General features: G+C 72.6%; 35 protein-coding genes, 1 tRNA gene and 1 other RNA gene (1 of these 37 running past the window's edge). 29 read left to right on the top strand and 8 right to left on the bottom strand.

The window, feature by feature from the left end; translation table 11 throughout:
* Window positions 1-1,077: FHA domain-containing protein (locus ACZ4M3_RS13920; protein ID WP_467732174.1), on the bottom strand; the 1,077-nt coding region annotated here is incomplete at its 3' end.
* 444 nt (window positions 1,078-1,521) lie between these two features.
* On the opposite strand from ACZ4M3_RS13920, the gene ACZ4M3_RS13915 reads away from it, so the two are divergent.
* On the top strand, window positions 1,522-3,234 hold the full coding sequence (locus ACZ4M3_RS13915; protein WP_467732172.1) for a serine/threonine-protein kinase: 1,713 nt from the start codon (window positions 1,522-1,524) through the stop codon (window positions 3,232-3,234).
* A 167-nt stretch (window positions 3,235-3,401) separates the two neighbouring features.
* Entirely contained in the window at window positions 3,402-4,658 is a 1,257-nt protein-coding gene (locus ACZ4M3_RS13910) for a serine/threonine-protein kinase (RefSeq protein ID WP_467732170.1), read from the top strand.
* Window positions 4,659-4,664: 6 nt separating this feature from the next.
* Here the strand turns inward: ACZ4M3_RS13910 and ACZ4M3_RS13905 are convergent, their stop codons facing one another.
* Window positions 4,665-5,705: an isopenicillin N synthase family dioxygenase gene (locus tag ACZ4M3_RS13905; RefSeq protein ID WP_467732168.1), complete on the bottom strand. Its 1,041-nt coding sequence runs from the start codon at window positions 5,703-5,705 to the stop codon at window positions 4,665-4,667.
* Window positions 5,706-6,025: 320 nt separating this feature from the next.
* Here ACZ4M3_RS13905 and prfB point away from each other — a divergent pair, with 320 nt between their 5' ends.
* Complete coding sequence (gene prfB, locus ACZ4M3_RS13900) at window positions 6,026-7,135, top strand: peptide chain release factor 2 (RefSeq protein WP_190182675.1); 1,110 nt, start codon at window positions 6,026-6,028, stop codon at window positions 7,133-7,135.
* 99 nt (window positions 7,136-7,234) lie between these two features.
* Here the strand turns inward: prfB and ACZ4M3_RS13895 are convergent, their stop codons facing one another.
* Entirely contained in the window at window positions 7,235-7,423 is a 189-nt protein-coding gene (locus tag ACZ4M3_RS13895) for a hypothetical protein (RefSeq protein WP_453357429.1), read from the bottom strand.
* A 222-nt stretch (window positions 7,424-7,645) separates the two neighbouring features.
* Between ACZ4M3_RS13895 and ftsE the strand changes: the two genes are divergently transcribed.
* The 5 genes from ftsE (at window position 7,646) to ssrA (ending at window position 11,550) form a co-directional block, all read left to right on the top strand.
* Window positions 7,646-8,335: a cell division ATP-binding protein FtsE gene (ftsE, locus tag ACZ4M3_RS13890; RefSeq protein WP_467732166.1), complete on the top strand. Its 690-nt coding sequence runs from the start codon at window positions 7,646-7,648 to the stop codon at window positions 8,333-8,335.
* Between the two features lie 9 nt (window positions 8,336-8,344).
* Window positions 8,345-9,307 carry a permease-like cell division protein FtsX gene (gene ftsX, locus ACZ4M3_RS13885; RefSeq protein ID WP_467732164.1) on the top strand — a complete coding sequence of 321 codons (963 nt, stop codon included), beginning with the start codon at window positions 8,345-8,347 and terminating at the stop codon, window positions 9,305-9,307.
* A 67-nt stretch (window positions 9,308-9,374) separates the two neighbouring features.
* Window positions 9,375-10,547 (top strand): S41 family peptidase, encoded by a 1,173-nt coding sequence (locus tag ACZ4M3_RS13880; protein WP_467732162.1) that lies wholly within the window; start codon window positions 9,375-9,377, stop codon window positions 10,545-10,547.
* Window positions 10,548-10,565: 18 nt separating this feature from the next.
* Window positions 10,566-11,051, top strand: coding sequence for an SsrA-binding protein SmpB (gene smpB / locus ACZ4M3_RS13875; RefSeq protein ID WP_361137760.1), 486 nt, complete (start codon window positions 10,566-10,568; stop codon window positions 11,049-11,051).
* Between the two features lie 110 nt (window positions 11,052-11,161).
* Window positions 11,162-11,550, top strand: a transfer-messenger RNA (tmRNA) gene (gene ssrA / locus ACZ4M3_RS13870).
* 85 nt (window positions 11,551-11,635) lie between these two features.
* Here the strand turns inward: ssrA and ACZ4M3_RS13865 are convergent.
* The 3 genes from ACZ4M3_RS13865 to ACZ4M3_RS13855 all read right to left on the bottom strand — a co-directional run bounded on the left by ACZ4M3_RS13865 (window position 11,636) and on the right by ACZ4M3_RS13855 (window position 13,489).
* Complete coding sequence (locus tag ACZ4M3_RS13865) at window positions 11,636-11,893, bottom strand: Txe/YoeB family addiction module toxin (RefSeq protein ID WP_467732160.1); 258 nt, start codon at window positions 11,891-11,893, stop codon at window positions 11,636-11,638.
* Entirely contained in the window at window positions 11,890-12,165 is a 276-nt protein-coding gene (locus ACZ4M3_RS13860; RefSeq protein ID WP_467732158.1) for a type II toxin-antitoxin system Phd/YefM family antitoxin, read from the bottom strand. Before ACZ4M3_RS13860 ends, ACZ4M3_RS13865 begins: the two co-directional genes overlap by 4 nt.
* A gap of 64 nt (window positions 12,166-12,229) precedes the next feature.
* Window positions 12,230-13,489, bottom strand: a complete 1,260-nt coding sequence (locus tag ACZ4M3_RS13855; RefSeq protein ID WP_467732156.1) for an MFS transporter — start codon at window positions 13,487-13,489, stop codon at window positions 12,230-12,232.
* Window positions 13,490-13,573: 84 nt separating this feature from the next.
* Here ACZ4M3_RS13855 and ACZ4M3_RS13850 point away from each other — a divergent pair, with 84 nt between their 5' ends.
* The 8 genes from ACZ4M3_RS13850 to ACZ4M3_RS13815 all read left to right on the top strand — a co-directional run bounded on the left by ACZ4M3_RS13850 (window position 13,574) and on the right by ACZ4M3_RS13815 (window position 23,850).
* Entirely contained in the window at window positions 13,574-14,539 is a 966-nt protein-coding gene (locus ACZ4M3_RS13850) for a LysR family transcriptional regulator (protein WP_467732154.1), read from the top strand.
* A 97-nt stretch (window positions 14,540-14,636) separates the two neighbouring features.
* Window positions 14,637-16,010: an MFS transporter gene (locus ACZ4M3_RS13845; RefSeq protein WP_467732152.1), complete on the top strand. Its 1,374-nt coding sequence runs from the start codon at window positions 14,637-14,639 to the stop codon at window positions 16,008-16,010.
* A gap of 114 nt (window positions 16,011-16,124) precedes the next feature.
* Complete coding sequence (locus ACZ4M3_RS13840) at window positions 16,125-17,297, top strand: uroporphyrinogen-III synthase (protein WP_467732150.1); 1,173 nt, start codon at window positions 16,125-16,127, stop codon at window positions 17,295-17,297.
* 394 nt (window positions 17,298-17,691) lie between these two features.
* The gene (locus ACZ4M3_RS13835) at window positions 17,692-18,210 is read left to right on the top strand and encodes a GNAT family N-acetyltransferase (protein ID WP_467732263.1); all 519 of its coding nucleotides are present in this window, start codon (window positions 17,692-17,694) and stop codon (window positions 18,208-18,210) included.
* A 103-nt stretch (window positions 18,211-18,313) separates the two neighbouring features.
* Window positions 18,314-18,883 carry a CGNR zinc finger domain-containing protein gene (locus ACZ4M3_RS13830; RefSeq protein ID WP_467732148.1) on the top strand — a complete coding sequence of 190 codons (570 nt, stop codon included), beginning with the start codon at window positions 18,314-18,316 and terminating at the stop codon, window positions 18,881-18,883.
* 133 nt (window positions 18,884-19,016) lie between these two features.
* Complete coding sequence (locus tag ACZ4M3_RS13825) at window positions 19,017-21,344, top strand: HelD family protein (protein WP_467732146.1); 2,328 nt, start codon at window positions 19,017-19,019, stop codon at window positions 21,342-21,344.
* Window positions 21,345-21,836: 492 nt separating this feature from the next.
* On the top strand, window positions 21,837-23,261 hold the full coding sequence (locus ACZ4M3_RS13820; protein WP_467732144.1) for an NAD-dependent malic enzyme: 1,425 nt from the start codon (window positions 21,837-21,839) through the stop codon (window positions 23,259-23,261).
* Window positions 23,262-23,568: 307 nt separating this feature from the next.
* Window positions 23,569-23,850 (top strand): HU family DNA-binding protein, encoded by a 282-nt coding sequence (locus tag ACZ4M3_RS13815; protein WP_007264399.1) that lies wholly within the window; start codon window positions 23,569-23,571, stop codon window positions 23,848-23,850.
* 149 nt (window positions 23,851-23,999) lie between these two features.
* Here ACZ4M3_RS13815 and murA read toward each other — a convergent pair whose 3' ends face one another.
* A complete protein-coding gene (gene murA, locus ACZ4M3_RS13810) occupies window positions 24,000-25,340 on the bottom strand; it encodes a UDP-N-acetylglucosamine 1-carboxyvinyltransferase (RefSeq protein WP_190182663.1) in 1,341 nt (446 codons plus the stop codon).
* A gap of 297 nt (window positions 25,341-25,637) precedes the next feature.
* Between murA and ACZ4M3_RS13805 the strand changes: the two genes are divergently transcribed.
* From ACZ4M3_RS13805 to ACZ4M3_RS13750, 12 genes are all read left to right on the top strand, one after another.
* A complete protein-coding gene (locus tag ACZ4M3_RS13805) occupies window positions 25,638-26,198 on the top strand; it encodes a YqgE/AlgH family protein (protein ID WP_453357236.1) in 561 nt (186 codons plus the stop codon).
* 29 nt (window positions 26,199-26,227) lie between these two features.
* Complete coding sequence (locus ACZ4M3_RS13800) at window positions 26,228-26,515, top strand: DUF3039 domain-containing protein (protein ID WP_215061305.1); 288 nt, start codon at window positions 26,228-26,230, stop codon at window positions 26,513-26,515.
* 211 nt (window positions 26,516-26,726) lie between these two features.
* Window positions 26,727-28,352, top strand: a complete 1,626-nt coding sequence (locus tag ACZ4M3_RS13795) for a beta-N-acetylhexosaminidase (RefSeq protein WP_467732141.1) — start codon at window positions 26,727-26,729, stop codon at window positions 28,350-28,352.
* Between the two features lie 307 nt (window positions 28,353-28,659).
* Window positions 28,660-29,598 (top strand): FAD binding domain-containing protein, encoded by a 939-nt coding sequence (locus tag ACZ4M3_RS13790; protein ID WP_467732139.1) that lies wholly within the window; start codon window positions 28,660-28,662, stop codon window positions 29,596-29,598.
* The gene (locus ACZ4M3_RS13785) at window positions 29,595-31,454 is read left to right on the top strand and encodes a (2Fe-2S)-binding protein (RefSeq protein ID WP_467732137.1); all 1,860 of its coding nucleotides are present in this window, start codon (window positions 29,595-29,597) and stop codon (window positions 31,452-31,454) included. Before ACZ4M3_RS13790 ends, ACZ4M3_RS13785 begins: the two co-directional genes overlap by 4 nt.
* 29 nt (window positions 31,455-31,483) lie before the next feature.
* Window positions 31,484-33,787: a xanthine dehydrogenase family protein molybdopterin-binding subunit gene (locus ACZ4M3_RS13780; protein WP_467732261.1), complete on the top strand. Its 2,304-nt coding sequence runs from the start codon at window positions 31,484-31,486 to the stop codon at window positions 33,785-33,787.
* 96 nt (window positions 33,788-33,883) lie between these two features.
* Complete coding sequence (locus ACZ4M3_RS13775) at window positions 33,884-34,417, top strand: DUF2563 family protein (RefSeq protein WP_467732135.1); 534 nt, start codon at window positions 33,884-33,886, stop codon at window positions 34,415-34,417.
* Window positions 34,417-35,838, top strand: coding sequence for a WXG100 family type VII secretion target (locus ACZ4M3_RS13770; RefSeq protein ID WP_467732133.1), 1,422 nt, complete (start codon window positions 34,417-34,419; stop codon window positions 35,836-35,838). Before ACZ4M3_RS13775 ends, ACZ4M3_RS13770 begins: the two co-directional genes overlap by 1 nt.
* Window positions 35,839-35,859: 21 nt before the next feature.
* Entirely contained in the window at window positions 35,860-37,023 is a 1,164-nt protein-coding gene (mycP, locus tag ACZ4M3_RS13765) for a type VII secretion-associated serine protease mycosin (RefSeq protein ID WP_467732131.1), read from the top strand.
* A gap of 37 nt (window positions 37,024-37,060) precedes the next feature.
* The gene (locus ACZ4M3_RS13760; RefSeq protein ID WP_467732129.1) at window positions 37,061-37,498 is read left to right on the top strand and encodes a hypothetical protein; all 438 of its coding nucleotides are present in this window, start codon (window positions 37,061-37,063) and stop codon (window positions 37,496-37,498) included.
* Window positions 37,499-37,531: 33 nt separating this feature from the next.
* Window positions 37,532-39,892 (top strand): hypothetical protein, encoded by a 2,361-nt coding sequence (locus ACZ4M3_RS13755; protein WP_467732127.1) that lies wholly within the window; start codon window positions 37,532-37,534, stop codon window positions 39,890-39,892.
* Window positions 39,893-40,008: 116 nt separating this feature from the next.
* A complete protein-coding gene (locus tag ACZ4M3_RS13750; protein ID WP_467732125.1) occupies window positions 40,009-40,596 on the top strand; it encodes a hypothetical protein in 588 nt (195 codons plus the stop codon).
* An 89-nt stretch (window positions 40,597-40,685) separates the two neighbouring features.
* On the opposite strand, the gene ACZ4M3_RS13745 is transcribed toward ACZ4M3_RS13750, so the two are convergent.
* Window positions 40,686-40,757 (bottom strand) — tRNA-Cys (locus ACZ4M3_RS13745).
* A gap of 179 nt (window positions 40,758-40,936) precedes the next feature.
* Between ACZ4M3_RS13745 and ACZ4M3_RS13740 the strand changes: the two genes are divergently transcribed.
* Window positions 40,937-42,218 carry the 5' portion of an MFS transporter gene (locus tag ACZ4M3_RS13740; RefSeq protein ID WP_467732123.1) on the top strand. It continues 200 nt past the right edge of the window, so the window shows 1,282 of its 1,482 coding nt (coding positions 1-1,282); its start codon is at window positions 40,937-40,939; the stop codon falls past the right edge of the window.

Below are 42,218 nucleotides of genomic sequence, written 5' to 3'. Positions count from 1 at the left end.
GCCGTACGTGTCCGGGCCGGGGGCGGCCGAGGCCGGTCGGGCTGCGCCGGGTTCGTCGTAGCGGCTGGCCGCCCCCGCGCCTGGGGTGTTCTGGCCGGGCGAGCCCGCCCGCGCCGCGTCCGGGGCGCCGTACGTGTCCGGGCCGGGGGCGGCCGAGGCCGGTCGGGCTGCGCCGGGTTCGTCGTAGCGGCTGGCCGCCCCCGCGCCTGGGGTGTTCTGGCCGTGCGAGCCCGCCGGGGCCGCGTCCGGAGCGCCGTACGCGCCCGGGCCGGGGGTGCGGTGGTCGTGCGGAGCCGGCCCGGCCGCCTCCGGGGCGCCGTACGCGCCCGTGTCGGGTTCGTCGTGGCGGCCGGTGGCCCCCGCGCCGGGGGCGCTCGGAGCGCGGGCCGCGCCCGGGGCGAGCCGGGCGCCGTCGGAGACGCCCGGCAGGGCCAGGTGTCCCTCCATGTCCGGCGTCAGCGGCAGGATCGACTCCGTGCCCCCCGCCGCCAGCCGGAGCGTCGATTCGCCGATGCGCAGCAGCGCCCCCGGGGGCAGCGGTACCGGCCGGGTCCCCACCGGGGCGCCGTCCAGCGTCGTGCCGTTCGTCGAGCCGAGGTCGGCCACCGTCACGTGCCCGTCCGCCCGCACCGTCACCGCGCAGTGCAGCCGCGACACGTCCGGGTCGTCCAGCGGTACGTCCGCGTCCGACGAGCGCCCGATCCGGACCGCTCCCGGGTGCAGCAGGTGTACCCCGCCCGCGTCCGGACCGGCCACCACCCGCAGTTGCGGCGCGTCCAGGCCCTCCTCGGGCAGCGCCGGCACGACGTCGGCCACCGGCATGTGCAGCGCCAGCACGGCCCCGTCCACCAGCGGCGGTTCGCCCAGGATCCGGCGCTGCGGGTCGAGCCGCTCGGCGCCCGCGTACAGCACCACCGTGCCCCCCGTGTCCGGGCCGCCCACGGTCGCCGCGAGCGCCGAGGCCACCGCGGCCAGCGCGGTACCGGCGGGCGCGGTGACGAGCACGTCACAGCCGGCGGGCGCGGTCGCGGTCTGGTGGCCGCTGCGCGACCCGAGGACGGTCAGCCGGATCTGCATCGCCGTCAGCGGTCCCTTCTGCGCGGAGCGCAGTGCACGGTGCGCGCGCCCGGGAGGGGGAACGGCCGGGCGAGCCCGCCCGATCACCCCCCGCCCGGCACGGACGCGTCGTCCGGTCAGGTCTGCCGGAAGGCAGGGCTCCCGTCCCGGCCTTCCGTACGGGTGCATCCTCGCACCTGTCACCGACAACACGCCCGGACCCCGGCAATAAATGATCTTGATTGATCATCGCCCCGCGTGCTCATCGCACACATACGGTCAACGGCCTGCTGAAAATCGCCTCCGGCATACCCCGCAAACCTCACCCTTCGCACATATGTGCGGCAACCAACCTCCGCCGCCCGGCGTCTTCCCCCGGGACACCCCCTAGAGTGGGCCGGAAAACTCAGCTCGGAATCATCCGAAACCAGACGACAGAAACACGACAGCAGGGGAGCGCGAGACGTGCGGCCAGTGGGCAGCAAGTACCTGCTTGAGGAGCCCCTCGGGCGCGGCGCCACGGGTACCGTCTGGCGGGCCCGCCAGAGGGAGACCGCCGGCGCGGAGGCGGCCGTCGCCGGGCAGCCCGGCGAGACCGTGGCCATCAAGGTCCTCAAGGAGGAGCTGGCCCAGGACCCGGACATCGTCATGCGCTTCCTGCGCGAGCGCTCCGTCCTGCTGCGCCTGACGCACCCCAACATCGTCCGCACGCGCGACCTCGTCGTCGAAGGCGACCTGCTGGCCCTGGTCATGGACCTGATCGACGGTCCGGACCTGCACCGGTACATCCGCGAGAACGGCCCGTTCAGCCCCGTCGCCGCGAGCCTGCTGACCGCCCAGATCGCGGACGCCCTCGCCGCCAGCCACGCCGACGGCGTCGTGCACCGGGACCTGAAGCCCGCCAACGTCCTGCTCGACGAGCGCCACGGCCAGATGAAGCCGATGCTCACGGACTTCGGCATCGCCCGCCTCGCCGACTCGCCCGGCCTGACCCGCACGCACGAGTTCGTCGGTACGCCCGCCTACGTCGCGCCCGAGTCCGCCGAGGGCCGCCCGCAGACCTCCGCCGTCGACATCTACGGGGCCGGGATTCTGCTCTACGAGCTGGTCACCGGGCGCCCGCCGTTCGCCGGGGGCTCGGCGCTCGAAGTGCTCCACCGCCACCTCAGCGAGGAGCCGCAGCGCCCGCCGAGCCTGCCCGAGCCGGTCTGGACGGTGATCCAGCACTGCCTGCGCAAGGAGCCGGACGAGCGCCCCAGCGCCGAGAGCCTGGCGCGCGGCCTGCGCGTGGTCGCCTCCGGCATCGGCGTGCACTCCTCGCCCGCCGAGGTGGAGGCCGCGCTCGGGGTCGGCGCCCTGCTCGCGCCCGACCCCTCGCCCGCGCCCGTAGCGGCGACGCCGGGGTCCGCGGACCCGACCCAGGTGCTGCCCGCGGGCGCGTCCGCCCCGCTGGGCGCCTACGACCCCAACGCCATGACCAGCGTGCTGCCGCCGGTCGGCGGGGTCGACGCGACGACCGTGCTGCCGAGCACCGGGGCGCCGGCCGCCGACCCGACGTCCGTCATGCCGCCGGTGGAGCGGCCGGACCAGCCGCACCCCTGGCAGTCCCAGATGCAGGCCGCCCGGGACCGCAACGAGCAGACGCAGGTGCAGTACCTCAGCCCCGACGAGGACCCGCTGCGCCGCCGCCCGCAGCGGCAGGCGCCCCCGCCGCCGCAGCAGCCCCCGTACCGGCAGCAGCCGCCGCAGCAGTACCAGCAGCCGCAGCAGTACCAGCCGCAGCCGCCCCAGTACCAGCAGCCTCCCCAGTACCAGCCCCAGCAGCCGCAGTACCGGCAGCCGCAGCAGCCCCAGCCTCCGCAGCAGCAACCCCAGTACCGGCAGCAGCCGGTCCGCCCCCAGGCCCCGCCGCCGCAGTCGCCGGCCCCCCGGGAGCCGCGCGAGCCGCGCCGCCGCAGCGCCAACCCGGTCCGGATCCCCGGGCTCGGCTGCCTCAAGGGCTGCCTGGTGATGATCCTGCTGTTCTTCGTGGCGGGCTGGCTGGTGTGGGAGCTGACCCCGCTCCAGGAGTGGGTCGGCACCGGCAAGGGCTGGTGGGACCAGCTGTGGACCTGGGGCCGGGACGCCTCCGACTGGATCTCCGGCCTCGGCGACTCCGTCGGCGGCAGCGGTTCCTGAGCCACCGTCACGACCGGTCCGGTGCTGACTTCGTGGATTTGTCGACTTCTGGGACGTGTTTTCGCCCGCAGAAGTGAAGGTCGCCGCGAATCGGACCCCCTACTGGCCTAAAACCCGCACCCGGCCGCGTAGCTTTGGTGCGTACGCCAGCCGCTGAGGGAGCAGTCGTGGCACGGAAGATCGGCAGCCGGTACACCGCGCACCAGATCCTTGGGCGCGGCAGCGCGGGCACGGTGTGGCTGGGCGAGGGGCCGGACGGGCCCGTCGCCGTCAAACTCCTGCGCGAGGACCTCGCGTCCGACCAGGAGCTGGTCGGACGCTTCGTCCAGGAGCGCAGCGCCCTGCTCGGCCTGGACCACCCGCACGTCGTCTCTGTCCGCGACCTCGTCGTGGACGGAGACGACCTCGCCCTCGTCATGGACCTCGTCCGGGGTACGGACCTGCGCACGCGCCTCGACCGCGAGCGGCGGTTGGCCCCCGAGGCGGCCGTGGCCATCGTCGCGGACGTGGCCGATGCCCTGGCGGCCGCCCACGCGGCGGGCGTGGTGCACCGTGACGTCAAGCCCGAGAACGTCCTGCTGGACATGCAGGGCCCGCTCGGCCCGGGCGGCGCGCATCCCGCGCTGCTGACCGACTTCGGCGTCGCCAAGCTGATCGACTCCCCGAGGCGGGCGGGGGCGGGCCGGTCCGCCGCGCCCAGCACCCGCATCATCGGCACGCCGGACTACCTGGCCCCGGAGATCGTGGAGGGGCTGCCCCCGCGGGCGGCGGTCGACATATACGCGCTGGCCACCGTGCTGTACGAGCTGCTGGCCGGGTTCACCCCGTTCGGCGGCGGCCACCCCGGCGCGGTGCTGCGGCGGCACGTCACCGAGACGGTGGTCCCGCTGCCCGGGATCCCGGACGAGCTGTGGCAGCTGATGGTGCAGTGCCTGGCAAAGGCCCCGGCCTCGCGGCTGCGGGCCTCCGAGCTGTCCGCCCGGCTGCGCGACCTGCTGCCGCTGCTGGCCGGGATGCCGCCGCTGGACGTGGACGAGCCGGACGACGCGGACCCGGAGCCGGCGGAGGCCGAGGAGGCGCTCCCCGCCGACCTGACCCGCAGGCGCGGCGTGGTGCCGCTGGTGCCCGGCTCGGCCACCGACTCGAACCGGGACACGCACACCTCGATGCGGGTGCCGGGCCCGGACGAGCTGGCGGGGGGCGCGCTGGGCACCGCCCGGGTCCCGCGCCCGGCCGGCGGCCACCGGCCCGGCTCCGCGCGGCACCGGGCCGAGGCGGTGCGCAGGCGCCGGCTGATGCTGTCGGTGTCGGCGGTCACGCTGGCCGCGGCCGTCGGCGTCGGCACCTGGTTCGCGGTGTCGGGCGGTTCCGACGGCGCCCCGGCCAACAAGGACGCCGAACACTCCGCCCCGGCCCGCCCCTGACCGGCCCTACGCCGGGACCAGCTCCGGGTGCCAGCGGCGGGCCACCTCGGGGTGGGCGCGGACCCAGCCCTTGAGCTCGTTGCGGCCGTACTCGGCGTGCAGCGGGTTCGACGCGTCGTGCGCCACGCCCGGCGCCGCACGCAGGTAGTCGCCCGGCACCGTCTCCACCACCGCGTCCAGCCGCGGGTTGTAGAAGAACGGCACCGAGAACCGCTCCACCGCCCCCGGCGGGCTCACCACCCGGTGGTCGGTGGCCGTCAGGTAGCCCTCCGTCGCGATCTCCAGCAGCTCGCCCAGGTTGACGACGAACGCCCCCGGCCGCGGCGGGATGTCCACGTACCCCCCGTCCCGCACCACCTGGAGCCCGCCCACCGAGTCCTGGAGCAGCAGCGTCAGGAAGCCGTAGTCCTTGTGCGCGCCGACCCCCTGGTCCGCGCCCGAAGGGGCCGATCCGGGGTAGCGGATCAGTTTCGTGTGCAGGTGCGGCCGCTCGGCGAAGGCGGCGTCGAAGAAGTCCGGCGGAGCGCCGATCGAGGCCAGCAGCTCCCGCAGGAGCCGGTGCGCGACGGAAGCGAGCCGCGCCTGCCAGTCCAGCACCACCTCGCGCAGCTCCGGCAGCGCCGCGGGCCACTGGTTGGGCCCCTCCAGCCACAGGTACGCCGGGTCGTCCGGCCGCAGCTCCGGCGCGGGCCGCTCCGCGCCGACGTCCAGCTGGTCCCGCCAGTCGGAGGAGCCGCCGGTCAGCTCGTGCCCGATCCGGGTGTAGCCGCGGAAGTGGGGCGAGTTCAGGTTGCTGACGGCCAGCCGGTCGGCCTCGGGGAGCTCGAAGAAGGCCCGGGTCAGCTCCAGGATGCGGGCGGTTTCCGCCTCGGATATGCCGTGCCCGGTCAGGTACAGGAACCCGGTGTCGCGGGCGGCGGCGTGCAGCTGCTTGAGGAAGTCGGCGCGCTCGGCGGGGTCGTCCGCCCGGGACAGGTCGATGACCGCGAGCGAGGGGACGGCCGAGTCGAGCGGAGAGGAGGAGGCAGAAGGGTGCGCGGACGGCATGACGGCTCCGTTTCGGATGTCACGGGGTCCTGTTCCCCGGAGGTGGCGGGGGCAGCGGGTGCGGAAAGGCCGTCGGCAGGGGGTGGCGCCGGGGAGGCCGCGTAGCCGCGTACAGGACCGAAGTCGGATCGGGTTTGATCAGGCTTGTGCGAGGTCCGGCGGCAGACAGCTCGTGGTGGTGACACGCATGTGATCCACATGGCGGCGCTTCACGAGTAGAACGGTCATACGGTGAGCGTACGCCCGTACCCGCCTTGATCTGTACGGGCCGGACCGGCCTGGCCGGAGAGTGCCGCCGGATGACCGGCTACGCTGGACCCGTGGCAGTCGTCGATGTTTCCGAAGAGCTGAAGTCCCTCTCCTCGACCATGGGGTCGATCGAGGCCGTCCTGGACCTCGACAAGCTGAGGGCAGATATCGCCGTGCTCGAGGAGCAGGCAGCCGCGCCGTCCCTGTGGGACGACCCGGAGGCCGCCCAGAAGATCACGAGCAAGCTTTCGCACCTCCAGGCCGAGGTCCGCAAGACCGAGACCCTGCGCGGGCGCATCGACGACCTCTCGGTGCTCTTCGAGCTCGCCCAGGAGATGGACGACGCGGACACCCTCGCGGAGGCGGAGGCCGAGCTGGTCTCCGTGCGCAAGGCGCTGGACGAGATGGAGGTCCGGACCCTGCTCTCCGGCGAGTACGCCGAGCGCGAGGCCCTGGTCAACATCCGCGCCGAGGCCGGCGGCGTCGACGCCTCCGACTTCGCCGAGCGCCTCCAGCGCATGTACCTGCGCTGGGCGGAGCGGCACGGGTACCCCACCGAGGTGTACGAGACCTCGTACGCGGAAGAGGCCGGCATCAAGTCGACCACCTTCGTGGTCAAGGCCCCGTACGCCTACGGCACCCTCTCCGTCGAGCAGGGCACCCACCGCCTCGTGCGGATCTCGCCCTTCGACAACCAGGGCCGCCGCCAGACCTCCTTCGCGGGCGTCGAGGTGCTGCCGGTCGTCGAGTCCAGCGACCACGTCGAGATCGACGAGGGCGAGCTGCGCATCGACGTGTACCGCGCCTCCGGCCCCGGTGGCCAGGGCGTCAACACGACCGACTCGGCGGTGCGCATCACCCACCTCCCGACCGGCATCGTGGTCTCCTGCCAGAACGAGCGTTCGCAGATCCAGAACAAGGCCAGCGCGATGAACGTGCTCCAGGCCAAGCTGCTGGAGCGGCGCCGCCAGGAGGAGCAGGCCAAGATGGACGCCCTCAAGGACGGCGGCAGCTCCTGGGGCAACCAGATGCGGTCCTACGTCCTGCACCCGTACCAGATGGTCAAGGACCTGCGGACGGAGTTCGAGGTCGGCAACCCGCAGGCGGTGCTCGACGGCGAGATCGACGGCTTCCTGGAGGCCGGCATCCGCTGGCGCAAGCAGCAGGAGCAGACCGCGTAACCCACCCGGACACGGCGCGGGCCCGGACACCAGAAGGTGTCCGGGCCCGCGCCGTTTCGCGAGGGTCGCAGACGTCTGCGATCGGGACGCGGCGGAGGACTACGCGGTCCGGGCCACCACCGCCAGGGCGGCGACCAGCACCACCAGCAGCGCGATGAGCGCCATCGGGTTCATGCCTGCGAAGGGGCTCTCCTGCTGGAGGCGCTCCCGGTTCGCCCGGCACACAGGGCAGCGGCCCTGGCTCACGGGTGCGGCGCAGTTCGCGCACACGAGCCGGTCATATGTCATGCGCTCCTCCTCTCGTCCCCTGCTACAACGGTGCGGGGAACGAGTCCGTTCCCCCTACCACTGTGCCAGCTTCGGCGACATTCGGCGCGGCCCGTCCGGGCAATGCCTCCCCGGTGCCCCGGGCCCCAGGGACATATCGGGCAACTCCGGCTGCCGGGCCCACACCCCGCGCCCGTTCGCGTATGGTCACGCACACCTACTCCCGGCGACCGTGGTGCACCCGTGATCCGATTCGACAGTGTCTCCAAGTCCTACCCGAAGCAGAGCCGCCCCGCACTCAGAGATGTCTCGCTGGAGATCGCGAAGGGTGAGTTCGTCTTCCTCGTCGGCTCCTCCGGCTCCGGCAAGTCCACGTTCCTGCGGCTGGTGCTGCGCGAGGAGCGGGCGAGCCACGGCCAGGTGCACGTCCTGGGCAAGGACCTCGCCAAGCTCTCCAACTGGAAGGTCCCGCACATGCGGCGCCAGCTGGGCACCGTGTTCCAGGACTTCCGGCTGCTGCCCAACAAGACGGTGGCGGAGAACGTCGCCTTCGCGCAGGAGGTCATCGGCAAGCCGCGCGGCGAGATCCGCAAGGCCGTCCCGCAGGTCCTGGAGCTGGTGGGCCTGGGCGGCAAGGAGGACCGGATGCCCGGCGAGCTGTCCGGCGGCGAGCAGCAGCGCGTGGCCATCGCCCGCGCCTTCGTCAACCGCCCCGCCCTGCTGATCGCGGACGAGCCGACCGGCAACCTCGACCCGCAGACCTCCGTCGGGATCATGAAGCTGCTGGACCGGATCAACCGGACCGGCACCACGGTGATCATGGCGACGCACGACCAGCAGATCGTGGACCAGATGCGCAAGCGCGTCATCGAACTCGAACAGGGCCGTCTCGTGCGCGACCAGTCGCGCGGCGTCTACGGCTACCAGCACTGAAAGGACGCCATGCGCGCCCAGTTCGTCATGTCGGAGATCGGCGTCGGTCTCCGCCGCAATCTCACCATGACCTTCGCGGTCATCATTTCCGTGGCCCTGTCGCTGGCCCTGTTCGGTGGCTCCCTGCTGATGCGCGACCAGGTCAGCGCGATGAAGGGGTACTGGTACGACAAGGTCAACGTCACCGTCTACCTCTGCAACAAGAGCGACGCGCAGGACGCCGCCGAAGCGCAGAAGGACGCCGGGGGCGGCGGGGGCGGTGGCAGCAAGGCCTGTGCCAAGGGGGCGGTGACCCCCGAGCAGAAACAGCAGATCGAGGCCGACCTCAAGAAGATGGACCTCGTGCAGAGCGTCACGTACGAGTCCTCGGACGAGGCGTACAAGCACTACAAGGAGCGGTACGGACAGACCGCGCTGGCCTCGGTCGTCACCCCCGACCAGATGCCGGACTCCTTCCGGATCAAGCTGAAGAACCCGGAGAAGTACCAGGTCATCACCTCCGCGTTCGCCGGCCGGGACGGCGTGCAGTCGGTGGCCGACCAGAGCTCCGAGGTGGACAACCTGTTCAGCCTCCTGGGCACCCTCAACATCGCGGCGCTCGGCATCATGCTGATCATGCTGATCGTGGCGCTGCTGCTGATCGTCAACACGGTGCGCGTCTCGGCGTTCAGCCGTCGGCGGGAGACCGGGATCATGCGGCTGGTGGGCGCCTCCGGCTTCTACATCCAGGTCCCCTTCATCATGGAGGCGGCCGTCGCCGGCGTGATCGGCGCGGGGCTCGCCTGCGTGATGCTGGGCCTCGTGCAGTACTTCGTGATCGACCACGGCGTGGACCTGCGGCACAAGCTCGAACTGATCAACTTCATCGGCTGGGACTCCGTCCTCACCAAGCTGCCGCTGGTGCTGGTCGTGGGCCTGCTGATGCCCTCGCTGGCGGCCTTCGTCGCGTTGCGCAAGTACCTCAAGGTGTGACGAGCGCCCCGCGTGAGGTGCGCTCAACGCGGCGTGCGCACCCGGGCCTTGTCCTAGACTCGGCGCCATGCCGGGTCCCCCCGCCCACTGTCTCCGGCCCCGCGACCTGCGTCGCGGGGCCGCTTTGACGTTGGTATTCCTCGCGGCCGTCACCGCGGCAGCCGGCGTCGGCTGCTGGGGTGCGGACGACGCGTCCCCCCGGTCGACGGGGGCGGTGGCGGCCGAAGCGCCCCGCACGGCGGGCACCGCCGACCGGGACGCCGTGGCCCGGGCCGTCGCCGAGGCCGTGGCCGAGGGCAAGTCCGGCAAGCGGGCCGCCGAGGAGGAGGTCAGCCGCAGCGGCGACCGCTGGGGCGCCGTCTACGACCCGGCCGAGTACGCCGCCTTCGCCGACGACCTCGACGGCCACTGGACCGGCGTCGGAGTGTGGGCCCGGCGCGGCCGCGACGGCCGGATCGAGGTCGACCGGGTCCAGCCCGGGAGCCCCGCCGCGCGGGCCGGGCTGCGCGCCGGGGACCGGCTGCTGAGCGTGGACGGCCAGGACGTCACGGGCCGCCCCGTCGCCGACGTGGTGGCGATGCTGCGCGGCGGGGCCGGGACCCGGGTCGTGCTGGACCTGAGCCGGGACGGCGCGGTCCGTACCGAGACGGTCCGCCGCGAGCGGCTGAGCGCCGACCCGGTGACCGTACGGCGGCTCGCGGACGGCACCACCGTCGTCAAGGTCGCCTCCTTCACCCGGGGCGCGGGCGACCGCGTCCGGGAGGCGGTCCGTGCGGCCCCGCCCGGCGCGGGCCTGCTGCTGGACCTGCGCGGAAACCCGGGCGGGCTGGTCGCCGAGGCCGTGACGGCCGCCTCCGCGTTCCTCGACGGGGGGCTCGTGGCGACGTACGACGTACGGGGCTCCGAGCGCGCCCTGTACGCCGAGCCGGGCGGCGACACCGCGCGGCCGCTGGTGGCCCTGGTCGACGGGGGCACGATGAGCGCGGCCGAGCTCCTCACCGGAGCCCTCAAGGACCGCGGCCGTGCGGTCACGGTCGGCACCCGCACCTTCGGCAAGGGCGCGGTGCAGATGCCGACGCAGCTTCCGGACGGCTCGGTGGCGGAGCTGACGGTGGGCACGTACCGCACCCCGGAGGGCCGCAGCATCGACGGGCGCGGCATCGAGCCCGACCTGACGGCGGCCGACGGGGCCGAAGAGCGGGCCCTGCGGGTATTGGGTGGCCTCGGGGTGGGTCCGTAGTGCGAAAATGACCGCACTATGGCAAAGGAAAAAGGGCGGAAGCTGATCGCCCAGAACAAGAAGGCGCGGCACGACTACACGATCCTCGACACCTACGAGTGCGGTCTCGTGCTCACCGGCACCGAGGTCAAGTCCCTGCGCCAGGGCCGGGCCTCCCTCGTCGACGGCTTCGTGTCGGTGGAGGGCAACGAGGCCTGGCTGTACAACGTGCACGTGCCGGAGTACAGCCAGGGGACGTGGACCAACCACAGCGCCCGGCGCAAGCGCAAGCTCCTGATGCACCGGGAGGAGATCGACAAGCTGGAGCGCAAGGCGGACGAGTCCGGCCACACGATCGTGCCGCTGACGCTGTACTTCAAGGACGGCCGGGCCAAGATCGAGATCGCGCTGGCGAAGGGCAAGAAGGAGTACGACAAGCGCCAGACGCTGCGCGAGAAGCAGGACACCCGCGAGACGAACCGGGCGATCTCGGCGATCCGCCGCAAGCAGCGCGGCACGGTGTAGCCCGCGCGGCGGGCCCGCGGTTAATCACCTGGCATCCCGTGGTCCACTTCGCGTACCATGGGGTTCAGCACCGCACCGCCCCCGGGTGGCGCGGTTTGTCAAAAAAACATGGGGATGATCGGTTTCGACAGCGGATGTCGATGCAGGGGAAGCGAGCCGAGGAAGCGGCAATGATCTCGTAAACCCTATGTCGCAAAAAATAATCGCCAACACCAAGAGCGATAACTCCCGCTTCACCCTCGCTGCCTAATAACAGTGAGCTGAAGCCTCTGTGAGGAGCGTCAGCCCGGAAGTGGTCCCGGTCCGGATCCTGGCGTCAACTAGGGATCTAAACCTCTAGCCCCGGTCACGGGGGCCTGAGGGAAATCAAACAGTGACTGAGCCCGTCGGAGACTTGTCCGTGTGATCTCCGGGGCCGAGAAAAGCGCAGCGGACTGCGCTCGGAGAAGCCCTGCTTCTGCACCGTTGGACGCGGGTTCGATTCCCGCCATCTCCACTCATCCCATGTGGGCGAAGGCCCCGCAGTCCTCGGACTGCGGGGCCTTCGTCATGCCCGGGCGGCGGGGCGGCCGCTCCCCGCAGCGTCAGTAGTGGTAGCGGGCCTTGAGGATCTTTACTTCCTTGTCGTCGGCGCGGTACACCAGACGGTGTTCGTCGTCGATCCGGCGGGACCAGTAGCCCGAAAGGTCGCCTTTCAAGGGCTCGGGTTTGCCGATGCCGGTGAACGGGTCCCGCTGGATCTCCCCGACGAGGCGGGTGATCCGGCGGGCCATCTTCCGGTCGGCGGCCAGCCGGAAGAGAAAGTCCTCCCAGGCGTCGGCGTCGAAGTGGATGCTCCTCACTCCTCGCCCCCGGCCAGTTCGCGCAGCTCGTCCATCGTTTTGGCGACGACGGGGGCCGCTGCCCGGTCGCGTGCGACGGCTTCCATCAGGCGCTGGGCGTTGGCCGGCGAGCGCAGGAGGTAGACGGTCTCCTGCCAGGAGTCGTAGTCGTCGGCGGACATGAGGACGGCGTCCCCGTGCCGAGAGGTGATGCGCACCGGGTCGTGATCGGTGTTCACGCGCTCGATGAGCGGGAAGAGGCTCGCGCGGGCTTCGCTGGCGCTCATCGACATGGTCCACACTCCAGTTCACTCGTACCGGATTACCGTACAGCCTACGTACCGAAAAGCGGTACGACTAGTGCGGCCGCCGACGGCGGGCCGCGAGGAGGAGGGCGAGCAGGGCGGCGGCCGCCGGGAGGGCGTAGGCGGTCGGGGTGGAGAGGTGGTCGATCAGCTGGCCGGCGGTGGCCGAGCCGATGGAGATGCCGGCGAGGATCGCGGTCACGGCGACCGTCATGCCCTCGTTGAGGCGGCCGGGCGGGGTGACGGCCTGGACCCGGGACATCGCCGTCACCATCGTCGGGGCCGTCGCCATGCCGGCCAGCAGCAGCGCCGCCGCCAGCAGCGGCAGCGAGCCCGTCGTGGCCGCCGCCCAGGGCAGCGTCATCGCCCCGGCCAGCGCCACCAGGCAGGTGGTCAGGCTCCGCGGGCGCAGGGCGCCGTAGCGCAGGCCCGCCGCGCAGGAACCCAGTGCCTGGAGGGCCAGGACCGGCCCGGAGGCGGCGCCGAGGCCCAGGGCGCCGAGGTGGGCGATCGAGGTGACCTCCATCGCCCCGAACATCGCGCCGAGGGACAGGAACACCGGCAGCAGCGGGGCCACCGCGCGCAGCGCCGAGCCGCGCGGGCGCAGCGCGGCCACCGGGGGCTCGGTGGCGCGCCGGGACGTGAAGAGCAGCATCCCCGTGAGCAGCAGGACGGCCGCCGTGAGGGTGCCGGCCTCGGGGAAGACGGCCGAGCAGAGGAAGGCCGCCACGACCGGGCCCAGCATGAAGCACAGCTCGTCGGCGGCCTGTTCGAAGGACATCGCCGTGTGCAGCGCGGCGCGGGAGCCGCGCAGCAGGTGGGTCCAGCGGGCCCGGGACATGCCGCCGGTGTTCGGCGTGGTGGCGGTCGCCGCGTACGAGGCGAACAGGGTCCACGCCGGGGCGTGGGTACGGACGCTCAGCACCAGTGCGAGCGAGCCGAGGACCGCGATCAGCGTGGCCGGGACGGCGATCCGGGCCTGGCCGTGGCGGTCGATCAGCCGGGCCGTCCAGGGCGCGACCAGCGCGGTGGCCGCCATCCCGGTCGCGGTGACGGCGCCGGCCAGCGCGTACGAACCCCGCTGGCCGGCGATCATCATCACCGCGCTGATCCCGAACATCCCCATGGGGAGCCGGGCGAGCAGGTTCCCGGCGGTGAACGCGCGCGCCCCGGGCACGGCGAACAGGCTCCGGTACGGGCCGGGCTCCCGGGCCGGCCGGTGCGAGGGGCGCGTCGAGAGCGGTGCGGCATGCACGAGGGTGGAGCCCGAGACGGTCATGAGGGGGCTGCGGGACGGGGTGGCGTACGGCATGGGAACAGGCTCGGGCCGGCCGGCCGCCGCGGTCCAACACCTGTTCCGGGGCCATTCACCGGCTTCCGTTGTTAGTCTCCCGGGGTGATCCCCCGCGATGTGGAACCCCGGCTGCTGCGCGGCTTCGTGGCCGTCGCCGAAGAGCGCCACTTCACCCGCGCCGCGGCCCGCCTGTACGTCGCTCAGCAGGCGCTGAGCCGGGACGTACGGCGGCTCGAACAGCACCTCGGGACCACCCTGTTCCTGCGCACCACCCGCGCCGTGGAACTCACCGCGGACGGGGAGCGGCTGCTGGCCCCCGCCCGCAAGGTGCTCGCCGCGCACGAGGAGCTGGCCGCCGCCTTCGCCGGCCCCCGGGCCCTGCTCGTCGACCTGAACACCGACGGCCCGAGCACCGCCCGCACCGTGCTGGAACACGCCCGCGAACTCGCCCCCGGCTGCGAGCTGATGGCCCGCTTCGAAAGCGGGCTCACGCACGCCGCCGCCGAGATCGCCGCCGGGCGCCTGGACGTGTCCTTCGGATACGCCGCCGGCCTGGCCCCCGCGCTGCGCGCCCGCCTCGCGCACCGGCCCGTACGGTACGAGCCGCTCGCCGTGCTGCTGCCCGAGGGACACGCGCTGGCCGCGCGCGCCGACGTACCGCTCGCGGCGCTGGCCGGGGAGACCGTGTACGCCGGGGCCGGGAACCCGCGGACCCTGGAGTGGACCGGCCTCGCGTGCGAGCTCTTCGCCGGGCGGGGCATCGCGCTGGCCCCGCCCGCGCCGGTGGCCGTCGGGAAGGACGAGTTCCGCCGGGTCATGGCCAAGACCCGCAACCCGGTCCTGGCCACCGTCGACTTCCCCGACCTGCCCGGCTGCGTGAAACGGCCGCTGGTCGACCCGGTGCCGCTGTCCCCGCTGTCGATGGTGTGGCGCAAGGGGCTGGCCCACCCCGGTCTCGACGCCCTGCACCAGGCCGCCGCCACCGGCGCGGCCGCCCGCGGATGGCTGGACGTGCCCCCCGGCGCCTGGCGCCCGGCCGCGCTCACAGACCCGCCCGGCGGCGGGTGAGAGCAAGGTTTCCCGGCGGTCACCGGCCGGGGACCGGCGCCGAAACGCGCCGTTCCTACGGTCGTCACCACGGACGCGACAGCTGTGGAGGCGTGTGATGACCACCGGTACGACCGCACCGCGCGAGAGGGGCCGCTGGATCGAGCGGTGGGACCCCGAGGACGAGACGTTCTGGCAGCAGACCGGGGCGAAGACCGCCAAGCGGAACCTGCTGTACTCCGTGTTCTCCGAGCACATCGGGTTCTCCGTCTGGTCGCTCTGGTCCGTGATGGTGCTCTTCATGGGACCCGGCTACGGGATCGACCCCGCCGGGAAGTTCTTCCTCATCGCGACCGCCACCGCCGTCGGGGCCCTGGTCCGCATCCCGTACACCTTCGCCGTCGCCCGCTTCGGCGGCCGGAACTGGACCGTCGTCAGCGCCCTGCTGCTCCTCGCGCCGACCCTGGCCGCGCTCGTGGTGATGGAACCCGGCACCCCGTACGGGGTCTTCGTCGCCGTCGCCGCCCTGACGGGCGTGGGCGGCGGGAACTTCGCCTCGTCCATGACCAACATCAACGCCTTCTTCCCGCTGCGCAAGAAGGGCTGGGCGCTCGGCCTGAACGCGGGCGGCGGCAACATCGGCGTACCGGTGGTGCAGCTCGTCGCCCTGCTGGTGATCGGGACCGCCGGCGCCGGGCACCCGCGGCTGCTGCTCGCGGCGTACGTCCCGCTGATCCTCGCCGCCGCGGCGCTGGCCCTCGTACGCATGGACAATCTGGCGCCGGTGCGCCGCGACACCGGCGCCGTACGGGACGCCGCGCGCGACCCGCACACCTGGATCATGGCGTTCCTCTACGTCGGGACCTTCGGCTCCTTCATCGGCTACGGCTTCGCCTTCGGGCTGGTGCTGCAGACCCAGTTCGGCCGGACCCCGCTCCAGGCCGCCTCGCTCACCTTCCTCGGGCCGCTCCTCGGCTCGCTGGCCCGTCCGGTGGGCGGCGCGCTCGCCGACCGGCTGGGCGGGGCGCGGATCACCCTGGCGACGTTCGTGGCGATGGCGGCGGCGACGGGCGTGGTCGTCCTCGCCTCGGTGCGCGGGTCGCTGCCGGTGTTCCTCGTCGGGTTCGTGGCCCTGTTCGCGCTGAGCGGGGTCGGCAACGGCTCCACCTACAAGATGATCCCCGGGATCTTCCAGGCGAAGGCGCTGGCCCGCGGGATGACGGGAGAGTCCGCCGCGGCCTGGGGGCGCCGGCTCTCCGGGGCGTCCATGGGCCTGATCGGGGCCGCGGGAGCGCTCGGCGGGCTCGGCATCAACCTGGTGTTCCGGCAGGCGTTCACCGACTCCGGATCGGGCACCGCCGCGTTCGTCACCTTCCTCGGTTTCTACGCGGCCTGCTGCGCGGTGACCTGGGCGGTATACCTTCGGCGGCCGGCCGCCGGGTCGGCGCCGGTGGCCGGCGCGGCGGCGGAGCAGCAGCTCACCGCGGTGTAACGGCGGTTAACGGTCGCGAAATACGGCTGAACCGAGTCCGTCACGGCGATTTGGCAGGCTCGGTTCCCGTTGAGCGGGACACGGGACGACCCACGGGCAAGGCAGGACACCACTATGGACGACGCTACGGAAACGGCCGCCGGGCCGCTGTCCGGGTTCAGGGTCGGGGTCACCGCCGCCCGGCGCGCCGACGAGCTGATCGCCCTGCTGCGCCGGCGCGGGGCGACCGTGCTGCACGCGCCGGCCCTGCGGATCGTGCCGCTGGCCGACGACGGTGAACTGATGGCCGCGACGAAGGAGTTGATCCGCCGCGTGCCGGACGTGGTCGTCGCCACCACCGCGATCGGGTTCCGCGGCTGGATCGAGGCCGCCGACGGCTGGGGGATCGGCGAGGAACTGCTGGAGCGGCTGCGCGCCACGGAGTTGCTGGCGCGCGGGCCGAAGGTCAAGGGCGCGGTGCGGGCCGCCGGGCTGGTGGAGGCCTGGTCCCCGGGGTCGGAGTCGCTCGCGGAGGTACTGGACCGGCTGCTCGCCGGAGGAGTGGCGGGCCGGCGCATCGCGCTCCAGCTGCACGGGGAGCCGCTGCCGGGGTTCGTGGAGACGCTGCGGGCGGCCGGGGCGGAGGTGGTGGTCGTGCCGGTGTACCGGTGGATGCCGCCGGAGGACCTCGGCCCGCTGGACCGGATGCTCGACGCGGTCGCCACCGGCGGGGTCGACGCCCTCGCCTTCACCTCGGCCCCGGCGGCGGCCTCGCTGCTGTCCCGGGCGGCCGAACGGGGGATGCGGGAGGCGGTGCTGGAGGGGTTGCGGGCGGACGTGCTGTCGGCGTGCGTGGGGCCGGTGACGGCACTGCCGCTCCAGGCGGAGGGGGTGGCGACGGTGCAGCCGGAGCGGTTCCGGCTCGGGCCGCTGGTGCAGCTGCTGTGCCAGGAGCTGCCGGGGCGGGCCAGGGTGCTGCCGGTGGCCGGGCACCGGCTGGAGATCCGGGGCCACGGGGTCCTCGTCGACGCGGAGCTGCGGCCGGTGCCGCCGGCCGGGATGGCGCTGCTGGGCGCGCTGGCGCGGCGGCCGGGGTGGGTCGTGGGCCGGGCGGAGCTGCTGCGGGTGCTGCCGGGGGCGGGGCGGGACGAGCACGCGGTGGAGACGGCGATGGCGCGGTTGCGGGCGGCGCTGGGGGTGCCGAGGCTGATCCAGACGGTGGTGAAGCGGGGATACCGGCTGTCGCTGGACCCGGGCGGGGACGGGTACGGGGGGCCCGTGCGGGTGCCTGTGCCGCCGGCGGTCTAGGGGGTGTCTGACGGATCAGGGCCGGATAGCCCGGGTCGGCTGGTGCCGTGGATTGCAAGGCGGAGGAGGGAGCCACTGCGGAGTATTGGTGACCGACGACAACGCGGCAAGCCGCGGTGCCAGGCGGGCCGGGCCCGGCCCTGATCCGTCAGACACCCCCTAGGGGGCTCGTCTGCGGCGCCGCGGCGCGAGCGGCCCCGGCTGCGCCGGGCTTCGGGGCTCCGCCCCGGACCCTCCCCCAGACTCCGTCCAGGGGGACCCCCACGCCCCAATCGCCGGCGCGGCCGATCGCCCCGGCGGAGCAGGAACAGTCCCGGCGGGGCTGGAACAGCGGGGGGTGGTGCGGAGCCGGGGGGCGGGTTAGCGTGCCGGGGTGGTGATCAACGGGGTGGAGATGAGGGGCGTCACGGTCGATGACGCCGCGGGACTGGCCGGGGCGCTCGCGCGGAACCGGGCCTACATGGCGCCGTTCGAGCCGCGCCGGCCCGAGGAGTACTACACCGAGGCCGGGCAGCGGGAGCGGATCGGGTCTCTGCTGGCCGACCGGGACGGTGGGCGGCTGCTGCCCTTCGTACTCGTCGCGGGCGACACGCCCGTCGGCGTCATCAACCTCGGCAGCATCGCGCTCGGCCCCTTCCGCAGCGGCGGCGTCGGCTACTGGGTGGACCGGGAGTGGACCGGCAAGGGGCTGGCCACGGCCGCCCTGGAGGAGGTCTGCCGGATCGCCCGCGACGAGGTCGGGCTGCACCGGATCGAGGCGGGCACCCTCGTCGACAACGTGGCCTCCCAACGGGTCCTCGCCAAAGCCGGCTTCGAGCAGTTCGGGCTCGCGCCGCGCTACCTGCACATCAACGGCGCCTGGCGCGACCACCGGCTGTTCCAGCGGCTGCTGCACGACGACCCGCCGGCCTGAACCCTGCCCGGGGCCACGCGAAGGAGGGTCACAGCTCTAGCCGACCGGGCGGCCGACGGGCACTCTGGGGTGGCGGCCCACGGCAACCGAGGCGGTGACCGGTATGTGGTTCGACTCCGGGCGGGTCTGCCTGGACCTGCTGGCCACGTTCGTCCCCCGGGGGGACGCCGAAGGCATCCGGGACGGCGACGAGCTGCGGCTGTGGCTCGTCGGGGCCGGGCTGGTGCCCGACCGGACCCCCCTCGGCCGGGTCGGACCCGACTGGGTCGGGGCGTTCCGGCAGCTGCGGACCGACGTGGAGAGCCTCGTACGGGCCGAGCTGCACGGTGCCGCGCCCGGCGAGGAGGCCCTGGCCCGGGTCAACGCGGCGGCCGCCGGTCCGCCCCCGGGGCTGTGTGCGGTGCGGGACCAAGAAGGGCACCTCGTGCGGGAGTTGTGCGGCGGCGTGGAGTGCGCCGGGCTGCTCGCCGCGGTCGCCCGGGACGCCGTCGAGCTGCTCACCGACCCCGGTGACCGGGCGCTGCTGCGTACCTGCGAGGGCGAGGGCTGCGCCCGCGTCTACCTCGACACCTCGCGCGGCCGCCGGCGCCGCTGGTGCTCCAGCGAGCTGTGCGGCAACCGCGAACGGGTCGCCCGCCACCGCCGGCGCGTCCTGGCGGCCGGATCCGCGTAGCGGGGACCCGGACCGCCCGCCGTTCGCGGTGATCTTCGTAGCGATCCGCGAACGGTCCCGGAACGGGCGTGCGGATCCGGCCCCGCTTCGCGTACGGTTGACGGTCGCCCATGCACGTCAGAAGGGGGCCTTGGTGGCCGCGCAGAATGCCGCTGTCGACAGCACGGCGGATTCCGTCCGCGATCGGGAGATCGCGGTCGAGCAGACGCATCTCGACCGGGTGTACCGACGCCTTGAGGAGAAGATCCACGAGGCCGAGTTCCTGATGAACGACGCCGCCAAGCGCGGGCAGGTCGGCACGCCCGGCGCGCTCGCCGAGCGCGACGCGCAGGTCTTCCGCGCCGGGATCCACCTCAACCGCCTGAACAACGAGTTCGAGGACTTCCTGTTCGGCCGCGTCGACCTGGTCCTCGGCAAGGACGGCGAACGCGGCCCCGACGGGGCGTACACCTCCGTCGAGCCCGCCGACGACGCCATCCGCGCCGATCTCACCGCCGACATCGCCGAGACCCTGCACATCGGGCGCATCGGTGTGCTCGACTCCGACTACGCGCCGCTGGTGATCGACTGGCGGGCCCCGGCGGCCGCGCCGTTCTACCGGTCCACGCCGAAGGACCCGGGCCGGGTCGTGCGCCGCCGCGTGATCCGCTCCAAGGGCCGCAAGGTGCTCGGCGTCGAAGACGACCTGATGCGCCCCGAGGTCACCGCCTTCCTCGACGGGCAGGAGCTGCCGGTCATCGGCGACGGCGCCCTGATGGCCGCGCTCGGACGGGCCCGTACGCACTCCATGCGGGACATCGTCTCCTCCATCCAGGCCGAGCAGGACCTGGTGATCCGGGCGCCCGCCGCGTCGGTCGCGGAGGTGGCGGGCGGTCCCGGCACCGGGAAGACGGCGGTGGCCCTGCACCGCGCCGCCTACCTCCTGTACCAGGACCGGCGGCGCTACTCCGGCGGCATCCTCATCGTCTCGCCGACGCCGCTGCTCGTCGCGTACACCGAAGGCGTGCTGCCCTCCCTCGGCGAGGAGGGGCAGGTCGCCATCCGGGCGCTGGGCTCGCTCGTCGACGGGGCCGAAGCGACCACGTACGACGAGCCCGCCGTGGCCCGCGTCAAGGGCTCGTCCAGGATGCTGAAGGTGCTGCGCAAGGCCGTACGGGGGGCCCTGGAGCTCGGCGGCGCCGGTGGCAGCGCCCCGGACCGGCTGCGGGTCGTGGCCTTCGGGCGGCGCCAGGAGCTGGAGGCGGGTGAACTGAACCGGATCCGGCAGAACGTCCTGGGCGGCACCGCGCCGGTCAACCTGCTGCGTCCGCGCGCCCGCAAGCTGCTGCTGGACGCCCTGTACGCGAAGTCCGGCGCCAACGGGCGGCACAGCGACCCGGAGCTGGCCGCCGAGCTGAGGTCGGCCTTCGACGAGGACATCTCCTCCGAAGACGCCTTCATCGACTTCCTGAACGCCTGGTGGCCCGAGCTGACCCCGCGCGGGGTGCTGGCCGCGATGGCCGACGAGCGCAAGCTCGGCCGCTGGTCGCGGCGGGACCTGAACCCGCGCGAGGCCCGCCTGCTGGCGCGTTCGCTGCGCCGGCTCGGCCCGGACGGCAAGGGGCCGCTGTCGGTGCACGACGTGGCGCTGCTGGACGAGCTCCAGCAGCTGCTGGGCGCACCCGCGCGGCCGCGCCGCAAGCGGGACCTGGACCCGCTGGACCAGCTCAGCGGGCTGGAGGAACTGATGCCGGTCCGCGAGGAGACCCAGTGGGAGCGGGCGGAGCGGATCGCGGCGGAGCGCACCGAGTACGCGCACGTCATCGTGGACGAGGCGCAGGACCTGACGCCGATGCAGTGGCGGATGGTGGGCCGCCGGGGCCGGCACGGCACCTGGACGGTGGTCGGCGACCCGGCCCAGTCCTCCTGGACGGACCCGCAGGAGGCGGCCGCGGCGCGGGACGAGGCGCTGGGCACCCGGCCGCGGCGGAAGTTCACGCTGACCGTGAACTACCGCAACCCGGCGGAGGTCGCGGAGGTCGCCTCCCGCGTGCTGCGGCGGGCGATGCCCGGGATGGAACCGCCGCGGGCGGTCCGCTCGACGGGCCTGGAGCCCCGCTTCACGGCCGCCGAGGGCGACCTGGGGCAGGCGGTGCGGGAGGAGACCCGGCGGCTGCTGGAGCAGGTGGACGGCACGGTCGGCGTGGTCGTGGCCATGGACCGGCGCGCGGAGGCCGCCGGATGGCTGGGGGACCTGGGCGGCCGGGCGGTGGCACTGGGCAGCCTGGAGGCGAAGGGGCTGGAGTACGACGCCACGGTGGTCGTCTCCCCGGCGGAGATCGCCGAGGAGTCGCCGGCCGGGCTGCGGGTGCTGTACGTGGCGCTGACCCGGGCGACGCAGCAGCTGACGGTGGTCTCCACCGCGCGGGACGCCCCCGACGCCGCGGGCGTGCCCGCGCTGCTGGCCCCGGACGCCGGGTGACGACCGGCCCGCTGGGCCGGATGGCCCGCGGCCAGGGGTGTGGCGGCGGGGACAACCCCCGGGGAGGGGGATCGCTTTCGGCGATCCTTTGTTAGCCTGGTTACGACACCGGCTCGATCCAAGCCCCCGGGCCCAACCTTCGTCGCCTAGAGCGACCACTTGCCGCGAGGCGAGCATGGCGGGTCGGTGTTTCAGCTTGAAGACAGGTCTGCCCCTCCGCCGTCGCGGAGGGGCAGACCTGTTTTTCGTGGCCTGCCGGGCGCGCGGCGGCCCATCGGCCGCGCGGTGGCCGGAAACGGCCCTTGCCGGGGTTTCCGCCCGCCGGGAAATCTCGTATGGTGGAAGAGTTCTTCCGAAATTTGTAGCTGGTTACCTTTTACCGGCTGGTAGGTGGGACGATCGGACAACAGGGCCTGCCGCACCTGCCACCGCCGGTGGCGCCGCGCGGGGCCCTGTGTACAGAAAAACCAGGGACAGAAGAGGAACACGGCCATGGCAACGGCGCCCAGCGTCTCGTACTCGATGACGGTCCGCCTGGAAGTGCCCGCGAGCGGAACCGCGGTCTCCCAGCTCACCACCGCCGTGGAGTCGTCCGGAGGATCCGTCACCGGTCTCGACGTCACCGCGTCCGGCCACGAGAAGCTCCGTATCGACGTCACCATCGCCGCGACCTCCACCGCGCACGCGGACGAGATCGTCGAGAAGCTGCGCGGCATCGAGGGCGTCAGCCTGGGCAAGGTCTCCGACCGCACCTTCCTGATGCACCTCGGCGGCAAGATCGAGATGTCGTCCAAGCACCCCATCCGCAACCGCGACGACCTCTCGATGATCTACACCCCGGGTGTCGCCCGCGTCTGCACGGCCATCGCCGAGAACCCCGAGGACGCGCGCCGCCTGACCATCAAGCGCAACTCCGTCGCAGTCGTGACGGACGGCTCCGCCGTGCTGGGGCTGGGCAACATCGGCCCGATGGCCGCGCTGCCCGTCATGGAGGGCAAGGCGGCCCTCTTCAAGCGCTTCGCCGGGATCGACGCCTGGCCGATCTGCCTCGACACGCAGGACGCCGACGAGATCGTCGCCGTCGTCAAGGCCATCGCCCCCGGCTTCGCCGGCATCAACCTGGAGGACATCTCCGCGCCGCGCTGCTTCGAGATCGAGGCCCGGCTGCGCGAGGCCCTCGACATCCCCGTCTTCCACGACGACCAGCACGGCACCGCCATCGTCGTACTCGCCGCCCTGACCAACGCACTTCGCGTCGTGGGCAAGGCAGTTGGCGACATCAAGGTGGTCATGTCCGGGGCCGGTGCGGCCGGCACCGCCATCCTGAAGCTGCTCCTCGCGGCCGGGGTGAAGAACGCCGTCAGCGCCGACATCAACGGCGTCGTGCATGCGGGCCGCCCCGACCTGGTCGACGCGGCCCCCGACTCCCCGCTGCGCTGGATCGCCGACAACACCAATCCCGAGGGCTACACGGGCACCCTCAAGGAGGCCGTGGTCGGCGCCGACGTGTTCATCGGCGTCTCGGCCCCGAACGTGCTCAGCGGCGAGGACGTGGCCGCCATGGCGCAGGGTGCGATCGTGTTCGCGCTCGCGAACCCGGACCCCGAGGTGGACCCGGCCGTGGCCCGCCAGACCGCCGCCGTCGTGGCCACCGGCCGCTCCGACTTCCCCAACCAGATCAACAACGTGCTGGTCTTCCCGGGCGTCTTCCGCGGCCTGCTGGACGCCCAGTCCCGCACCGTCGACACCGGGATGATGCTGGCGGCCGCCACCGCGCTGGCCGACGTCGTGGGCGAGGACGAGCTCAACGCGAACTACATCATCCCGTCGGTGTTCAACGACAAGGTCGCGGGCGCGGTCGCCGGCGCCGTCCGCAAGGCCGCCTCGGCCGCTGTGACGGCACCCACCTCTGCCTGATACCGGCGCGTCGCGGGATGCGGGCCCGGCCGGCCGCCTCTAGGGTTGCGGGGATGCCCGCGGGGCCCGCGGTCCGCATCCACCGGAACGACAGGTGCGGACGGAGCGTCACCGCGGCGTGACTGTGGCGCTTTTCGTGTGACCCTGGCGGGTGCCGGATTGGCTTTCCCGCCGCTGGTGGGGGCAGGATGCGTAACCGGGCGAGAGGGTCTGACGTTCAGACCCGGGTCCGGGGACTGTCCGAGGGCCCTGGCAGCATCGGCTTCGATCTCACGCCTCTAAGGCAAGTTGAACACGGGAGTACAACATGAACCGCAGTGAGCTGGTGGCCGCTCTGTCCGAGCGCGCCGAGGTGACCCGCAAGGACGCCGACGCCGTTCTGGCCGCGCTCGCCGAGACCGTCGGCGAGATCGTCGCCAAGGGCGACGAGAAGGTCACCATCCCCGGCTTCCTGACCTTCGAGCGCACCCACCGTGCCGCTCGCACCGCGCGCAACCCGCAGACCGGCGACCCCATCCAGATCCCGGCCGGCTACAGCGTGAAGGTCTCCGCGGGCTCCAAGCTCAAGGAAGCCGCCAAGGGCAAGTAGTACCGCCCTTGTGCCGAGGGCCGCACAGGCCCTCGGGACGGCAGTGGTACGTAGAACGGCCGAGGGCGGCCACCCCGCACGGGGTGGCCGCCCTCAGGCCTTCCCGGAGCCCCTGAGGGCCCCGGGAACGGTGGGTACCGACGGGGGGTCTAAACGAGGTCGCCGTTCGGGAGTTCGACCTTGGCGCCCAGCTCCACGAGCTTCTCCATGAAGTTCTCGTAGCCGCGGTTGATCAGGTCGATGCCGTGCACCCGCGAGGTGCCCTCGGCCGCCAGCGCCGCGATCAGGTACGAGAACCCGCCGCGCAGGTCGGGGATGACCAGATCGGCGCCCTGGAGCTTGGTGGGACCGGAGACCACCGCCGAATGCAGGAAGTTGCGCTGCCCGAAGCGGCACGCCGAGCCGCCCAGGCACTCCCGGTACAGCTGGATGTGCGCACCCATCTGGTTGAGCGCGGAGGTGAAACCGAGCCGCGACTCGTACACCGTCTCGTGCACGATGGACAGGCCGGAGGCCTGGGTCAGCGCGACGACCAGCGGCTGCTGCCAGTCGGTCTGGAAGCCGGGGTGCACGTCCGTCTCCAGCGCGATGGCCTTGAGCGGGCCGCCCGGGTGCCAGAAGCGGATGCCCTCGTCGTCGATCTCGAACGCGCCGCCGACCCGCCGGAAGGTGTTCAGGAAGGTCATCATCGAGCGCTGCTGCGCGCCGCGGACGTAGATGTTGCCGCCGGTGGCCAGCGCCGCGGAAGCCCAGGAGGCGGCCTCCAGGCGGTCCGGGAGCGCCTTGTGGTTGTAGCCGGTGAGCTCGTCCACACCGGTGATCCGGATGGTCCGGTCGGTGTCGAGGGAGATGATCGCGCCCATCTTCTGCAGGACGCAGATGAGGTCTTCGATCTCCGGCTCGACGGCGGCGTTGCTCAGCTCGGTCACGCCCTCGGCCAGAACGGCCGTCAGGAGCACCTGTTCGGTCGAACCGACCGAGGGGTACGGCAGCCGGATCTTGCAGCCGCGCAGCCGCTGCGGCGCCTCCAGGTACTGGCCGCCCTCGCGCTTCTCGATGGTCGCGCCGAACTGGCGGAGCACGTCGAAGTGGAAGTCGATGGGACGGCCGCCGATGTCGCACCCGCCGAGGCCGGGGATGAAGGCGTGGCCGAGGCGGTGCAGCAGCGGGCCGCAGAACAGGATCGGGATCCGGGAGGAACCCGCGTGCGCGTCGATGTCCGCGACGTTGGCGGCCTCGACGTACGTGGGGTCGAGGATCAGCTCGCCCGGCTCCTCGCCGGGGCGCACGGTGACACCGTGCAGCTGGAGCAGGCCGCGGACGACCCGGACGTCACGGATGTCGGGCACGTTGCGCAGCCGGCTGGGGGCGCTGCCGAGCAGAGCGGCCACCATGGCCTTCGGCACGAGGTTCTTCGCGCCGCGGACACGGATCTCGCCCTCGAGCGGGGTACCGCCGTGGACAAGCAGGACATCGTCAGTGCCGGTCATGGATCTCGCGTTCCGAAGAGGTACTCCCCGGCGAACAGGGGAGTGTGGGCAGGGGCCAGTGAAAAGGGTAAGGGGCACCACCCCCTTGTTTGTATGGCTGACGCGGCCGTAGGACTGTCATCAATTAGGCATAGCACCCGCATGGCACCCACCGTGCGCACAGCGTTGCGGAGTGTCGCCTTCCGGGTCGTTCGGGGGCCGCCTCCGGGGTCCGCGGGGCGCGCGCCCGTGATCCGCCCGCGACCGGATGCGGTCCTCGGCTCCCCCTCGGGGGCCGATATGCGGGATCATGTCCGCATGACCGAGGTGTCCTCCCTCACAGGGCGGCTGCTCGTGGCCACCCCCGCCCTCGCGGACCCGAACTTCGACCGCGCGGTGGTGCTGCTGCTCGACCACGACGAGCAGGGCTCGCTCGGCGTCGTCCTCAACCGGCCCACCCCGGTGGGCGTCGTCGACATCCTGCTGCCCTGGGCGCCGCTGGCCGGCGACCCCGGGGTGGTGTTCCAGGGCGGCCCGGTGGGGCTGGACTCGGCCCTGGGGATCGCGGTGATCCCCGGCGAGGAGGGGCCGCTGGGATGGCGCCGGGTGCACGGGGCGATCGGCCTCGTCGACCTGGAGACGCCGCCGGAGCTGCTGGCGGCCGCCCTGGGCTCGCTGCGGATCTTCGCCGGCTACTCCGGATGGGGCCCCGGCCAGCTGGAGGACGAGCTCGGCGAAGGCGCCTGGTACGTGGTGGACTCCGAGCCCGGTGACGTGTCCTTCCCGGACCCCGAACGGCTCTGGCGGGCGGTGCTGCGCCGCCAGCGCAGCGACCTCGCCATGGTCGCCACCTATCCGGACGACCCGTCGCTCAACTGACCCGCGCGCGGGTCGGTACCCTGGATTTCATGAGCACTCTTGAGCCCGAGCGCGGGACTGGTACGGGGACCCTCGTAGAGCCGACGCCGCAGGTGTCCCACGGCGACGGCGACCACGAGCGCTTCGCCCACTACGTCCAGAAGGACAAGATCATGGCGAGCGCGCTCGACGGGACCCCCGTCGTCGCGCTGTGCGGCAAGGTCTGGGTCCCGGGACGCGACCCGAAGAAGTACCCGGTCTGCCCCATGTGCAAGGAGATCTACGAATCCATGGGCGCGGGCGGCGACAAGGACAAGGGCGGCGGCAAGGACAAGTAGCCCCGCCGCGCCGTCGGGGAGCGCCGCACACCGTGCGGGGCGGCTTCCGGACGCGTCCGGCCACGGGTCCGGCCACGGATCCGGCCACGGGCCCCCGGAAGCGCCCCGGCGCCTTCCGGGGGCCCGTCGCGTACCAGTAGGGTCGGCCCGACGGGCGCTCTGCGCAGCGGGTGTGGCGCGGGGCGCGACGCGCTGTCGCGAAGGGCCGAGCATGGACCTGATCCCCCTGCCCCGCCGGGCCGAACTGCGTGCGGAGGGGCCGCGGCTGGCGCTGGGGCCCGCGACGGCGCTGGCCGCCGGGCCCGGGGCCGAGGGGGTGGCGGGCTGGTTGCGGCGGGAGCTGGGGGCCGCCACCGGATTCGCCTTCCCGGACCCGGCGCCGGGCGCGCGCGGCGCCGTACGGCTGGCGCTGGACCTGGACCTGGCCGCCGAGGAGTACCGGCTCACGGTCGGCGCGGACGGGGTGGACCTGTCGGGAGGCTCGGCGGCCGGCGCGTTCTGGGGCGCCCAGACGCTGCGTCAGCTCCTCGGCCCCGACGCCTACCGGCGGGCGCCGCTGCCGGGGCGGGTGTGGGAACTCCCGTACGGGGTGGTGGAGGACGGCCCCCGGTTCGGCTGGCGCGGGATGATGCTCGACGTCGCCCGGCACTTCATGCCCAAGGACGGCGTGCTGCGCTACATCGACCTGCTCGCGGCGCACAAGCTGAACGTGCTGCACCTGCACCTGACCGACGATCAGGGCTGGCGGGTGGAGATCAAGCGCTACCCGCGGCTCACGGAGGTCGGCGGGTGGCGGCCGCGCAGCCGGTGGGGCCACCGCGCCTCGCCGCTGTGGAACGAGACGCCGCACGGCGGCCACTACACCCAGGACGACATCCGCGAGATCGTCGCGTACGCGGCGCAGCGGCACGTGCGGGTGGTCCCCGAGATCGACGTGCCGGGGCATTCGCAGGCGGCGATCGCCGCCTACCCGGAGCTGGGGAACACCGACGTCGTGGACACGGCCGCGCTGGCCGTGTGGGACGACTGGGGCATCAGCGAGAACGTCCTGGCGCCCTCCGACGGCGTACTGCGCTTCTACGAAGGGGTTTTCGAGGAGCTGCTGGAACTGTTCCCGGCGGAGGTCTCACCCTTCGTGCACGTGGGCGGCGACGAGTGCCCGAAGGCGCAGTGGCGGGCCTCCCCGGCGGCGCAGCGGCGGATCCGGGAGCTGGGGGTGGACGGCGAGGACGGCCTCCAGTCCTGGTTCGTCCGGCACTTCGACCGCTGGCTCACCGAGCGCGGGCGGCGCCTGATCGGGTGGGACGAGATCCTGGAGGGCGGCCTCGCGCCCGGCGCGGCCGTGTCCTCCTGGCGCGGTTACGCGGGTGGTGTGGCCGCGGCCGAGGTGGGCCACGACGTGGTGATGTGCCCCGAGCAGCAGGTGTACTTGGACCACCGCCAGGCGGCCGGCTCCGACGAGCCGATGCCGATCGGATACGTACGCACTCTGGCCGACGTGTACCGCTTTGAGCCGGTTCCGCCGAAACTGTCACCGGAGGCGGCGGCGCACGTGCTGGGCGCCCAGGCCAACGTGTGGACCGAGGTGATGGAGAGCCAGAGCCGCGTCGACTACCAGGTGTTCCCCCGGTTGGCGGCCTTCGCCGAGGTGGTGTGGTCACGGCTGCCGGAACCGGCGGAACGGGACCCGGCGGCCTTCGAGGCGCGGATGGCCGGGCACTACGCGCGGCTGGACGCGCTCGGGGTCGACTACCGCGCGCCCGGCGGTCCGTTGCCCCGGCAGCGGCGCCCGGGCGTGCCGGGGCGGCCGATCGGGGGAGAGCCCCCGATCGTGTGACCCGGGCAACCGGTCGCCGGCGGGGCGCCGGGCCGGGTGGTTCGCCGCGATTCGCAATCGTTGCGCCTGGTTCGCAAATGATGCGGAGTTTGTCGGATTTCTTGCCCGATTCGACCGAAACCCGGTAAAAGCCGGGGACTTGACCGGGCCGGGCGGGCGCGGGGCGCGCGCGGGGGGTACGAGGGCGACCTGCGCGCCGGGAGACCCGGAAGATGTGCCAGAGTTGCCACGTCCCGGCGGTGAGCACGTACCGTACGGCGGACAGGCGTGAGCGCCGGGACCGGGACATCGGGAAGGGGCAGCTGGGTTGACCACGCACGCACCGCATGCACTGCACACACCGCATTCACCTCAGGGGCTCCAGGGTTCCCGGACGGTGCAGTCCGTCACGCTGCCCGCCTCGCTCGACGAGGCCGTCGCGGCACTCACCGCCATGCCCGCCGCCGTGCCCGTGGCCGGCGGCACCGACCTGATGGCCGCCGTCAACGCCGGGCTGCTGCGCCCCGCCGCGCTCGTCGGCCTCGGCCGGATCAACGAGATCCGCGGCTGGCAGTACCAGGACGGCCACGCGCTGCTCGGCGCGGGGCTCACCCACGCGCGGATGGGGCGGCCGGATTTCGCCGCACTGATCCCGGCCCTCGCGGCCGCCGCCCGGGCCGCCGGACCGCCGCAGATCCGCAACGCGGGCACCCTCGGCGGGAACATCGCGTCGGCCGCACCGACCGGTGACGCGCTGCCGGTGCTGGCGGCGCTGGAGGCGGTCCTGGTCATCGTCGGGCCTGGCGGACTCGGCGACTCGGGCGTGGCCCGGCGGGAGATCCCGGTCTCCCACCTGCTGGCCGGGCGCGAGATGCTGCGGCCGGGCGAGCTGATCGGCTTCGTGCGGGTGCCGCTGCTGCACGCGCCGCAGGTGTTCTTGAAGGCGACGGGGCGTACGGGGCCGGGGCGCGCGGTGGCGTCCGTAGGGCTCGTACTGGACCCCGCGCGCCGGGGCGTGCGCTGCGCGATCGGCGCGGTCGCGCCGATGCCGCTGCGGCCGCTGGAGGCCGAGCAGTGGGTGGCCTCGCTGATCGACTGGGACGGCGAACGCGGCCTGGCCCCCGAGGCGCTGGAGGCGTTCGGCGAGTACGTCGCGGCCGCCTGCGTGCCCGACCAGGGGGAACCGGTGGCCGCCGGCGTACTGCAGCTGCGGCGGACGGTGGCCGTACTGGCACGGAGGGCCCTGGGGAGGGCGCTGAGCTCATGAGTGAGAACGAGAACGTGACCGGAACGAACAGGGGCGCCGGCGCCGCGGGTACCGCCGCGGGCGCGGACGCCGCGGGTCACGCCGGCGCCGCCTGGGGCTGGGAGCCGGTGCCGCAGGGCGGCGAGTACGACTCCGAGGCCACGGCCTTCGTGAAACTGCCGCAGGACATGCTGGACGCCCTCGACGGCGGAGAGCCGCTGGCGGCGCCCGGGCACGGGTACGTGCCGCCGCCGATGATCGTGCCGCTGGGCTCGGCCAGTACGGATCCCACGGCCACCGGCACGTGGGCGATGCCCACGCCGTGGCCCGAGGCGGGTGGCGGCGACAGCGGCGCCGCCACCGGCACCGGACCGGCGCGCGGGCCCATCCCGGCGTCGATCCCGCTCCCGGCGTCGGTGGCGGCGGCGTTCGCCGAAGCCGCGCCCGCGGAGCCGGTGCCCGGGCAGGACGCCGGGCACGAGCCGGACCCGGGGGCCACCGCCGAGTGGCGCTTCCCGGAGGCGGGCCGGGCCGAGGAGTCCCAGGCCACCGGGCAGTGGGCGTTCGGGGCGGGCGACGCGCACGGCCACGGGTCCGGCCATGCGGGCGGCCATGCGGGCGGCCACGCGGCCGCCGACTGGAGCCAGGCACCGGCGACCCTGCCGGGCGGCGCCGCGGCGCCCTGGGCGACGCAGGCGTACGGCACCTCCATGAGCTCGGGCGTACTGCCGGGCGCGGAGGACCCGGGCGCGGCCGCCGGGGGCGCGGGGCGCGGTCCCCGGGTGCTGGGCGGGCCCGGTGTGGGCACGCCGCTGCCGGCTCCGGCGGCGGCGCCGACGGCCGAGCCGGAGGCCGAGCCCGCGGTGTACGCCGCGCCGGACATCGAGGCGGCCCACGGGGCGGCGCGGATGCCGGTCGAGGAGGAACGGCCGCGTCCGCTGGGCGCGGAGCCGGGGTTCGGGGACGGGCACGGGTTCGCCGAGGGGCCCGGGTTCGGGTTCACCGGGGTCGTCGCGCAGGCGGAGCAGGGGCAGGAGCCAGGTCTGGAGCCGGGCCAGGAGCCGGGTCTGGAGCCGGGCCAGGACGCGGCTGTGGAGCCGGCGCCGGGGCCCGAGCCGGAGCCGGGGCACGGGTTCGGCGGGCTCGCGCAGGAGTCCGTCGGCGGAGCCCCCGAGTCGTTCGCGCCGGGTGCGGGAAGCGCCGACAGCGGCGACGCACTCCCGGGTGCGGACACCACCGCAGGTTTCCCGGCCGGGGATGCGACGTACGAGGAAACCCTCGTCGACGCCCCCGCCGTCCATCACGAGCACCCGCTCGCCTCGTACGTCCTGCGCGTCAACGGGGCCGACCGGCCCGTCACCGGTGCGTGGATCGGCGAATCCCTCCTCTACGTGCTGCGCGAACGCCTCGGGCTGGCCGGTGCCAAGGACGGCTGCTCGCAGGGCGAGTGCGGGGCCTGCGCGGTGCAGGTCGACGGACGCCTCGTCGCGTCCTGCCTGGTCCCGGCCGCGACGGCCGCGTCCAGCGAGGTCCGTACGGTCGAAGGACTCGCGACGGACGGGGAACTCTCGGACGTGCAGCAGGCGTTGTGCAGGTCGGGCGCGGTGCAGTGCGGGTTCTGCGTGCCCGGCATGGCCATGACCATCCACGACCTGCTGGAAGGCAACCACGCCCCCAGCGAGCTGGAGACCCGCCAGGCGCTCTGCGGCAACCTCTGCCGCTGCTCCGGCTACAAGGGCGTCATCGAAGCGGTCCGCGAGGTCGTGACCGAGCGCGCGGCGGCCACCGCCGACGACACCGCGGCCGCCGAGCCGCGCATCCCGCACCAGGCCGCGCCGGGCGAGGGCGGCATCCACCACAACGGAGGCATGGCGTGAGCGGGCACGACGCGGCCACGACCACCCTGATGACGACCACGACGCTGCCGGCCGGCGGCGGGGAGGGGGAGACGCCGGAAGTCCTGCGCGGAATCGGGGTCTCCGTCCCCTCCGCGCACGCCCGCGCCAAGACCGAGGGCACCTTCCCCTACGCCGCCGACCTGTGGGCCGAGGGCCTGCTCTGGGCCGCCGTGCTCCGCTCCCCGCACGCCCACGCCCGCATCCTCTCCATCGACACCTCGGCCGCCGCCGCGATGCCCGGCGTACGCGCCGTCGTCACGCACGCCGACGTGCCCGGCGCCACCACCCACGGCCGGCGGATCGCCGACCGGCCCGTCTTCGCCCACGACGTGGTCCGCCACCACGGCGAGCCCATCGCCGCCGTCGCCGCGGACCACCCCGACACGGCCCGCCTCGCCGCCGCCGCCATCGCGGTCGAGTACGAGCTGCTGGACGCGGTGACCGACCCCGAGCAGTCGTTCGGCGCGCCCGCCCTGCACCCCGACGGCAACCTGATCCGGCACATCCCGCTGCGCTACGGCGACCCGGAGGCGACCGGCGAGGTGATCGTCGAGGGCCTGTACCGGATCGGCCGCCAGGACCCCGCGCCCATCGGCGCCGAGGCGGGGCTGGCCGTGCCGCGGCCCGACGGGGGCGTGGAGATCTACACCGCCTCCACCGACCCGCACACCGACCGCGACCTGGCCGCAGCCTGCTTCGGGCTGGAGCCGGACCGGGTACGGGTCGTCGTCACCGGCGTCCCGGGCGCGACCGCCGACCGCGAGGACCCCGCCTTCCAGCTCCCGCTCGGGCTCCTCGCCCTGCGCACGGGCTGCCCGGTAAAGCTGGCCGCCACCCGCGAGGAGTCCTTCCTCGGCCACGCCCACCGCCACCCGACGCTGCTGCGCTACCGCCACCACGCGGACGCGGAGGGCCGGCTGGTCAAGGTGGAGGCCCAGATCCTGATGGACGCGGGCGCCTACGCCGACGCCTCCGCGGAGTCCCTCGCGGCGGCGGTCGCCTTCGCGTGCGGCCCGTACGTCGTGCCGCACGCCTTCGTCGAGGGCTGGGCGGTGCGCACCAACAACCCGCCGTCCGGGCACGTGCGGGGCGAGGGCGCGATGCAGGTGTGCGCCGCGTACGAGGGCCAGATGGACAAGCTGGCGGCCGCACTCGGCATCGACGGCGCGGAACTGCGGATGCGCAACGTACTGGCGACGGGCGACCTGCTGCCGACGGGCCAGACGGTGACCTGCCCGGCGCCGGTCGCGGAACTCCTGCGTTCGGTACGGGACTTCCCGCTGCCCGCGCTCCCCAAGGACACCCCCGAGGAGGAGTGGCTGCTGCCGGGCGGCCCGGAGGGCGCGGGCGAGCCGGGCGCGGTGCGGCGCGGGGTCGGGTACGGCGTGGGCATGGTGCACATGCTCGGCGCGGAGGGGGCCGACGAGGTCTCCACCGCGACGGTCAAGGTCGTCGACGGCGTGGCGACGGTGATCTGCGCGGCCGTCGACACCGGCCAGGGCTTCTCGACGCTCGCCCGCCAGATCGTCCAGGAAGTGCTGGGCGTGGACGAGGTGGTCACCGCCCCGGTCGACACCGACCAGCCGTCGGCCGGGCCGGCGGCGCACGGCCGCCACACGTGGGTGTCCGGGGGCGCGGTCGAGCGGGCCGCGAAGATGGTCCGTACGCAGCTCCTCCAGCCGATGGCCCACAAGCTCGGCATGTCGACCGAGCTGCTGCAGATCCAGGACGGCCGGATCACGTCGTACGACGGCGCGTTCTCCACCACGGTCGCGGAGGCGATGGCGGGCAAGGAACTCTGGGCCACCGCCCAGTGCCGCCCCCACCCGACCGAACCCCTGGACGAGCACGGCCAGGGCGACGCCTTCGTCGGCCTCGCGTTCTGCGCGGTGCGGGCGGTGGTGGACGTGGACGTGGAACTCGGCGCGGTGCGGGTCGTCGAACTGGCCGTCGCGCAGGACGTGGGCCGGATCCTCAACCCCGGCCAGCTGGAGGCCCGGATCGAAGCGGGTGTCACGCAGGGCGTGGGCGCGGCGCTGACCGAAAACCTCCGCTCGGTGGCGGGGGTGATCCGCCACCCCGACCTGACGGGCTACGCCCTGCCGACGTCGCTGGACGCCCCGGCGGTGCGGATCGTCAAGCTGGTCGAGGAGCGGGACGTGGTGGCCCCGTTCGGCGCGAAGGCGGCGAGCGCGGTCCCGGTGGTGACGACCCCGGCGGCCATCGCCTCGGCGGTGCGCTCGGCGACGGGCCGCCCGGTGAACAGGATCCCGATCCGGCCATCGGCGGCGGTGGCGGCGCCGAACTCGTGAGGCGCTGACGGGGATTGGGTTCCCGGGGTGTCGGTGCCGGTCGCTAGAGTGATCGGCGAACGGCGACGGGGATGACGGGGAGTCGGGGAGGGCACCGTGGCAGAGGAGACGAGCGCGAGCGGGCTGGCGGGCATCATCGGCGCGAGCAGCGGCGTCGCGGACGCGATCATGCGCCAGGCGAAGGCGCTGGAGGTCGAGTACGAGACGCTGAGCGGCTTCAAGAAGCTGGTCGACGCCCAGCTCAAGAAACTCGGCGGCTCCCCGGCGGACGCGGACAAGCTGGAACACGGCACGCTCCCGTCGGGAACGCTGGGCACGGGCTTCGCGGAGGCGGAGGCGCTGTTCAAGGCGTACGGGACGGTGCACACGCAGCTGCTGACCCTGTCGAAGGGCCTGGCGGACCAGATCGAGGGCCTCGGCATCGCGATCAGTACGGGCGGCAAGGGGTTCGCGGACGTGGACGAGGAGACGCGTCAGCGGATGCTGGCGATCGCCGACCGGGCGAAGGAACACTACGTCCGCGACCGCGATCCCTCGGCCGGGCACGACCAGCCGCAGCAGCCGCAGCAGCAGCCGCAGGGCGGCCAGACACCCACGCCGGCGCCGAGCAAGACTGAGGTCGATTACTGATGGTGACTAGCTTCGACGGCTACAGCCACGAACAGTTGATGGCGATGATCGCCTCGATCAAGCCGGAGATCGTCCGGGCGCGGGCGACGCAGCTTGAGGAAGCCGCCGCTGCCATCAAGGAAATCGGCGAGGACCTCAAACACCACAAGGTGTCGGGCTGGGAAGGCGAGGCCGCGACGTCCTTCCAGAGCTGGGTGAACTCGGCGGGCAATGCGACGCTGCGTCTGGCGGACTACAGCAAGGACGCCTCGAAGTGGATGACGATCGCGGCGCAGCACATGTTCGAGGCTCAGAGCACGCCGGGCGTTGACGCGTCGGCGAAGGAGAATCTGGCGGCCGCGCGCAAGTTCCACAACGACCCGGACTCGGCGAAGATCGGCTCACTGGCGGCGCAGAAGCTGGAGGCGGACCGGCTGCAGGCGGTGCAGCAGCTGAAGAAGCTGGCGGAGTCGTACGACGAGTCGTCGCGGAACATGAACGCGGCGCAGATCCCGACGTTCCCGCCGCCGCCGGCGAAATTTGTGCCAGGCGGCGACTATGCACTCACATCCTCAGAGGTTGCGCGTCCTAGCGGAGGGGCCAGCGGTAGCTCTGGTTCGGGGGGCGGTTCCGGCTACACGCCGCCGGCGCCCGAAAGGAGCGCTGCCGTAAGTGGGACTGATCGCCAAGCACACACTGGTACGGCGCTGTCTCCGGCCACGGCCCCCGCGCCGGCAAGCGTTCCCATGACCCCCGAGCGCGACATCAACGTGGATCTCAATACAGTCGGGACTCTGCCGGATAGAACTTTGCCCCCGACAACCAGTACGCCGAGTGCCGCGCATCTCGGCCCGACGGGTGGGGGGCCTACCCCCGTTCAGGTGGTTCCTCCGCTCATGCTCCCCCCAACTGCCGGGTCCGTTAAGACGGGCGCCGGCGGCACATTCCCCCGGCCCACCCCTCCTGGCAAGATCGGCGGCGTCACCGGGCTGCCCCCGCGCGAGACCGGCATTGTGGGCGGACGCCCGGTGGCTCCTCGCGGGCCCAATGCGGGCATCCCGCGCGGTACGGTCATCGGCGCGGAAGGTTCCCCGACGGGGCGCGGGTTGATGGGCGGTGGCATGGGGAGTGGCCTGGGTGGTGGTTCCCATGCCGGTCCTGGCTCGGCTGCGAGCCGTCGACTGGCCGTGGAGCCGGGCGGTGTGGTCGGTGGCCGGCAGGCTGGAGCCGGCGGCCAGTCGGCGACAGGCGGTCGGCCGTTCACCCAGGGCGGTTCTGGCCTCGTACGCAACGGGACGTCTGCCGGTCCGGTCGGAGGCGCGGGGTCCCACGCCCCAGGTAAGCGGCGCGATGGCCGTGGGGGCGAACGCCCTGACTACCTGGCCGAGGACGAAGAGACCTGGCAGGCGGATCGTCCTGTTGTGCCGCCAGTGATCGACTGAGCAGAACGGACGTTGCACGGGATGCGCATGTGGAAGGCGACCTCAGCCCTGGTGGGTCTATTGCTGGCCTGGGTCGCCGCGACCCCGGCCCAGGGGGAGACCGTTAGGTCTACACAGTGGCATCTCGATGCCATGAAGGCCGATGACATCTGGAAGATCAGCACAGGAAAGAATGTCACCGTTGCGGTAATCGACACCGGCGTAAAGCGCATCCCTGAACTCGAAGATCAGGTTCTGCCAGGCAGAAACTTCGCTTCCGCCAGCTACGAGGGTGACGAACGTACTGACCACAGCCACCACGGCACGGCTATTGCAGCGGTCATCGCAGGCAACGGCAAGGGTCCCGGCGGCGCTGACAGTGCGTTTGGCCTAGCACCCGGTGCGAAAATCCTTCCACTGCGGGTCGATTTCGGGGGTGACGGTACTGCCCCCTTCCGTTCGATGATTCAGGCCATCCGCTTTGCCGCCGATTCGGACGCCAAGGTTCTGAACATTTCTATGGGTGGAATCAACCAAAGCGACGACTTGGACAGTGCCGTCAAGTATGCGCTGGATAAAGGAAAGCTGATTTTCGCCAGCGTTGGCAACGACGGCAACGAGAGCGTCATCTGGCCAGCTGCGACGCCCGGAGTGGTGGGTGTTGCAGCGCTCGATACCAAGGGTGAGGCAACGAAGGAGTCCCAACACAACCGCTACGTGGACATGTCAGCCCCCGGGATAGATATCGTTTCGGGCTGCGACAGCGGAACGGGACTCTGCAACAGCAGCGGCACCAGTGATGCCACCGCCCTCGCGTCCGCCTCCGCCGCGCTGCTCTGGTCCGTCCACCCCGACTGGACCAACAACCAGATCCTCCGCGTCCTCCTGAACACCGCCGGGAAGCCTAAGGACGGCGCGCAGCGCAACGACTACGTCGGCTACGGCGTCGTCCGCCCCCGCATCGCGGTGCCCACCCCCGGCGACCCCGGCCCCGCCGACGTCTACCCGCTCCCCGACCTCGCGGCAGCCGCATCGCCCGCCCCCGCCCCCGGCGCCAAAGCCAGCCCCGCGCCCAAACCCGAGGCCAAGAAGAGCGGCAGCGACAACGGCAGCGCCCTGCCCTGGATCGCCCTCGGACTCGGCGCCTGCCTGATCATCGGCGGCGCCGTCACCGCGGTCGTCATCCAGCAGCGCTCACGACGCTGAGGTCCAGACGCCCCGACCCACGTAAGGAGAGCACCGCATGTCCTTCGACGAAGAGTGGGCCACCGCGCGCGCCACGGCCGCGGCCAACGTGTCCATGCGGCTCAACCACGTACCCACCGAACCCGGCAGCGGCTCCGGCTCCGGCGCCGGCGCCGGAGACCTGGAACTCAACCAGGACCACATCGGCGCCATCGGCACCGAAGCCTTCACCCTCCACGAGCGGCTCTCCACCGACGGCAAGCACGCCGACGCCTCCACCGCCGCAGCCGCCGGTGCGCTGTCCAAGGAGGGGTTCGCCACCGGGGCGGCCCTGCTCACGGCCGGCCACCGCTGGGAGAGCCAGGTCAAGACCCTCGTCGCGGCCTGCGCGACCATCTCCAACGGCCTCAACTACTCCCTCTCCTCGCACAACAAGGAGGAGAAGCAGCTCTACGCCGAGTTCACCAGCGCGAAGATCGACCAGTACCTCAACTAGACCGTCCCGCATCTTGGAAGGCGACGCAGACACGTGTTGGCGTACGAGAACGTCCTGAACGCCCCCGTCGACCAGCTCGCGACCGCGATCGCCGACTGGGCGGCCATGGTGACCAAGCTGGAGGAGCTCGCCGAGGCGGCCCGCAACGGCATGAAGGCGAAGGCCGACAAAGCCGAATGGCGCGGGGTCACCGCGAGCGTGGGACGGACGTTCGTCGACAAGACGGCCAAGGAGTTCGAGGAAGCCGCCAAGGAGGCCAAGGGCATCCACCAGGCCCTCAGTGAAGGCCACGCCACCTTCAAGTCCTCCCGCGAACAGCTGAAGAAGATCGCCGACGAAGAGGCACCCGCCGCCGGCTTCCAGGTGGACGGCAACGGCAAGGTGACACCGGTCCCGCTGACCGACGCCGAACGGGCCGCGGCCCGCCACGACCCCGACTACCAGCAGTCGATCCGCGACAACCTGCCCCTGTGGCAGGGGAAGATCGACGGGATCATCGACACCTGCGACGACGCCGACCGGTCACTGGCCCGCCTGCTCAACGCGAACGCCGCCGAGGACCACAACTTCAGCGGCCCGAAGTACGCCACCCTCACCGCCGAACAGGCCGGTCACGCCATCGACCTGGCGCGCAAGGGCCGGGACCTCAGCCACGCCGGGCTGGTGGAGCTGAACGAGCTGCTCGCGGACAACGCGAAGAACGCCGGGTTCTCCACCGCCTTCTACGGGGCGCTCGGCCCCAAGGGCGCGCTGGAGTTCTACGGGCAGCTGTCCACCGACACCTTCGACTACGCGAAGCAGGACCCGCAGCGGCTCAAGGACGTGCAGCAGCTCCAGCAGAACCTGGGCCTGAACCTCGCGACGGCCACCCGGTCCACGTCCGAGCCGCACCTGCCCGACAGCTTCGCGCTGGAGTTGCGCAAGCTCGGCACCGAGCGGATCCCGCTGGCGAAGTACGACCCGAACCCGCCCTTCGGCTACCAGCTGCTCGGCGGCATCATGCGGTACGGGAACTACGACCCCAAGTTCCTGGTGCCGATCGCCGAACACGCGACGCAGATCCACGCCAAGGACCCCGACTTCTTCAACCAGTCGCGGCAGCTCAACGGCTACGGCAAGAACCTGCTCAACCCCTCCGGCAGCAACGGCGCCGGCTACGACCCGGTGGTCAGCTTCCTGGAGGCGCTGGGCCACAGCCCGGACGCCGCGGCCCAGTTCTTCGACCCGGAGCGCGAACCGCACGCCTTCAACAAGGACGGCACGGAGAAGCCGGGCCACCCGGACCTGGGCACGGGCGCGGACAAGAAGCCGATCAAGAGCTACCTCGACTTCTTCGGTCACGCGAAGTACGACCCCACGATCGACATGGAGGGGTTCAACCCCGACGACCTCCCCAAGATCCAGAAGTACATGCCGGACGCCCTGGGCCACGCCCTCGAAGCCGCCACCCTCGGCCACGCCTGGGACGACCCCGCCCCCCACCTGGTCCGCACCGAGGCCGGTGCGCGCGTCATGGACGCGGTCGTGGCGAAGTACGGCGGTGACGCGGGGTTGCTCAAGAGCCACGAGCCGCTCGCGGACAGCCTGGGCAACATGACCGCCGGATACATCGACGACGTCAACCACGCCTTGGACGATGAGGACGGCATGAGGGCGCATGACGGCAAGAGCGTCTTCGCGCCCGGGCCCAACGACAAGCAAGCGCACGCCACCTTCGACAGGGAGGCAGCACGGAACCTGCTGAGCGCGTTGGGTCAGCATCCGGACGCCTACGGGACCGTGTCGGCGGCCGAGCGCGTCTATTCGGCGAGTGTGCTGGAGAGCCAAGCTGTACACGACGGGGAAGTCGACGAGGGCCGGGCGATGTCGACGATTCGCACGAACGCTCAGGTCCACGGCATGCTCGACGAATCCCGTGCGCAGCAGGTAACGGCTGAGCACGGGAAGAGGCATGAAGACTACGAGAAGGCGCACGAGAAGAGTTCGGCATGGATCGAATTCGGCACCACCGGTGCCTTGGCGGCCGGCGTGGCCTTCCTGCCTGCGACGGCGGTCGCCGCGGGCGCGGCAGCCGTAGTGGTTCCCTTGGCGGTGGACCTCGGTAGCGGAGCGGTGGAGCAGGCCGCCTCCCAGGTGATCGGGGACTGGTCCGACGATGTCGTGGAGAAGGACAAGGACAAGCAGGAGGCGGCGGCGCACGACGCCAACCAGAAAACGTACAAGGCGGGTGAGCGTAGTGCGGAAGCACCGATGAAGGAGTTCCTGCACCGTCACAACATCGAACGGAACAGCACTCTGGGCAATCACTTGATCGAGTCACAAGGAAACGGCTACCAGGAGGGTGTCGGCCTTGCCGCCCAGCAGGGGCACGCGCCCGAAACGGGCGCGAAGTGATCCGGCTGCCTCGCGCACGTGGGTATGTTTCCGGCCTCATCAGCTTGGTGTCCTTGGGCGCCCTGATATCGGCGTGCAGCGGTACAGATGAAGAGGAACCCCGGCCGCCGCGGATCATGCCCGCGACCCAGGTGTGCGGGGGAACGCTGTTTGACGCCGAGGCGGGAAAGGCGCTGGAGCGACTCCTTCAGACGTCGGAGTTCACGGTCGAGGACGAGCGATTCAACCGGAGCGCCGAAAACATCGGTGAAGTGATGCAAGACGCCTACCGGTCCGGCAAGGAGCTAATGGACCTGAGCGGGACGCAGTGCCGCGTCAAGGGAGTGGTGCGGCCGGCGGGGGACGGCAAACTTCATTCCCCCGAAGCCGCGGCACTCTTCGTAGGCCACCGCCAGCCCCCCGGCGGCGAAACCGACGTCACCGCCACTGCTCCCCGCGTTTTGAGCCACTCCGGGGGCCTGTCCGTCAAGTTCCTCTGCATCAGTTCCACCGTGGGTTCCACCACGCAGGCCCCGCTGAGGATCAGTGCGGATTTCGCGGATCTCCTGAACACACGGCCGGGTGACGCGGCGAGCAAGCGCACCGATTACCTCACGCTCGCACACTCCGCCGCGCGGTCCGTTGCGAAGGTGCTGGCCTGCGAGAAGGATGGCGGTCTTCCGGAGCGGCCCGGTGAGCTGGAGAAGTTCGCCGGCCCCTCCTGAGCAGCCTTCGGCTCTTGAGCAGTGACCCTCCGGAACGCCCGAAGACCGCCCAGGGGAGCTGTGGAGCTTCCCCTGAGCGGCCTTCTCGGAAGCCGTGACCGGAATCGAACCGGCGTAACTCGCTTTGCAGGCGAGTCCCTCAACCACTCGGGCACACGGCTGGGTGGTGGTGCTGAGACGACCGTACGAGGGGTCGGCGGGGTGGGGAAGGGGACGGGGCGCGGTGCAATGTGAATGCCATGCGGCGTTCACAACGGGGCCGGGCGTAGGTCCCGGGGCGGAGGGCGGATCCGTCGAAATGACAGGGGCGGGATGCAGGTACGGGCCTTACTCTGGGGCGATGAGCGACCTGAGACCCCGTGCCCCGCAGCTGGCCGACGCGTCCGTACCGCCGCCGTCGCAGGGCGGGGTCCTCGCGCCGCCGTACCGGACGCTGAGCATCGGGATGGTCTCCGTCATCTTCCTGATCGCCTTCGAGGCCACCGCCGTCGGCACCGCGATGCCCGTCGCCGCCCGCGAGTTGGACGGGATCGGGCTCTACGCCTTCGCCTTCTCCGCCTACTTCACCACCAGCCTCTTCGGCATGGTGCTCGCCGGCCAGTGGGCCGACCTGCACGGCCCGCTGCGGCCGCTCGCCGTCGGGATCGGGGCCTTCGCCGCCGGGCTGGTGGTGTCGGGGACCGCCGGAGTGATGTGGGTGTTCCTGCTCGGGCGGGCGGTGCAGGGGTTCGGGGGCGGGCTGGTGATCGTCGCCCTGTACGTGGTGGTCAGCCGGGCCTACGAGGAGCGGCTGCGGCCCGCCATCATGGCGGCCTTCGCCGCGAGCTGGGTGGTGCCGTCCATCGTGGGGCCGCTGGCCGCCGGGACGGTGACCGAACGGCTCGGGTGGCGCTGGGTGTTCCTCGCGATACCCGCGCTGGTCGTCGTACCGCTGGTGGTGGCCCTGCCGGCGATACGCCGGACTGCGGGCGGCCCCGTACGGACGGCGGACGGCCCCGCGCCGTTCGACCGGCGCCGGATCCGGCTCGCGCTCGGCATCTCGGCGGGCGCGGGGCTGCTCCAGTACGCGGCCCAGGACCTGCGGTGGCTGTCGCTGCTGCCGGGCGCGGCGGGCGCGGCGCTGCTGGTGCCGGCGGTGCTGGGGCTGCTGCCGCGCGGGACGTACCGGGCGCGGCGCGGGCTGCCGTCGGTGGTGCTGCTGCGCGGGGTGGCGGCGGGGGCGTTCATCGCGGCGGAGAGCTTCGTACCGCTGATGCTGGTCACCCAGCGGGGGCTGAGCCCGACCATGGCGGGGTTCTCGCTGGCGCTCGGCGGGCTGACCTGGGCGCTCGGGTCGTGGGTGCAGTCCAAGGGGCGGATGGAGCCGTACCGGGAACGGCTGATGGTGGCCGGGATGGTGATGGTGGCGCTGGCCATCGCGACGGCGCCGGCCGTACTGGTGCCGTGGGTGCCGGTGTGGACGCCGGCGCTGGCCTGGGGCGTGGGGTGTCTCGGCATGGGCCTCGTGATCGGGTCCACGGGCGTGCTGTTGATGAAGCTGTCCCCGCCGCAGGAGGCCGGGGCCAACTCCGCCGCGCTGCAGATCTCGGACGCGCTGGCGAACGTGGTGCTGCTGGCGGCGG

This window comes from Streptomyces sp. NPDC026522 (genome assembly GCF_055567555.1).
This window is presented reverse-complemented; position numbering and strand designations above follow the sequence as displayed.

Coding starts and splice junctions, on each gene's coding strand:
- ACZ4M3_RS13905 (WP_467732168.1), bottom strand. CDS start 5,705: ATGCCGTCCGCGCACCCTTCTGCCTCCTCCTCTCCGCTCGACTCGGCC.
- ACZ4M3_RS13895 (WP_453357429.1), bottom strand. CDS start 7,423: ATGACATATGACCGGCTCGTGTGCGCGAACTGCGCCGCACCCGTGAGC.
- ftsX (WP_467732164.1), top strand. CDS start 8,345: ATGCGCGCCCAGTTCGTCATGTCGGAGATCGGCGTCGGTCTCCGCCGC.
- ACZ4M3_RS13880 (WP_467732162.1), top strand. CDS start 9,375: ATGCCGGGTCCCCCCGCCCACTGTCTCCGGCCCCGCGACCTGCGTCGC.
- smpB (WP_361137760.1), top strand. CDS start 10,566: ATGGCAAAGGAAAAAGGGCGGAAGCTGATCGCCCAGAACAAGAAGGCG.
- ACZ4M3_RS13860 (WP_467732158.1), bottom strand. CDS start 12,165: ATGTCGATGAGCGCCAGCGAAGCCCGCGCGAGCCTCTTCCCGCTCATC.
- ACZ4M3_RS13855 (WP_467732156.1), bottom strand. CDS start 13,489: ATGCCGTACGCCACCCCGTCCCGCAGCCCCCTCATGACCGTCTCGGGC.
- ACZ4M3_RS13845 (WP_467732152.1), top strand. CDS start 14,637: ATGACCACCGGTACGACCGCACCGCGCGAGAGGGGCCGCTGGATCGAG.
- ACZ4M3_RS13840 (WP_467732150.1), top strand. CDS start 16,125: ATGGACGACGCTACGGAAACGGCCGCCGGGCCGCTGTCCGGGTTCAGG.
- ACZ4M3_RS13835 (WP_467732263.1), top strand. CDS start 17,692: ATGAGGGGCGTCACGGTCGATGACGCCGCGGGACTGGCCGGGGCGCTC.
- ACZ4M3_RS13830 (WP_467732148.1), top strand. CDS start 18,314: ATGTGGTTCGACTCCGGGCGGGTCTGCCTGGACCTGCTGGCCACGTTC.
- ACZ4M3_RS13820 (WP_467732144.1), top strand. CDS start 21,837: ATGGCAACGGCGCCCAGCGTCTCGTACTCGATGACGGTCCGCCTGGAA.
- ACZ4M3_RS13815 (WP_007264399.1), top strand. CDS start 23,569: ATGAACCGCAGTGAGCTGGTGGCCGCTCTGTCCGAGCGCGCCGAGGTG.
- murA (WP_190182663.1), bottom strand. CDS start 25,340: ATGACCGGCACTGACGATGTCCTGCTTGTCCACGGCGGTACCCCGCTC.
- ACZ4M3_RS13805 (WP_453357236.1), top strand. CDS start 25,638: ATGACCGAGGTGTCCTCCCTCACAGGGCGGCTGCTCGTGGCCACCCCC.
- ACZ4M3_RS13800 (WP_215061305.1), top strand. CDS start 26,228: ATGAGCACTCTTGAGCCCGAGCGCGGGACTGGTACGGGGACCCTCGTA.
- ACZ4M3_RS13795 (WP_467732141.1), top strand. CDS start 26,727: ATGGACCTGATCCCCCTGCCCCGCCGGGCCGAACTGCGTGCGGAGGGG.
- ACZ4M3_RS13785 (WP_467732137.1), top strand. CDS start 29,595: ATGAGTGAGAACGAGAACGTGACCGGAACGAACAGGGGCGCCGGCGCC.
- ACZ4M3_RS13780 (WP_467732261.1), top strand. CDS start 31,484: ATGACGACCACGACGCTGCCGGCCGGCGGCGGGGAGGGGGAGACGCCG.
- ACZ4M3_RS13770 (WP_467732133.1), top strand. CDS start 34,417: ATGGTGACTAGCTTCGACGGCTACAGCCACGAACAGTTGATGGCGATG.
- mycP (WP_467732131.1), top strand. CDS start 35,860: ATGCGCATGTGGAAGGCGACCTCAGCCCTGGTGGGTCTATTGCTGGCC.
- ACZ4M3_RS13760 (WP_467732129.1), top strand. CDS start 37,061: ATGTCCTTCGACGAAGAGTGGGCCACCGCGCGCGCCACGGCCGCGGCC.
- ACZ4M3_RS13750 (WP_467732125.1), top strand. CDS start 40,009: ATGCCCGCGACCCAGGTGTGCGGGGGAACGCTGTTTGACGCCGAGGCG.